We start from the raw sequence: 50423 nt of genomic DNA, 5'->3' as shown, positions 1-50423 counted from the left end.
CCGGGTGCGGGCGGCGCGGCGGGCGTCGCGGCCGTCGCGCGGCGGGCGATGACGGCGGCCACGGTCACGATCGGGGCGAGCATGAGTACCCGGGTCAGTTTGACGACGACGGCCACCGCGAGGGCCGCCGGGCCGGCGATCTGAGCGGTCGCGACGACCTGGCCCACGTCGTGCACACTCGCTCCGACCCAGTGGCCGAATTGCAGGCTGGAGAGCCCGAGCGGATGCCACAGCACCGGCAACACGGCAATGGCGAGGGTTCCGCAGAGGGTCACGAGGGCGACCGGCACCGCGGCATCCGTCTTCTTCGCTCCGATGGCGCCGCTCATCGCACCGATCGCCGACGCGCCGCAGACCGAGAATCCGGTGGCGATGAGCAACGGTTGGTGACCGGGCAGGCCCAGCCGACGGCCCAACCACCAGGTGCCGCCGAAGGTGCCGAGCACAATCGCGACCGTGCTGACGATGCCGACCCAGCCGAGGTCGGCGATGTCCGTGAGGCTCAGGCCCAGCCCGAGCAGCACGATGCCGAGCCGCATGAAACGTACCCCGGCGACCTCGAGGCCCGGCGCCCACACTCCGCCGAGCAGCGCACGCAGTAGGGGCAGCTGCCCGGCGACGATTCCGAGCGCGACGGCCAGGGTGAGCAGGGGGAGGGCTGGCACGAGTGAGTGCACGCCCCAGGCGATGAGGGCCGCGGCGGCTGCCACGAGCACACCGGGTATCCACATGGACTCAGCCTAAGCTGCGGTCGTGCCGTGCTGTGCTGTGCTGTGCTGTGCTGTGCCGTGCCGTGCCCGCGCGGCGCCTCGAGACGCCACGGACACGACAAAGCCGCCACCCCGTGAGGGGTGACGGCCGGTTCGTTCGAGCGGCGTCCCTGCGGCGAAACCGTGCTAGCTGCGGCGGAACTGTGTGACCATCGGGCAGTCGAACGGGTCGCGAGCCGCGAGGCCGACCCGGTTGAGGTACTCGATGACGATGCCGTAGCTCTGGAAGAGTCCGGTCTCGGTGTAGTTGATGCTGTGGGAGTCGCAGTATTCCTTGGCGATCTCGCGTGCCTTCTTCAGGTGCGGGCGGGCCATGTTCGGAAACAGGTGGTGCTCGATCTGGTAGTTCAGGCCGCCCATGAAGGTGTCCATGGCCAGGCCGCCCTTGATGTTGCGGGAGGTGAGCACCTGGCGGCGCAGAAAGTCCACCCGGCTGTCGGCCGGCAGCTGAGGCATTCCCTTGTGGTTCGGCGCGAAGGAGGCACCCATGTAGACCCCGAAGACGGCCATCTGCACGCCAATGAAGGCGAACGCCATGCCGATCGGCAGAAAGTAGAAGATGACGGCGACATAGAGCACGATGCGAGTGGTCAGCATGGCGATCTCGGTTGCGCGCTTGTCGACTTTGCCCTTGCCGAAGACGGTCTTGAAGCCGTGGATGTGCAGGTTGATGCCCTCGAGGGTCAGCAGCGGAAAGAACAGGTAGCCCTGCTTGCGGGTGATGAAGGAGGTGAGCCAGTTGACCTCTGAGGCGTCTTTCTCGTTGAAGCGGATGACGTCGGGTTCGATGTCGGGGTCTTTACCGATCACGTTCGGGTTGGCGTGGTGACGGCTGTGCTTGGTCATCCACCAGGCGTAGCTGATGCCCACGAACAGGTTCGCGAGAACGCGACCGGCCCGGTCGTTGGCCGGCCCAGAGGTGAACACCGCGCGGTGCGACGCCTCGTGGGCGAGAAAGGCGAACTGCGTGAAGATGATGCCGAGCGCGGCGGCGATGAGCAGCTGGAACCAGCTGTCACCGAGCAGCACGAAGCCGGCGGCCGCGCCGAGAAAGGTCACCACGAGGATCGAGAAGACAACCCAGTAGTAACCGGTGGCCCGCCCGAGCAGGCCGAGGTTACGCACGGTATGCAGCAGCGAGGAATATTCGCTCGCGGGATTCTTCGAATCTCCACCCGGCCGGGTCCTGATGATGCGGACCGTGGGTGCGGCAGTTGCTTCCGACATGAGGCCTTAATACTTCGTGGGACTTCTCAGCCGGGACGTGAGCAATTACTCGTAGATCAGATACCCGCCAGTCTAGGGTCGACCGCTGGAGAAAAGCGACGTTTTAACGCCGCATTCCCAGTCGCTATATGCCATCGCGGGCATATATCGATCCCCGATCAGCGCCAACTTTCCATCCAGGTATGTATCCGCCAGAAGTCGTAGGACGTCTGCGAACCGGTCCACAGGGGGTAGAAAAAGGCGCTCACGAGGGTCGCGACGATGAGGAAAACCATCACGATCCGCACTCCGACGAGGCTGCGGTCGCGCAGCCAGCCAGACCCCGACACTGAGCCGTCTGTTAAGGAGCCCGTAAGGTTCCCGTCACGTTTCGGCGACCCGAACTGCTTCATGATCAGACCGATGCAGAACGTGAGCCCGAGCAGCAGGTACGGCTCGAACGCGATCGTATAGAACTGGAAGACCGTACGGTTCAGGTACATCAGCCACGGCAGGTACCCGGCGACCATGCCCATGAGAATGAAGCCGACCTTCCACTCGCGGTAGCGGGCCAGCCGGTAGATCAGGTAGAACAGGGCGGCGGTCGACGCCCACCAGATGAGCGGGTTGCCGACCGAGGTGATGGCTTCGGAGCAGACGTCGTAGCCGCATCCGTTTTCACCGCGGTTCGAGCCCTCGTAGAACATGCTGGTCGGGCGAATCATGAACAGCCACGTGAGCGGGTTCGACTGGTACGGATGCGGCGTGCTGAGCCCCACATGGTAGCTGTAGGCCGCGTCCTGGTAGTGCCAGAAGCTCTGTAGCGAGTTCGGCACCCAGGCGAGGGCACCGGTCCAGGCGGCGCCTTCGCCGTTGGCCCACTCCCTGTAGTAGCCACCGCGGGTGAGGAACCAGCCGGTCCATGACAGCAGATAGGTGACGACCGCGATCGGTACGAGCAGCAGGAAGGTGGCCGGCGCCTGCTTCAGCACCGCGGCGCTGAGCCAGAATGGCACCCCGGCACGGCGCCTCGCGAGGGCATCGACGATGACCAGGTAGACGCCGAAAGCAGCGAGAAAGTAGAGGCCAGACCACTTCACCGAGGCGGTCAGGCCGAAGGCGAGACCCGCCGCGAGCAGCCACGGGCGCCACCACAGGGTCGGGCCCCAGCTCGGCTCTGCGCCCGCATTCCGCCGAGCGGCGAGCGATGCGGCCAGCCGGGTGGCATGCCAGTCCCGGTCCATCAGCACCGCGCCGAACCCGAGCAGGGCGAAGAACATGACGTAGTTGTCGAGCAGCGCCACCCTCGACATGACGATCGCATGACCGTCGATCGCGAACAGAAAGCCAACGATCGTCGCGAGCAACAGCGACCCGAACAGCTTCTTGGCGATGAGCATGAGCAGTACGACCGCGAGCACGCCGACGATGACCGTCGTGATGCGCCAGCCCCAGCCGTTGTCCGGGCCCAGCACGATCATGCCGAGGCTGATCAGCCATTTGCCGAGCGGCGGATGAACGACGAAGGAGGCATCCGTCGTGAAGATGTAGGAGTTGCCTGCGGCGAAGAGGGCGTCGGCGTTCTCCGGCCAGGTCGACTCGTACCCGTTGTTGAGCAGGGTCCAGGCGTCTTTGACGTAGAACGTCTCGTCGAAGACGAGGGAGTGCGGGTGGCCGAGATTCCAGAGGCGCAGCGCTGCAGCAAGGATGACGACGAGGAGGGGGCCGGCCCAGCGGACCGCGCGACTTGATGCAAGCACCTGACCATCGTATAGAGCGGCCGTTGCGGTCGGGCCTGCGAGACTGGTTGCATGATCATCCTCGCCGCCACCCCCATCGGAAATCTGGGGGATGCCTCGACGCGCCTCATCGAGACGCTGCGCACCATCACCGTCATTGCGGCCGAAGACACCCGCGTCACCGTGCACCTGCTCAAGGCCCTCGGGGTGGAGAACCGCCCGAAGCTCATCAGCCTGCACGACCACAATGAACGGGACAAGGCCGCCGAACTGGTGGAAATGGCCCGCGACACCGACGTGCTGGTGCTGAGCGACGCCGGCATGCCGACCGTGTCCGACCCCGGGTTCCACCTCGTCGACGCGGCCGCAGCCGCCGGCGTCGTCGTCACGGCACTGCCCGGCCCGTCTGCCGTGCTCACCGCCCTCGCCGTGTCCGGCCTGCCGACCGACCGCTTCACCTTCGAGGGCTTCCTGCCGCGCAAACACGGCGAACGGGTGTCGACCCTCACGGCGCTGGCCGCCGAGCAGCGCACGATGGTGTTCTTCGAGTCCCCGAACCGCCTCGCGGCGAGCCTGACGGATGTCGCCGCCACCCTCGGCGCGGATCGCCGCCTGGTCGTCTGCCGCGAACTGACCAAGTTCTACGAAGAGGTCAAGCGTGGCACCGCGAGCGAGCTGGCCGAGTGGGCCGCCGCCGGAGTCAAGGGCGAGATCGCGATCGTCATCGCCGGGGCCGAGGTGCGGGTGCTGTCGCTGGATACCGGGGTGGCGGAGGTGCTCGCGCTGGTGGCAGGCGGTATCCGCTTGAAAGAGGCCGCGGCCGACGTGTCTGCGGCGAGCGGGCTCGGTAAGCGTGAGCTGTATGAGGCGGCGCTGCAGCAGAAGGCGCCGGCCGGGCCGAAGGCCGGCGGTGCCCAATCGGAGCGTGTCGGCGGGCGCGAACCGGGCCGCTGAGCCCGGTCGGGCCGCAGCCGGGCCGCGGGGCGTAACGCGACAGACGCCGGTTGGGGCGAGCGATGCTGCCCCGCATAAGATGTCAGCATGTCTGACGGCTCTTCTTTTTACATCACCACGCCCATTTTCTATGTGAATGACGTGCCCCACATCGGGCACGCCTACACCGAGGTGGCCGTGGATGTGCTCGCGCGCTGGCACCGCCAGCGCGGCGATGACACCTGGCTGCTCACCGGAACCGACGAGCACGGCCAGAAGATCCTGCGCACCGCCACGGCGAACGGGGTCTCGCCGAAGGAATGGGCCGACCGCCTCGTGGAGACCGCGTGGAAGCCGCTGCTCGAGACCGTGAACATCGCCAACGACGACTTCATCCGCACCACCGACGAGCGCCACGAGCGGAACGCGCAGAAGTTTTTGCAGCACCTCTACGACGCCGGTCACATCTACACCGGTGAGTACGAGGGCTACTACTGCGTCGGCTGCGAAGAATACAAGCAGACCACCGACCTCGTCGACGGCACCGGTGAGTACGCCGGCCAGCCGGTCTGCGCGATCCACTCCAAGCCCGTCGAGCTGCTGCACGAGAAGAACTACTTCTTTCGGATGAGTGCGTTCGCCGACGAGCTGCTGGCCCTCTACGAGGCCAACCCCAACTTCATCCAGCCGGAATCGGCCCGTAACGAGGTCATCTCGTTCGTGAAGAGCGGCCTGAGCGACCTGTCGATCTCGCGCTCGAGCTTCGACTGGGGCATCAAGGTGCCGTGGGATGAAACCCACGTCGTGTACGTCTGGTTCGACGCGCTGCTGAACTACATCACCGCGATCGGTTACGGCGAAGACGAAGACACCTTCAACAGCCGCTGGCCGGCGACCCACGTCGTGGGCAAAGACATCCTGCGTTTCCACGCCGTCATCTGGCCCGCCATGCTGCTCGCAGCCTCCGTTCCGGTGCCCAAGCAGATCTTCGGCCACGGCTGGCTGCTGGTCGGCGGCGAGAAGATGAGCAAGTCCAAGCTCACCGGCATCGCGCCGAGCCAGATCACCGACACCTTCGGCTCCGACGCTTTTCGCTACTACTTCATGCGCGCCATCAGCTTCGGCCAGGACGGGTCATTCTCGTGGGAGGACCTCTCGGCCCGCTACCAGTCCGAGCTCGCCAACGGTTTCGGCAACCTCGCCTCGCGCGTCATCGCGATGGTCGTGCGCTACTGCGACGGCGTTATCCCCACCGCGGGCCCGTTGAGCGAGCGCGACGCGGCCATCCACGCCACCGAGCTGCGGGCGACGGATGCCGCGGGCGAGGCCATCGACCGGCTCGCCATCCACGAGGCCCTCACCGCGGTGTGGGAACTCGTCGACGAGCTCAACGGCTACCTCACGCTCGAAGAACCCTGGAGCCTGGCCAAGGATCCGGCCAAGCGCGAGCGCCTCGAGACCGTGCTCGCGACGGCCGTACGCGGCCTCGGCACCCTCGCCGTGCTGCTGTCCCCGGTCGTGCCGCTCGCCACCGCGAAGCTCTGGACCGCTCTCGGCGGCACCGGAGTCGTCACCGACCAGCGCATCGACCAAGCGTCGGAGTGGACCGGTTCCGGCCGGGTCGCCCCGCTCGAGGCGCTGTTCCCGCGCATCGAGGCGACCGTCGAGGCCGCCGCCGCCGTTCCGGCCGCTCCCGCCGTGACCGCGGTTCCTGTCACCGAGCCGCACAATGCCTAACAGTGGCACCGGCGCGGGCGACGCGTCATTCGTGTCGCCGTACGGAGCGCCGATCCGCCAGCGTGAGCAGACGCGGGGCCGCGACCTGCAGTACCCGCCACTGCCCGAACCGCTCGTCGTGCCCGTCTACGACAATCACACCCACCTTGAAATCAGCGATGGGGAGCATCCGCTCAGCTACGGCGAACAGCTCGACCGGGCGTCGAGCGTCGGCGTGCGCGGCGTGATCCAGGTCGGCGGCGACCTGGAGACCTCGCGCTGGTCGGCCGAAACGGCACTGATCGAACCCCGCATGCTCGCCGCGGTCGCCCTGCACCCGAACGAAGCGCCGCTCTATGACGCCGCCGGCACCCTCGACGACGCCCTCGCCGAGATCAACGAGCTCGCCGGGCGCCCGCGCGTGGTGGCGATCGGCGAGACCGGGCTGGACTTCTTCCGCACCGGCGAAGACGGCCAGGCCGCCCAGTTCGCGAGTTTCGAGGCCCACATCGAGATCGCGAAAGCGCACAACCTGGCGCTGCAGATCCATGACCGCAACGCCCACGCCGAGGTCATCAAGACCCTGCTGCGGGTCGGAGCGCCGGAGCGCACGGTGTTCCACTGCTTCTCGGGAGACGCCGAAATGGCCGCGATCTGCGCCGAACACGGCTGGTACATGTCGTTCGCCGGCAACGTGACGTTCAAAAACGCCGCGCCGCTACGGGCTGCCCTCGCCGCCGCGCCCCGCACACTGCTGCTGGCCGAGACGGATGCCCCCTTCCTCACCCCCCTGCCCTACCGCGGCCGCCCCAACGCGCCGTACCTGCTGCCCCACACCCTGCGCGGCATGGCCGCGCACCTCGAAACGGATGTCACCCTGCTCGCCGCACAAATCACCTCCAACACCGAACTCGTCTACGGCCGCTGGGACGCCGAACCGGTGACCTCGCTCGTCGATCCCGCGCTCGTGGTGCGCCCCGACGGGCCCCTCGCATGACCGGCCGTCACAGCGCCGATGAGCCGGTCACGCCCGGCGAGTCGTCCGTCACGCCCCCCGTCATGCCGGAAAACCTTGATCCGACCCCCGCGACCCCCGCCACGGCTGAGTCCGCTCCGGCCGAGGCTGCTCCGGCCGAGTCTGCTCCGGCCGAGTCTGCCGCCACCGACTCCGACTCCACGCCATCCGCAGCGAAGCCCGGCAAGACGCTTCTCGGGCCCGCCGAGATCCGCGACCTGGCCGAAATGCTCGGCGTGAACCCCACCAAGAAGCTCGGCCAGAACTTCGTGATCGACGCGAATACCGTGCGCCGCATCGTGAAGGTCGCCACCGTTTCCCCCGGAGACACCGTGCTCGAGGTCGGTCCGGGGCTCGGCTCGCTGACGCTGGGTCTGCTGGAGATCGGGGCATCCGTTGTCGCGGTCGAAATCGATGACCGCCTCGCGGAGCAGCTGCCGCTGACCGTCGAGCTGTTGCAGCCCGGAGCCCCGCTGACCGTGATCCTGGGCGACGCGCTCAAGATCACCGAGCTGCCCGGCGACCCCTCGCGGCTCGTCGCCAACCTGCCGTACAACGTGTCCGTGCCGGTGCTGCTGTACCTGCTGGAGAACTTCGCGTCGATTCGGGCCGGCGTCGTCATGGTGCAGGCCGAAGTGGGGGAGCGCCTCGCTGCGCCGCCCGGCAACAAGATCTACGGCAGCCCGAGCGTCAAGGCAGCCTGGTATGGCGCGTTCCGCACCGCCGGCAAGGTCAGCCGCCAGGTATTCTGGCCCGTCCCGGGCGTCGACTCGATCCTGATCGCGTTCGAGCGCCGCGCCGTGCCGTTGGAATCCGAGGAATTGCGGCGGGCGACCTTCGCCCTCGTCGACGCTGCCTTCCAGCAGCGTCGCAAAATGCTGCGGCAATCGCTCTCGGTCGTGCTCGGTGACTCGGCCGCTGCCTCTGAGGTCATGACGCGAGCCGGCATTGACCCGACGACCCGTGGCGAGCAGCTCACGGTCGAGCACTTTCTCGCGATAGCCCGCGCCCAGCTCGCCACGGCGTAGCCGCGCGGCGGGGTGGCCACAACTCCCGCGTAGCGGCGCAGCTCCCGCGCGGCGAGGTCTGTTCAGGGGGTCAGGTGGAGGTGCGCGGGTATTGCGCCGCTGCGCGGGTGGCGTGCATCCCGCGTAGCGGCGCACTACCCGCGCAGCTCGGGGGAGGACTTGGCACACCTGGCGCAGCTCCCGCGTAGCGGCGCAGTACCCGCGCAGCGGCGCAGTACCCGCGTAGCGGCGCAACTCTCGCGCAGCGGCGCAACTACCGCGCGGCGCACGCGCGGCGCGACGGATCTCGAGTTGCGCGGTACTAACGCCGCTGCGCTGTAGGCACGCCTACCGCGCAGCGGCGCAGGTACCGCGCACCTCTCAGGACTCTGTGCAGAGGGTTGGCGCAAGTACCGCGTAGCGGCGCAACTACCGCGTAGCGGCGCAGCACCCGCGCCGCGGCGCCGGCGGCCGAGCCTGGCGAGATATCCGCGCAGCCGAGTGGATGCCCGGGGCCGCCGGACACATTTCCCGCGGCGCGCGGGCGGCGGGCTAGATTCATGTCATGACTCCGATCAGCAGCAGCAGCGAAGGCATCAGCGACGCGGCCCTGAGTGCCGCGACCGGCCGTACCTGGGCCCAATGGTTCGCGGTGCTCGATGAGCAGGGGGCGCCCGGGGCGCCCGCCCACGGACGGTCGCCCTCGACTCCCGCGTGGCCGCATCCGCAGATCGCACGGTGGCTGCAGACCGAGCAGGGAGTCGACGCGTGGTGGTGCCAGGGCATCACCGTCGGCTACGAGCAGGCCCGCGGCCTGCGCCTGCCCGGCCAGCGCGCCGACGGCACGTTCGAGGTCAGCGCCTCGAAGACCCTCCCGCTCGAACAAACTCGGGCGCTCGACGTGGTGGTCGCCGTGCTGAGCGCTTCACTCGGTGCACCGGCGAGCCGGAGCAGCACGGCCGCCTATGCCACGGCGCGCTGGCCGCTCCCCGGCCAGGTCGGCGCCGTCGCGCGCGGCGGCTCGTTGCTCGCGACGGCCAATCCCACGAAGAACGGGCGCACCTCGGTGACCCTCACCAACCAGCGACTCGCCGACCCCGACATGGCTGCCCCGGTGAAAATGGCGCTGAGCGCGTGGCTCGCGGCCGCCGCGTTCGAAGCCGCCCGCGGGCTGGGCTAAGTTGAAACAATGATCACCCCGGCTGGTTCGCAGGTTGTGCACGCGCGGGCCCCCGGAAAGATCAACGTCTTTCTGAAGGTCGGCACCGTGATGGACGACGGATACCACGACCTCGCGACCGCGTTTCAGGCGGTCTCGCTGAGTGAAGACGTGCGCGCCTACCCGGCCGACGACTTCTCGGTGACGTTCACCGGTTCGATCGATACCTCTGGCCTCGCCGTCGACGGCAGCAACCTCGCCATCAAGGCCGCCCGGCTGCTCGCCCGCAAGGCGGGCTATCGCGGTGGAGTGCACCTCGAAATCGAGAAGAACGTGCCCATCGCCGGCGGCATGGGCGGCGGGTCAGCGGATGCCGCCGCCACCCTGCTCGCGTGCGACGCCCTCTGGGGAACGGCCGCGAGCCGAGAGGAGATGCTCGCCCTCGGCGCGAAGCTCGGCGCCGACGTGCCTTTCGCCTTCACCGGCGGCACCGCGATCGGAACCGGGCGCGGTGACCAGCTCAGCCCGGCCCTGGCCAAGGGCAAGTTTCAGTGGGTGCTCGCCATCGCGGACTTCGGCATGTCGACGCCCGCCGTCTACCGAGAGCTCGACCGCCACCGCACCCGCCACGCGCAGGACATTTATCCTGCGCAGGTCCAGCCGACCGTCGACTCCAACGTGCTGCAGGCTCTGCGCGCCGGCGACGCTGTCATGCTCGCCGAGAGCCTCCACAACGACCTGCAGGCCCCGGCGCTGCACCTCGCACCCGGCCTCGGCAAGGTGCTGCAGCTCGGCGAGGAGAACGGCGCGCTGGCCGGCATCCTCTCGGGTTCCGGCCCGACCGTGGCCTTTCTGGTAGCGGATGCCGACAGCGCCCTCGAGCTGCAGGTTGCCCTGAGCGCCTCCCGCTTGCGCGTGGTGCGGGCCACCGGCCCGGTGCGTGGCGCCCGCCTGATCCACGACTAGCCTCTGCCCGCCGCGGGCGGCGCGGGCGTCGGCTAAACTCGGAGGCTATGGCACATCTGCTCGGGGCTGAGTCCCTACACCTCGAATTTCCCACCCGCGTCATCTTCGACGAGGTCACCGCCGGCCTCAACGAGGGCGACCGCATCGGCGTCGTCGGCAAGAACGGTGACGGCAAGTCCACCCTCATGCGCCTGCTCGCCGGCCGCATGGAGCCCGACGGCGGCCGCGTCACCCGTCGTCGTGGTGTCACGATCGGCATGCTCGACCAGTCCGACGACCTCGTCTCGGGCCAGACCGTGGGCCACACCGTCGTCGGCAACATCGAAGAACACGTCTGGGCCGGCGACGCCAAGGTACGCGACGTCATCGGCGGCCTCGTGCGGGACATTCCGTGGGACGCCCTCGTCGACGACCTCTCCGGTGGCCAGCGCCGCCGCGTCGCCCTCGCCGCGGTACTCATCGGCGACCACGACGTGATCTTTCTCGATGAGCCCACCAACCACCTCGACGTGGAGGGCATCAGCTGGCTCGCCGGCCACCTCAAGACCCGCTGGGCCACACAGTCCGGCGGCCTCGTGGTCGTCACTCACGACCGGTGGTTCCTCGACGAGGTCTGCAACATCACCTGGGAGGTGCACGACCGACTCATCGAACCCTTCGAGGGTGGCTACGCGGCGTACATCCTGCAGCGCGTCGAGCGCGACCGCATGGGATCCGTCGTCGAGGCCAAGCGCCAGAACCTGATGAAGAAGGAGCTCGCCTGGCTGCGCCGCGGCGCCCCGGCCCGCACCGCGAAGCCCAAGTTTCGCATCGACGCCGCCAACGTGCTGATCGAGAACGAGCCGCCGCCCCGCGACACCGTCACGATGCAGTCGATGGCCATGCAGCGCCTCGGCAAAGACGTCGTGGACCTCATCGACATCGGCGTGAAGTTCGGCGACAAGACGGTGCTGAACGACATCACCTGGCGCATCGCGCCGGGGGAGCGCACCGGCATCATGGGCGTCAACGGTGCCGGCAAGTCGACCCTGCTGAACCTCGTCGCCGGCTCGCTGCAGCCGACGACCGGCCACGTGAAGCGCGGCAAGACCATCAAGGTCGCCGTGCTCACCCAGCAACTGTTCGAGCTCGACGAGATCCGCAACGACCGCGTCAGTGACGTCATCGGACGCCAGAAGACGAGCTACATGGCCGGTGGAAAAGAGATCACGCCCGGCCAGATGCTTGAGCGCATGGGCTTTCTGAGCGCGCAGCTCACGACCCAGGTCAAGGACCTCTCCGGTGGACAGAAGCGACGCCTGCAGCTGCTGCTGATCGTGCTCGATGAGCCGAACGTGCTGATTCTCGACGAGCCCACAAACGACCTCGACACCGACATGCTCGCCGCCATGGAAGACCTGCTCGATTCCTTCCCCGGCACACTGCTCGTCGTCTCGCACGACCGGTACCTCATCGAGCGCGTGACCGACAACCAGTACGCGGTGATGGACGGCGCCTTCCGCCACCTGCCGGGCGGCGTCGACCAGTACCTCGAGCTGCGCCACAAGGCCGTCGCCGGCCCCGCGCAGGGTTCGCCGGCGGATGCGTCCGGTCCGGTCAAAAAGGTGTCCTCCCTCGGTGGCGCCGAGCTGCGCAACGCGCAGAAGGAGCTCGCATCGATCGACCGTAAGGTCGTCAAGCTGCAAGACCGCATCGTGCTCAAGCACGAGAAGATCGCCGCTCACGACCAGTCCGATTTTGCCGGTCTCGGGGCGCTCGGTGTGAAACTCAGCGAACTCGAAGCATCCGTCGCAACGCTCGAAACGCGCTGGGTCGAACTTTCCGTGCTGCTGGAGAGCTAAGCGCGCAGCATCTGTGACAGCGTGTGTCACGGGTGGTTGGGGGTCGCAGTTTCGCCGGTTATCGTTGACAGGTGCCTCGCGGAGCTGCGGCACAGACCCCCACACCTTTTACGCGTGGATTTTCTGTGCCCGCTTGTCGTGATCGAACGGCACTCACACAGCAACTACCCCGTAGCGAAAAGGAAAACCCCGTGCGTATCTCACCGAAGCAGTCTCGTTCCGTCAAGAAGTCCTGGCTCAGCGCCCTCGTGGCCGTTCCTGTCGTCGCGATGCTGGCCGGATGCGCCGGCGGCTCCAACGAGGCGGCGACGGGCACCGAAGACGACGTCATCAAGATCGGTGTCGTGGGCGCGAGTGACCCGTACTGGGACATCTACCAGGAGGCCGCCGCTGCGGAGGGCATCAGCATCGAACTCGTCGACTTCGCCGAGTACCAGCAGCTGAACCCGTCCGTCACCGAGGGGGAGCTCGACATGAACCAGTTCCAGCACCTCGTGTTCCTCGCGGACTACAACGTCTCAAGCGGCTCCGACCTCGTGCCGATCGGCTCCACCGTGATCTACCCGCTCGGGCTGTACTCGACCGAGTACGACGGCCTCGACGAGATTCAGGAGGGTGACACCGTCGCCGTTCCGAACGACGCGACCAACCTGGCCCGCGCGCTGCTGCTGCTGCAGGCCGAAGACCTCATCACCCTCGACGGTGGCGGCACCAACCTCTCCGGCCTCGACGACATCGACGAGGAGAACTCCAAGGTGACCGTCACAGCCCTGGAAGCCTCTCTCACCGCCGCGTCGCTCGCCGATGTCGCCGCGGCCGTCATCAACAACGACTTCGTCGAGAAGGCCGGCCTCACCTTCGAGGGCGCTCTCGCCGCCGATGACCCGACCGACGCGGATGCCTTCGCGTACATCAACGTCTTCGCCTCGCGCGCCGAAGACAAGGACAACGAGACCTTCCTCAAGCTCATCGAGATCTTCCAGACCAACCAGGACGTTCAGGATGGCCTCATGGCCGTCTCCGGCGACACCGCGGTGCCGCTCGTCGCGACGACCGCCGAGCTCGAAGAGTCCCTGGCCGGCGTGACCGCCGACGTCGAAGCCGCCAAGTAGCTCACGCACCACCCGCACCACGCGTACCGTTTCGCGAGTGAGCAGTTGTGGCGCCTCCCGAGCCGGGAAGCGCAAGAACTGCTCACTCGCGTGACTTGAAGTCAGCACCACGAACAGCAGAACAGGAGTCCGTATGAGCGTTGTGTCGCTGCGGAACGTCAGTAAGAGCTACCCGAGCAGCACGAAGGGTGGCGCCACCGTCACGGCCATCGACTCGGTGAGCCTCGACGTCGAGGCCGGCGACATTTACGGCATCATCGGCTATTCCGGCGCCGGCAAGAGCACCCTGGTGCGGCTCGTCAACGCCCTCGAACGCTCCACCGGCGGCGAAATCCATATCAACGGGCGCGATATCGCGACCCTGCCCGAGCGCGAGCTGCGCAAGATTCGGCTCGGCATCGGCATGATCTTTCAGCAGTTCAACCTGCTCGGCTCGCGTACCGTCGCCGGCAACGTGGCCTACCCGCTCGAGGTCGCGGGCTTTCCGAAGCAGGACCGCGCCGCCAGGGTCGCCGAGCTGCTCAGCTTCGTCGGCCTGACCGACAAGGCGAAGTCCTATCCCGACCAGCTCTCGGGCGGGCAGAAGCAGCGTGTCGGCATCGCGAGGGCGCTCGCGACCTCCCCGAGCATCCTGCTCGCCGACGAGGCCACGAGCGCGCTCGACCCCGAGACGACGCACGAGGTGCTCGCGCTCCTGAAGCGGGTCAACGCCGAGCTCGGCATCACGATCATCGTGATCACGCACGAAATGGACGTCATTCAGACCATCGCGACGAAGGTTGCGGTCATGGACCAGGGCAAGGTCATCGAGCGCGGACCCGTGTTCGACGTGTTCTCGAACCCGCAGCACCCGGCATCCGCTCGCTTCGTGTCGACCGTTGTGAAGGGCGTGCCCTCGGCACCGGAGCTCGAGGTGCTGCGCGAACGGCACACCGGGCGCATCGTGACCCTGTCGTTTCGCGACACCGAGGTCGACCAGTCAGAGGTCTTCGGAGAATTCGTGCGAGCGGGTGTTCCGTTCCAGGTGATCTACGGTGGCGTCAATGAAATTCAGGGGCGTCCGTTCGGTCACCTCACGCTCGCGTTGCACGCCGACGACGACCGAGTGGATGCCGCGCTCGAGCGGGTACGTCTGCTCACGACCGTCACGGAGGTGCGCTGATGGATGCGCTCATCAACCTGCTGCCCGAACTGTGGACCGCGACGGGCGAGACGCTCTACATCGTCGCGGCGACCCTCTTCTTCGGCGGAATCGGCGGCCTCATCGTGGGGCTCGGGCTGTACCTGACCCGCGGCGGCAGCATCCTCGACAACAAGCCCGTCTTCGTCGTGCTCAACGTGCTCGTGAACGTGATCCGGCCGATCCCGTTCATCATCTTCCTCGCCGCAGCCCAGCCGCTCGCCCGCGCCGTCACCGGCAGCGGCATCGGCAACGACGCCATCATCTTCACGATTTCGCTCGCCGCCTCGTTCGCAATGGCCCGCATCGTCGAGCAGAACCTGCTGACCGTCACGCCCGGGGTGATCGACGCCGCCCGCAGCGTGGGCGCCGGGCCGGTGCGCATCATCTTCACGGTGCTGTTGCCCGAGGCGCTCGGCCCGTTGATTCTCGGCTTCACGTTCATCTTCGTCGCCCTCGTGGACATGTCGGCGGTCGCCGGCTTCGTCGGCGGCGGCGGCCTCGGAAACTTCGCTCTGCAGTACGGCTACCGGCAGTATGAGCCCGTCGTGACGTGGGCCGCGGTACTGCTGATCATCATCCTCGTGCAGCTCGTGCAGTTCCTCGGCAACTCGCTGGCCCGTAAGGCTCTGCGCCGCTAGAGGCGGTGCACCGGCCCGTAACGGCGCGGTCGAACCGGCCGTAGAACGCTGGTGTCACCCCAATCTGGGTGGTCACCTCGCTGTGTCCTGGCGTACACGCGCCGTTCAGACAACGCTGTGTATTAGTTCATGCTCCGGCACGGTGGGATTCATCGTCGCTCAATAGTTTTTCTGCTGTGCCAGTACAACGCGGGCCGTCTCTAGAGAGTTGCACCACAGCAATGGGCGTTCCACGGATTACTTTCACGCGCTTTTCCAGCCCCGTGAGTGCGAAACTGCTGCCCTGGCACGAGCACCGGCGACGCGTCATCGATCGCAATACCCCGGCGGGTGCTCGCGCAGAACGGCCGCCAGCGGACGAAAGCCGATCGGTGATCTGGCAGCTGCTCTCGGCCAACAACCGTGAGTTGGCCCGCAGCGCTGACATCTACGCTGACTTCGCCAGTGCCCGGGCGTCGGCCGTGCGAGCGGCCGAGGCGGTCGCCACTCGGGGAAACGTCACGCTGGTCAGTGACGACCGGCGTGGTGCCTACGGCTGGTACGTCGAGGTCGACCAGATTCCCGAGGTCGTCTGTGCCCGGTGGTACGTGGCCGAGCGTGAGCGCCGGCACGCGGTTGACCTATCGCTCGCGAGCCTCCCGCTGGCCCAGATCGCCGAGGGTGCGCGCCAGTACGTGGAGTGGCAGGCGACCGCACCGCGCGTCGCGCTGCGATGAACGACAAAACGCGTCCCCCCGGGGGGCAGGGGAACCCCGATGACATCGAGGAGACTCGTCTGATTCCGGTGGTTGCCGTACCGACAGACCTGCTGGCCACGGAGATCCTCGAACTGATTCTGACGGACTCCGTTATCGATCAGGCGGATACGCCGGACTCCGGCCGGCGCCGCTTGACCACGCGGGCCAGCACCCAGGACCGGATCTTCGAGGGGATCTCCCGCGGCGCCGGCACACTGGTGCTCACGATCATGAGCCTGGTCGGGCTGTTCCTGCTCATTCAGGGTAACCAGGCGCTGTCGGTCGCCGGCTTCAACTTCTTCACCACCGAGGCCTGGGACCCGAACTCTGGCAACTTCGGCATCGCAGCCGTTCTCGCCGGAACGATCCTGATCGCCGTCACCGCTATTGTGCTCGCGGTTCCCCTGGCCGTGGCCACGGCCCTGTACATCAGCGAATACGCGCCCCTCGCCATCCGCCAGGTGTTGACCAGCATCGTCGACCTCATGGCCGCGGTGCCCAGCGTCGTATATGGCCTCTGGGGAATGTTCCTGCTCGAGCCGAATATCCTCGGTGTGTCCCAGTGGATCTCCACGTACTGTGGTTGGATTCCCGTCTTCGCGGTGACCGGGTTCGATCCGAACGATCCGCTGGCCAGCCCCACCGTGTTCACGGCATCCACCTTCATCGCCGCTATCGTCGTGGCGCTCATGGTGGCCCCGATCGCCACCTCGATCATGCGCGAGGTCTTCACGCAGGCGCCGATCGGCGAGCGCGAGGCAGCTCTCGCGCTCGGCGCCACCAAGTGGGGAATGATTCGCAGCGTGGTGCTGCCTTTCGGCCGAGGCGGCATGATCGGCGGCACCATGCTCGGCCTCGGCCGGGCCCTCGGCGAGACCATTGCCGTGTACCTGATTATCAGCCCCGTTTTCGCGGTGCAACCGCACATCCTCGAGAAGGGGTCGAACTCGATCTCGGCCCTGATCGCCCTGCGGTACAACGAGGCGTCGCCGTTCGAGATCTCGGCCCTCATGGCGGCTGGCCTCGCCCTGTTCGTGATGACCCTGTTCGTCAACTTCGGGGCATCGATCATCATTTCCAAATCCCGATCCGGAGCGTCGAGCGACTAATGCCCCCCATCCCCACGACCCTGCTGAACGTCGTTTCTCCGACCCGAGTTCCGGTGAATTCGGAGTTGCTGATTGCCGAGCCCCGCCGTGCCACCGGTGGCCTGCGCCGCAACGATGTCTTTGCGCTGGCGGGTTCGCTGCTGGCCGCGGTGGCGCTGGCCAGCTGGCTGCAGAACCAGCTCTTCGCCTTCCAGGGCATGCTGGCCTTCATCCTGGTCGCACACGCCCTGTTCATGCTCTTTTATGCGGTTCTCATTGGGCTGACCGAATCCGTGCCGGTGGTCGTCGACAAGCTGATCACGACCCTCGTGCACTCCCTTAGTTTCGTCATGTTGCTCGCACTGGCGGCCGTTGTGACGTTCACGTTTGGTCGCGGCTGGGAAGCCCTAGCCCACGCGAACTTTTTTACCCAGGACATGAGCAACGCGGGGCCCCTCGACCCGCTGACGGCCGGCGGTGTGCTGCACGGTATGGCCGGCACCCTGATCATGATCTCGATCGCCCTGGCGATCAGCGTTCCGCTCGGCATCATGACCGCGGTCTTCCTCAGTGAATTTCCGGGGCGCTACGCCGCTGTGGTGCGAACGGTTGTCGAGGCCATGACCGCCCTGCCCTCGATTGTGGCCGGGCTCTTCATATACGCCACCGTCATCCTGGGCCTCGGGATCGAGCGGTCCGGATTTGCGGCATCCTGCGCCGTCACGGTGATGATGCTGCCGATCATCATCCGCTCCGCCGATGTCGTGTTGCGCCTCGTACCGGGCAATCTCAAGGAAGCTGCGTTCGCGCTGGGGTCAAGCCGCTGGCGAACCGTGTGGACCGTCACGCTTCCCACAGCCCGCTCGGGACTCACCACCGCGGTGGTGCTCGGAACCGCCCGAGGCATCGGCGAGACCTCTCCGGTGCTGCTCACTGCCGGGCTCACCACTTTTCTCAACCTGAACCCGTTTTCCGGGCCCATGGTCTCCCTGCCCCTGGCGACTTTCGCCTTCGTCAAGTCCCCCGAACCCGGCATGATCGCCCGCGGGTTTGGAAGTGCGGCCGTGCTGATGCTCGTGGTGCTCGTGCTGTTCTGGCTCGCGCGGGTGATCGGCGGGCGCGGCCCTGGCCAGCTGACGCCGCGCCACTTCCGCCGCATCACCGCGAGCTCGCGCGCGCTCAACTACCGCTACCTCGCCCGTGACGTCAGCGCGCATCGTGCGTCGCGGGCACTGCGCGCCGACGGGCAGACTCGGCGTTCCAGTGAGCCTCGTGCGAAAGGCGACCGGTCATGATGCGACCCCGCAGATCAGGTGGCTGGCGCCGCCGAATTATCGGCATGGTGGTCGCCGCGGCGGTCCTGGGTGGACTGGCCGGTGCCCCGGTGCCTTCGGCAGAGGCCATTGGTGCCGCGCACTATCCGATTGCCGGAGTCGGCTCGAGTTGGTCTGCCAACGCGCTGCAGCAATGGGTTCGAAACGTCTGGGACAACTACAAGTGGAAGGTCACCTATGACGACTCGGGGTCGTCGGCAGGACGGCAGCAGTTCGGGCAGCAGAACGGCGGCAAGGACTTTGCCGTGTCGGAGATTCCCTACGCTCTGACCAACAGCGACATCGTCGATCCGCGTCCCGCCCGCAAGTTTGCCTACATGCCGATTGTCGCCGGTGGTACCGCCTTGATGTACAACCTGGTGATCGGCGGCAAGAAGGTGACCAACCTGCGCCTGTCGGGTGAGGTCCTGGCCCGCATCTTCACGGGAGACATTCTGCGTTGGGATGACGCGGCAGTTGCCGCCGATAACCCCAGTCTCGCCCTGCCCGCCGTGCCGATCATCCCCGTCGTGCGGTCCGATGGTTCGGGTACGACGGCCCAGTTCACCTCGTGGATGTTCACCGAGCACGCCGCAACCTGGCAGGCCTACTGTGCCAAGCTCGGCAAGTCGAACTGCGGCATCACCTCCAACTATCCGGTCGCTACCGGGTCTCCCTTCATCGCCCGGTCGGGTTCCAACAGCGTCGCCGCCTATGTCGCCCAAACTCACGCCCAGGGGTCGATTACCTACGTCGAGTACTCGTATGCCCTCAACGCCCGGTTTCCGGTTGCGAAAATTCTCAACTCGGCCGGCTTCTACAACGAGCCGACGGCATCCAATGTGGCGGTTGCCCTGATGGGTGCGACCATCAACGAAGACGCCGCCTCCCCGGACTACCTCACGCAGCAACTCGACGGGGTCTACCGAAACGCCGACGCGCGCTCGTACCCCCTGTCCTCTTATAGCTACATGATCGTGCCGACAGCTTTGGAGTACGGGTTCACCGAAGACAAGGGCCTGACCCTGGCCGACTTCACGAACTACTTTCTCTGTGAGGGGCAGCAGCAGGCCGAGGTACTCGGTTACTCTCCGCTGCCCATCAACCTCGTGCAGGCCGGGCTGAACCAGGTCAAGAAGATTCCGGGCGGTGACCCGACCAACAAAGACATCGCCCAGTGCAACAACCCCACATTCTCACCAGATGGCAGCAACAAGCTCGCAGCGACGGCCCCCCAGCCTCAGGCCTGTGACAAAATCGGCCCCGCGCAGTGCGCCACGGGAACCGGCGGATCCAAGGACACCGCAACGGCCGTCAGCGGCCCCGGTGGTGCCGCAGCCGCGGCCGCGACGGCGACTGGCGCTACGCAGGCCGACGGCACCACGGCAGGCACGGCGGGGGCGACGTCGACAGCAGATGCGTCCGGCGCGGCTTCGGGGGGACTCGACGCGATCGCGGGTGAGTCCACCGTGGCCGCCACCGTCGTCGCCGGAATTCCCGTGCAGCTCGCGGCGAACCCCGCCGTGACCCTGTCGGGGATCGCGACCGTTCTGGCTTCAACGCTGGCACTGGTGATGATTCTGGCGCCGCCCTTCATCTCCCGCTCACGGCGGCTGGTCGGCGTGCGTGGGCCCCGGCGTGGGCTCAGGCGCGGCCGGGTCCGCTCCAGAATGCCAAGAATTCACCTCTCGTTGCGGGGTAGACCACGATCCTCTGATTCCCCGGTTACGGACGGTTCCTAACGTGAGCGCTATGCATCTTTCGAGGCGTCACCGCGCCGCCACTGCGCCTGCCAGAAACGGCCGTGCCGACCGCGCCGTCATCGGGCTTCGGGCGACCTGTTTCGCGCTGGCAGTGGCATCCGCTGGTGGCCTGTTGCTGATTGATCCGAGCGCGCTTCTGGGCGCCCACGCCAGCACCTCGGCGATTCCGCTGACGGTTGACTGGGTCGAGGATGCGAGCACGGCGGTGGCGTTCCAGCCACCGCGCGACAGCACCGGTGTGCACTACTCCGAATTCGACGACATCTCGGTCACCGTGTCGCAGACGACGAACCTCTCCGACCAGGCCCTGATTGTCGACGTGGCGGGCTTTGCCGGCACGCTCGAGGCCACGGACAGCGGCGGCATGTATTGGTCCACCGCCCAGAACTTCGTGCAGGCCATGCAGTGCTGGGGTGAAGACCCGCTGGCGGCCGACTTCGCCGAGACCTGTCAATGGGGTGGTCGATACGCTGCGAACAACGGGCTGGGCGACACCGTTTACGGCGATGTCGTGCCGCGTCTGGCGACGGCGGATGTCGACCCCTACGTCGGCAGCGCGATCGATAATCCCTTTCGCACCGTGCAGGGCGTCACGGTGACCGCAAAGCAGGAGTTCGGCGGCGTGGGCGGCAAAGAACTCACCTATCCGCTCCTGAACTACTTCAACCCGTCCACCACCAACGAGGTACAGGGTGCTCGCATCAACTCGGACGGCACCGGCTCTTTTCTGTTCGAGACGCAGTCCTCCGACCAGGCACCCCAGCTCGGCTGCGGCTCCGAAGGCCACGCGCGCTGCTGGCTGGTACTGGTACCTCGCGGAACCTCCTACAGCGGACCGACCGAGAACGGCACGAACACGGGCTGCAGCGGCCTGATCGACGGCAAGACCAACGAACCCTACGTCTACGGCCGAGCCAACTCCATCCAGGCCGGCAGCCCCGTCAATCCCCAGTGCGACTACTGGGCGAACCGCATCAACATTCCCCTGGACTTCGACCCGACCGGCCAAACCTGCGCCGTCGGCGGCTCCGAACGCCGCACAATCGGCTCCCAACTGATGGTGGGTGCGATGAGTTCATGGCAGTCGAGCCTCTGCCAGGAGCAGGACGCCGCCTTCAGCTTCTCCAGCAACCCGGACGCCCTGGCCAGAGCGCAGCTCTTGCAGGGACAGGCCGACGCTGGTTTTCTCTCCTGGCCACTCAGCGACGCCGAAGCGGAGTATGAGAGTGACAAAGCACTGTTGGCCGCAACTGATTTCAGCTACGCCCCCGTGGCCGTGACGGCACCCGTGATCGCCTTCGCCGCCGAGTTCGCGAATGGCCGGCAGGAGGAGCTGATCGTCTCGCCGCGTCTCATGGCCAAGCTGCTGACCCAGTCCTACAGCTTTGCCGTACCGAGTAATTCCTCGGACCCGGATAAAAACTTTGCCCACCTGAACTCGGTCAACCGCAGCTACAAGTACCTCAATCAGGATCCTGAGTTTCAACGGCTCAACCCGGACAACTGGCGCGAGTTCACCATGAACCCGTCGATCTCGCTTCCCGGCCCATCGGGCGCCGACGCCATCAAACAGGTTTGGCGCTGGATCCTGGCCGATGACGAGGCCAACGCCTGGCTCAACGGTGAGGCGGATGAGGCCGGAATGACCGTCAACCCCTTCTACCTGCCCGCCGGCCACCCCGCCGCCCAGGTACCGGTTTTCGTAACCGATGTGGCCGACCCCGACCAGGGGAACTACCTGCTCGACTCGACCGGCGCGATCACGATGCGCCAGGTCGGACTGACGAACATTGCCGGCGCCGGTTTCAGCCTGACGGATGCGCCGCTTCAGACCTTCATGAAGGCCGACGAGAGTCTGGTTCCCATCGAACTCACCACCGAGAAATACCGGTTCGACTCGCTGCAGTATGCGCCCTATGCGGAGTCCATGTTGGCGGCGGCCCGCGACACCTTTCGCGGCGATTCCCACTCCAAGACGGTCTGGGACGCGACTCGCATCAACGCGGCGGGTGAGCTGGGCGACTGGATCAGCGGAGGGACCCAGATTCCCGGAAAAAAGTTCATGATCGCGGTAACTGATTCGTCCTCCTCCGCGCGCTACGGCCTGAGCAACGCAGGGTTGGTACGCGCTAACAGTGACGAGGCGGTGCTGCCCACGAACAAGACCATGCAGAGCGCGCTCGGTGCGCTCAGCAGTGCGGAATCCGCGACCGTGCGCCAGGTCGACCCGTCACTCGTGACGACCGGCGGATATCCGCTCACCATGCTGACCTACCTGGCCGTCAACCTCACCGCCAGTGACGCCGACGCGCGGGATGACTATGCGGCCATGATCGAACAGGTAACAACGGCCGGCCAGATTGTCGGCACCCAGCGAGGTGAACTGCCGCTCGGTTATGCGCCCCTGAGCGACGAGCTGGTCGCCCAGTCCCAGGCCGCCGCGGCGGCTATCCGTGCCTTCGTCAACCCGGTGGTCACCTCTCCCGCGGCGGTGCCATTGCCCGACACCGTGGCAGCAACGACCACATCGATCGGTCCGGCGCAGGATGAGTACGTCGCCGGTGAGACCGCAGCTGCGGCGGTCCTTCCGGTCGCTGACACCGCCGTCACCGGAGTGGACACGTCGGCGCTGCCCGCGGCCGCTACCGACCGCACCCCCGAACTCGTCAACGCCGCCGGTGTAGGCAAGACCGCCCTCGCCCTCTCGCTGGGCCTCGGCCTCAGTGGAGCGGTGTTCGCGCCCACCTTGCTGAGAGGCCGACGGCTTCTTCCCCTCTAGATTTTCGTCTCTGCCGTTCCAGCCCCGGTAGAGACGAAGAAACCCCCCTCAAGGATTCGAAGCATTGAGGGGGGCACGTCCTCTCGGACTGCACTACACGGGCACACTATCAACACAGATTGGTAACAGCATGCAGAAGAAGAACCAGCGTCGTCTCGGCCTCATCGCCGGGCTTGCGCTCGTGGGCGTGGCTTTCGGCACGATCCCCGCCTTCGCCGACCCGGCCGCCGGCACCTATGCCCAGCTCTCCGGCACCGGTTCCGACACGACGCAGGACCTCGTGGGCGGCCTCGCCACCGCGGTCACCGCCATCGGAAACTACGACGCCGTCGGCACAGAGACGATCCAGACCAAGGCCGGCGGCCCGTCGTTCGTGCGCCCCAACGGTTCGGGTAACGGCGTCAAGGCACTCAGCGCCTCGATCAACAGCACCGGCATCAAGGTGTGGAACGGCGTCGACATCACAGGCCAGCTGGACTTCGCCCGCAGCTCGAGCGGGCCGAAGGGTTCGGGCACCGACCTGACCTACATCCCCTTCGCCAAGGATGCCGTTACATACGCCGTCAACGCCGGTGGCGACTTTCCCCGCGACATCCCGGTCGGCTCGTCCTCGCAGGACTCCGTGAGCCCGGCTCCGTTCACGCTGCGCAACATCTACCGCTGCACGGTCACCGAGTACAGCGACGCCGACTTCACCTCGGTGCCGATTCGTGCTCTGCTGCCCCAGACCGGATCCGGAACGCGTTCGTTCTGGCTCTCGACCCTCGGCCTGACCGAGGACAACGTCGTTGGCTGTGCCACCGACATCGGTAACACCGTGCAAGAGCACAGCGGCGCGCAGGTCACGGGCATCGGCGACATCGTGCCGTTCTCCATCGCTCAGTACCTCGCCCAGGGCAACCACAACACCCTGCCGACCACCGTTGCCGAGCGTCGCTATCAGGTCGCACTCGGGTCGATCGGCGGCGCGAAGCCCGTCATCAACAACGGCGGCGTCGTCGAGTTGAACTCGGCCTTCCCGATCAGCCGCAACGTGTACAACGTCGTCGCTACGTCACGTCTTTCCGGAACCAGCGCTGCCGACCTGCTGCTGCAGGCGACTTTCGCCGGCACCAGCTCGACGATCTGTTCCAACACCGCATTGATCAAGCAGTACGGGTTCGGCTCCGCTGGCTCGCTCTGCGGCAACACCACGACGTACAAGTCCCCCTACACCCTGTAATCACGATTACTGAAGAAGGAAGCCACACTCGCATGAAAAACTTCTCTCGCAAGATCGCCGCGGTTACCGTTATGGGTGCCGTCATCCTGGGCAGCTTCTCGGCCGTCCAGTCCGCATCCGCTGCTGCCGGCGATGCCAACGACCTGGGTAGCTTCAGCATCACTCCGACCACCGGAAAGGTTGACGGCTCGCACAACACCGAGTTCGGAACCATGCTCTACAGCCACAGCGCGACCACCGGTTGCCCGGTCGGCTACCGCGGGCAGAGCGGAACCTTCATCTTCCAGGACGGCGTCACCAAGGGGCCGATCGCGACCGCGCGTAAGACCAGCACGACTCTGTACGGATCGACCGGCCTCGATGGCAGCCCCATCTTCGCCGACCAGAGCTTCAGCATCCCGACCAACAACCCGTTCGTCAGCGTGCGTGCCTGGCCGACCGTCGGCGTGGTCAATCCCGGCGCCTTCGAACTGCGCTACTACTGCTTCTCGCTGTCGACCAATGTTGACTACGCGAACGACAAGTACTTCAGCATTCCGATGACCCTGTCCGCCGACTCCACCACGTGGTCGGTCTACACCCCCGTGGTCGCCGAGGCGTCGACCCTGTCGCTCGCGGCCGTCTCCAACGACGACTCGACGGTCACCCTGACGAGCACGGTCAAGGATGAGTCTTCCGCGGTCGCCATCGAAGCGGTCGGTGACATCGAGTTCCTCGATGGCACCGGAACCGTCATCGGTTCGGCAGCCGTGACCAACGGTGTTGCCACCCTGACGACCCCCGTGCTCTCAGACGGTGCCTACACGTTCACGAGCCGTTTCGTTTCTGGTTCGGAAACACTCAGTGGTTCGACGTCGGGCGCCTTCACCGTCAACATCGGTGAGACCTCCGGATCCACGACCATCTCGGTCGTCGTGCCCACCGGGAGCGGTGCCCTCAGCCTGCAGGGTGTGGCCAGCGCCATCACCCTGTCGACCGCCGCGGTCGACACGGTCTCAAACACGCTCAAGGCGTCGGGCAGCCTCGGCTCGACCGTTGTCACCGATACCCGCCAGCTCGGAACCGTTGCGTGGAGTCTCACGGGTTCCGTCGGCGACTTCGTCAATACGACGGATGCCACGAAGACCATCGACGGCAAGGCGCTTGGCTGGGTTCCGGCCGTTGTCGGATTCGACAACGCCGGTGTTGCTGGCGCCGCGGTCTCCGCGGTCACGGCCGGTCTCACATCGCCGAGCCCGCTCGCGATCGGATCCGTCGTTGACGGCAAGATCACCACGACGACGGGCGCGACCCTCAACTTTGAGGCTCCCGCGAACACCGCCGCTGGCAGCTACGCCACGACGCTCACCTTGACGCTCATCTAGTCAGCGGCCGCGTCAGCAGTTCCTGGGCCGAGATCGGGCGGCACCGCCCGGTCTCGGCTCCACACCCCTATCCCTGTAATCCTGATCGCGAATCCAGATCGTTGAAGAGGCCATGTTCATCCTGTCGTCACCGCTCGCTCTTCTTGCCACCGTCACACTGGCCGTTGCTCCGCTCCTGCCCAGTGTCGCCAATTTCAGTGCGACCGCGCGCAGCGTTACCGAGGACGTGAGCGCCGAGTGGAGCGTGCATCCCGCATCCGCTGAGGGACCCGACGACCGCGCGAACTTTGGATACCAGATCAATCCCGGCACCGAAATTCGTGACTACGTCTCGGTCTCCAACTCCGGCCTGGTCAGCGCCACCTTCGCCATTTACGCCACCGATGCCGTCAATGACTTCGAAACGGGTGGCTACAGCCTGCTGCCAGCCGACCAGCCGGCCACCGACGTTGGCGACTGGATCGCCCTCGACACATCCGAAATTTTCCTGGAGCCTGGCACCCAGGCCGTGGTTCCCTTTCGGGTGACCGTGCCGACCGACGCGACCCCGGGCGACCACTCGGCCGGCATCGTGGCCTCGGTGACCAAGGCAGGTGAGAATACCAGCGGCCAGGCCGTCAGCCTTGACCAGCGCGTCGGGGCCCGGCTCATTCTCAACGTGAGCGGCGCACCGATTGTGTCGGTTGAGACGGCCGGATTGGTCACCCGTTTCGATTCGCCCTGGAATCCCTTTGCCGGCGGAACGCTGCACCTCGACTATGCCGTGAAGAACACCGGCAACCTCCGGGTCGACGTGGAACAGACCGCCACCGTGACGGGCCCCTTCGGCCTGGGCCTCGGAACCCTGACGCCCACCGCGCTGACCACGGTGCTGCCGGGCCAGTCGGTGCACGTGACGGCCGAGCTCGCGAACCTGCCTCCGCTGTTCGCTGTCTGGGCCGACGTCGAGCTCAGCCCGGCACCGACAGGCGGGGAAACGCCCCAAAACGCCGGCCTGCAGCTGACCAGTTCGACCTCGTCCAGCATGGCCGGGGCCATCCCGTGGACTTTACTGCTCATTATCGCCCTGGTGACCACGGCAATTATTCTCGTTGTTCGCTATGTGCGGGTGACCCGGGAACGGTTCTTCGACGCCCTCGACGAAGCTGCAGACCAAGCCAAGGCCGAGGGGCGCCGGGAGGCGCAGAACGCCCTGGACGCGCGCACGACACCGGGCATACTCGCTCCGGCACCCGGCCAGGTGCCGGTCGCATGAAGCGACCACTGCGGATCCTCGTCGGCTCGGCCGCCGTGCTCGCGCTGGCCCTCGTGCTCGTGCCTGCGGCCGTATCAGCTACCGCCGGCACAGCGGTATCCTCGGCGACACCCTCCTCGCGGCCGATCTCGGTGACCGTCGAGATCACCGCTGCTCCCACACCCTCTGCCAGCGCTACGTCCACCTCCAGCCCCGCCGCGACCGCCGCCGCGCTGTCAGACGGTTCGCTGACGACCACAGGAACCGGACAGCAATCGCCGGCAACGAGCACGGATGTTGCCACGGAAACCGGCATCGACGCGGCAGTGGTCCGGCCCGTGAACGCGAGCCCGACCGAAGACGCCGTGGCTTTGACCCTCGACACGAATCGGGTGGCGCCGGGTGGCACCATCACGGTGTCCGCGGGCGGGTACACGGCCGGCGAGGAGATTCGCGTGGTGCTCTACTCCGAACCCGTCGTGCTGGGCAGCGCCACGGCCGACGCCGCCGGAGCCTTCACCGCGACCTTCACACTTCCGGCTGACCTGCGCACCGGCACGCACACCATCGAGGCGACCGGCCTGACCTCGGGCGTGGTCACCAACGCCACAGTGATCGTGGTCGGTACGGCCGGTGCGTCCGGCGGCTCGCTGGCTTCGACCGGACAGCTCTGGTGGATTGCTCTGGGCGTCGGCGCGCTCGGCATGATCGGTGTCTTTCTGATCGGCGGTTTTCGCGGCTGGTGGTTCACCGCCTGGGGAACCCGCCGCAGTCTCGACGGGCTGCAGGCATGACCGTCGGGGAAACGGATGCCGCGGTCACCCCTCAGAAGGGTGCGGCACGTACGGGTGATCGCGGGGGACACAGCGCCGTACGGGTGCCTCGATGGCTGAGCCGCCCGCCTGCTCGCAAACGAAAACCCCCCACCCCGGTCGCTCCGAACGAGCTGCGCTGGTGGAGCGGCGTGGTCTGGCTGCTGCTGTCGGCACTGTTGCTGGGCTTCGTCGGCCATGTTGTCGTGCTTGGCGCCCTGCAACAGTCGCGAAGCCAGAGCCAGCTCTATCAGGAGCTGCGCACCAATCTGGCCCAGGCGATCGTGCCCCTCGGACAGCTCGACGGCGACTCCAAGCCGACCGCGGCCGGAACCCCGATCGCCCTGCTCGAGGTTCCCAGCCTGGGAATCAGCGAGGTGGTAGTCGAGGGCACAACCGGTGACGACCTTCGGCTCGGCCCGGGGCACCGTCGAGACACGGTCTTGCCCGGACAACAAGGCACGAGCGTGATTTTCGGGCGCCAGGCCGCCTACGGCGGAACCTTTCGTGCCCTCGGTCGGCTGCAGCCGGGGGACGCCATCACGGTGACCACCGGGCAGGGGGTCAGCACCTTTGAGGTGTTCGGCGTCCGTCGTGCCGGTGATCTGCTGCCGACCCCGCTCGATGGCGGGCAGGGCCGCCTCGAGCTCGTGACCGGGGACGGCCCGGCTCTCGCGCCGACCGGTGCTCTGCACATCGACGCGACCCTGACCGGCGAGGTTCGGGAGACCCCGTCACGCGTCTTCACCAGCGCGGTGCTCGCTCCGGCCGAACTGGCCATGCAACCGGATTCCGACAGCGGGCTGCCGACCCTGTTCTGGCTGCAATGGCTGGTGCTCGCCTCCATCGCCGTGCGCTGGCTGCTGCGCACCTGGGGTGGCGCTCAGGCCTGGATTGTCGGCGTGCCCACGCTGCTGGCGCTCGGTGCGGCCACGGCCGACTCAGCCATCGGCATGCTCCCTAACCTGCTCTGACCAGACGTTCTATACCTGAGATACCCACTGAGAAAGACACTGATGACTACCATCCTGGACATCCCGACCTTCGGCTCCCCGGCCGCGCCGACCGGCAACGCACTCGCCACCCTGGACGCACAGTCGATATCGGCCTGGTTCGGCACCCACAAGGTACTCGACCGCGTATCCCTCACGATGGAAGCGGGGCAGGTCACCGCACTCATCGGGCCGTCGGGATGCGGCAAATCGACGTTCCTGCGCATCCTGAACCGCATGCACGAGCTGGTTCCGTCGGCCGCTCTGGCCGGCGAGGTTCACCTGGACGGGCACGACATCTACGATTCCTCCCGCCGCCTCACCGACGCGCGTAAGGAGATCGGCATGGTCTTTCAGAAGCCGAATCCGTTTCCGGCGATGTCGATCTACGACAATGTCGTCGCCGGCCTCAAACTGACGGGCACCCGGATCTCCCGGTCGGACAAGGATGAACTCGTCGAGGTCTCGCTCACCAAGGCCGGGCTCTGGAAAGAGGTGCGTGACCGCCTCAGGCACCCCGGTGGCGGGCTTTCGGGCGGCCAACAGCAGCGCCTCTGCATCGCCAGATCACTCAGTGTGCGGCCTCGGGTGCTGCTGATGGACGAGCCGTGTTCGGCACTCGACCCCACCTCGACCCGCGTGATCGAGGAGACCATGCTCGAACTCGCGCACGAGGTGACGATCGTCATCGTCACGCACAACATGCAGCAGGCCCAGCGGGTCTCCCAGAACTGTGCGTTCTTCCTCGCCGCGCAGGGCACCCCCGGCGGTATCGTCGAGCACGGCCCGACCGACCTGATGTTCAGTGACCCCATCGATAGCCGCACCGCCGACTACGTCAACGGCCGCTTCGGCTAAAGACCGTGCGAGCTTCAGTCGAAGTCGAGGCTGAGCTTGCGCAGCAGGTCGGCGAGGTGCTCCTGCTCGGGCAGCGTGAGCGTTCCCAGAAGCTCTGCCTCGGCGTCTACGAGGCGGGTGATGGCAGCGTCGACCCGGCTGAGGCCATCCGCTGTCATGCTCACACGGATGCCCCGGCCATCGTTGGGATCGGTGCGTCGCGTGACGAGGCCCCGCTCCACGAGCCCGTCGATGCGGTTCGTCATGGTGCCGCTCGAGACCAGGGTCTGCAGCAGCAGCGCCTTCGGGCTCAGCTCGTAGGGGGCGCCAGCGCGCCGCAGCGCCGACAGTACGTCGAATTCCCACGATTGCAGTTCGGAGCGGGTGAAAGCGGTGCGCCGCGCCCGGTCGAGGTGTTTCGATAGCCTGGCGACCCGCGACAGTACCTGTAGCGGAGAAAAGTCCAGATCAGGGCGTTCTCGGAGCCACGAATCTACGATTCGGTCGACTTCATCATGGCCAGGCATTCCCCCATTATCCCGGCTTACCGGGTCGCGGGCCGCCCGGGCCGCCCGCGTCTGGCAGACTTGAGGGGTTGTCGACCATACGGCCGACACGTTCCGCCATAGTGTAACGGCAGCACGGCAACCTTTGGAGTTGTTCGGTCCAGGTTCGAATCCTGGTGGCGGAGCCCTCACCCAACGATGACCACGCGTTCATGACCGGCGCACATATGCCCGGCTCACACCTGCAGAGGACTCCCCACGTGACAGACTCCCGACTCGCCATCATCGTGCTCGCCGCCGGACAGGGCACCCGAATGAAGTCCACCCTGCCCAAGCTGCTGCACCCGCTCGCCGGGGTGCCGATCGTTAGCCATGTCTTCGCGACCGCCCGCGCGCTGAACGCCGCGCACGTCGTGACCGTCGTGCGCCACGAACGTGACCGCCTCGCCGCGCTCGTCACCGAGGACCTGCCCGAGAGCCTCATCGTCGACCAGGACGAGATTCCCGGCACCGGCCGCGCGGTCGAACAGGCCGTCGCGGCCTTGCCCGCCGACTGGGACGGCGATGTGCTCGTCATCAACGGCGACGTGCCGCTGCTCGACGCCGCAACCCTCACCGCGTTCCTCACCGTGCACCGCGGCAGTGCCGCGTCCGGAACCGTGCTCTCGGCATTCCCCGATGACCCCACCGGCTACGGCCGCATCATCCGCTCGGCGGCCGGCGCCTTCGACCACATCGTCGAGCAGAAAGATGCGACGGATGCCGAACTCGCCGTCGACGAGATCAACGCCGGCGTCTACCTCTTCACACTGACCGCGCTGCGCGACCAGCTCGCGCAGCTGACGCTCGACAACTCCCAGGGCGAGAAGTACCTCACCGACGTCGTCGGCCTGCTGCGCCGCGCCGGCTCCGAGGTCACCGCCGTTCCGGTCGACGACCCGTGGCTGGTCGCCGGAATCAACGACCGCGCCCAGCTCAGCGAGGCAGCACAGAAGCTCAACGCCCTCATCGTGCGCGGCTGGCAGCTGGCCGGCGTGACCGTGCAAGACCCGGCCACCACCTGGATCGACCTCAAGGCCGCCCTCGCGCCCGACGTGACGCTGCTGCCCGGCACCCAGATCGAGGGCGCGACCACCATCGGGACCGGCGCCGTCGTCGGGCCCGACACCACGCTGCGGGACTGCGAGATCGGTGCGGGCGCGATCGTGAAGCGCACCGACGCGACGCTCGCGGTGATCGGCGCCGGGGCATCCGTCGGCCCGTTCTCGTACCTGCGGCCCGGAACCGTGCTCGGTGACGACGGCAAGATCGGCGCCTTCGTCGAGACCAAGAACGCGCAGATCGGCGCCGGCAGCAAGGTGCCGCACCTCAGCTACGTCGGCGACGCCACGGTCGGGGAGCACTCGAACATCGGCGCCGGCACGATCTTCGCCAACTACGACGGGGTAGCCAAGCACCACTCGACCGTCGGCAGCCACGTGCGTACCGGGTCGCACAACGTCTTCGTGGCGCCGATTACAATTGGTGACGGAGCCTACACCGGAGCCGGAACCGTCGTGCGCAAGAACGTGGCGGCCGGAGAACTCGCAATCAGCGTGGCTCCGCAGCGCAACATGGGCGGGTGGGTCGAGGCTCACCGCCCCGGAACGGATGCCGCCACAGCCGCATCCGAGAGTGACAACAGCACGGTGAGTGGAGAATAGGTGTCGGAGATCAAAACCAGCGGAGACAAACGACTAGTACTGGTCTCGGGGCGAGCGCACCCGCAGCTCGCGCTCGACATCGCCACGGAACTCGGCTCTGAGCTCCTGCACACCGACGCCCGCACCTTCGCCAACGGCGAACTGTATGCCCGCTTCGACGAGAGCGTGCGCGGCTCGGATGCCTTCGTCATCCAGTCCCACACCGCCCCGATCAACGAGTGGCTGATGGAACAGCTCATCATGGTCGACGCCCTCAAGCGCGCCTCCGCCAAGCGCATCACCGTCGTGGCGCCGTTCTACCCCTACGCCCGCCAGGACAAGAAGGGCCGCGGCCGCGAGCCGATCTCCGCCCGCCTGGTCGCCGACCTCTTCAAGGTCGCCGGCGCCGACCGCATCATGTCGATCGACCTGCACGCCGCGCAGATCCAGGGCTTCTTCGACGGTCCCGTCGACCACCTCTTCGCGATGCCGGTACTGCTCGAGCACTTCCGCGAGAAGCTCGACCCCGCCACCCTCACCATCGTCTCGCCCGACATGGGCCGCGTACGTGTCGCCGACATCTGGAGCGACCGTCTCGGCGTGCCGCTGGCTATCATCCACAAGCGCCGCGACCCGCTCGTGCCGAACCGCGTCAGCGTGCACGAGATCGTCGGCCAGGTCGAGGGCCGCGTCTGCCTGCTGGTGGACGACATGATCGACACCGGACGCACGATCGCCCTCGCGGCCGAGGCCCTGCGCGAGGCCGGCGCCATCGGTGTCGTCGTCGCCGCGACCCACGCCGTGTTCAGCGACCCGGCCGTGGACATGCTGCAGAACCCGGCGATCAGCGCCGTCGTCGTCACCGACACCCTGCCGATCCCGCCGGAGAAGCGCTTCCCGACCCTGACCGTGCTGCCGATCGCACCGCTGCTCGCGCGCGCGATCCACGAGGTCTTCGACGAGGGATCCGTCACCTCGATGTTCGACGGCGCCGCATAGCCAGAAGCTTTCCCGTCAGCCCGGGTGTTCCGATTTAGGTCGGGGTACCCGGGTTGACCTGTCTCGGAGCGCTCGGAATGATTCCGAGCGCGGTCACGAAGGTCTCCCGCTCGTTCTGGTCGATCGCGTAGCACTGCCAGCCGAACCCGCCCGCACCGGCCAGTTCGAACCGGGCATCGTAGTCGACCGACTGGGGGTAGAACTGCGCGACGGCGGCGAGGCATCCGTTTGTCGCGGTGGTCGTGGCGACCTGCACGGTCGTCAGCACGCCGGGAACGACGAGCGCCACGAGCCCGAGCACAACGATGACCCGCATCGCGCGGGTCAGATGTTTGCTGCGCAGCGGGCGCTCGTGGCCGGTGGGTTCGTAGCCGGACAGTTCGGGGTGCTCATTCGACATAGTCATATTCTCGCCCCAGTATTCCAGACGCGGGTGGGAAACGCCCCGGGGCATCCGTTTACCTTCGCCACCTACGCTGATCCGATGAGCACCCCTGCACCCACCCTGAAGCGCCACCTGGGAACCGGGCGGGCCACCATCGTCGGACTCTCCGCCATGATCGGCGCCGGTGTGTTCTACGTCTGGGCGCCTGCGGCCGCCGTCGCCGGAAGCGGGCTGCTGATCGGCCTCGTCATCGCTGCCGTGATCGCCTCGCTCAACGCGCTCAGTTCGACACAGCTGGCCATGGCGCACCCGGTGTCGGGCGGCGCTTACGCGTTCGGGCGCCGCTACCTCGGGCCGTGGTGGGGCTTCACCGCGGGCTGGATGTTCATGGCCGGTAAGACCGCCTCCGCCGGGGCGATCGCGCTGATCGCGGGCAGCTACCTCTGGCCCGACTATGCGCGCGCCGTTGCCGTCGCCGCGGTCGTCGTGTTCGCCGCGGTCAACATGGCCGGAATCCGCAGCACCGCGTGGGTCAGCTTCGTCATCGTTTTTGTCGTGCTCGGCGGACTGGCCGTGCTGCTCGCGGTCGTCGGCTTCTCGGGTTCTGCCGCACGTGGGCCCCTCGATCCGGGCACGATGACGGATGCCGGCGCTCCCGCCATTCTGCAGGCCGCCGGCCTGCTGTTCTTCTGTTTCGCCGGGTATGCCCGCATGGCCACCCTCGGCGAAGAGGTGCGTGACCCGCAGAAGACCCTGCCGCGGGCGATCCTCACGGCGCTCGGGGTGACGCTGGCGCTGTACTTCGCGATCGGCCTGCTGTGCGTGACCGTGCTCGGGCCGGAGCGGCTCGCGGCATCCGTCTCCCCGCTCGCCGACCTGCTTGACGCCGCCGCGACGGGCGGGGGAGCGGGCGGAGGAGTTGGGGGCGATGCGGCGGCGGGTGGCTCCTGGGCCGTGGTGGCGCGCGTCGTCGCGGCGGTCGCCTGCCTCGGGTCGCTCATGGGCATCCTCGCCGGGCTCAGCCGCACCGGGCTGGCCATGGCGCGGGAGCGCGACCTGCCCGGGCCGCTCGGCCGCATCTCGGCCCGCACCCACGCGCCCGTTGTTGCGGAGGCGAGTGTTGCGGTGGTCGCCATCGCGGGCATCCTGCTGCTCGGGCCGACGCAGATGGTCGGCTTCTCGGCCTGCACCGTGCTCGTCTACTACGCCATCGCGCACCTGTCGGCGATGCGGCAGCCGGTCGCCGAGCGGTGGTTGCCTCGTGCGTTGCCTGTCGTGGGGCTCATCGGGTGTCTCGTGCTGGCCGTGAACCTGCCCTGGCCGGGGGTCGTGGCGGCCGCCGCGTGGCTGGCCATCGGACTCGCCGCGCGCGGCATCCGTCTCAGGCTGTCGGCCCGCCCCTAACGCGTGCCGCCGCCGAGCACGCAGGCATTCTGAGGGAGCCGTGCTCACGGCAAGGGGCGTTTTCTGGCTTCTCGTGAGCGAGACGCCACAAACGGCCCCTTGAGGGGGTCCGCCGCCCCACGACAAGCCAAAAAATGCCCCTTGAATCGACTTCAAGGGGCATTTTTTGGCTTCTCGCAAGGGATATGTATCTGCCAAGGGGCGTTTTCTGGCTTCTCGTGAGCGAGACGCCACAAACGGCCCCTTGAACGGATGCGCTGACTCTCGGGGGGTTCCCGGGGGAGCCGTTACGGGGTATTTGTGACACTTCGTGCACGAGGTGTCACAGATTGCCCCTTGAGGGGCTGGCAGGGGCCGAAAGCGAGAGGTGACGGGCATCCACCCGACCTGCACGGGTGCTGTAACTGGTCGCGCGTAGCGACACGCACGGCCATACGAACGTGAGAAGGCCTCGGTACCCGCTCCATGCATGGTCTTCAGCGCCCTTCGCCGCTGCCCCGACTCGCAACGAGGCACCAGCACCTGCCCACGAGACCACAAAAGGCCCCGTCCCGAGTCGTGAAGACTCGGCACGGGGCCACAAGGCGATCGCGGTCAGCGGATGCCAGCGGCCTGCCTTCAGGGACAGAGCCCGGTATCCGCTGCCCGCCCGAGCGGTGTTCTAGTGCGTCGACGCCTCGGTGGCGATCTCGCTGCGGTCGCCCGACCACAGCGTGTGGAAGGTGCCGGGCATGTCGACGCGGTGGTACGTGTGCGCGCCGAAGTAGTCGCGCTGGCCCTGCACGAGGGCGGCGGGCAGGCGCTCGCTCGCGAGCGAGTCGAAGTAGCTCAGGCTCGAGCCGAAGCCGGGAACCGGCACGCCCGAGAGTGCGGCGGTCGAGACGACGCGGCGCCAGGCCGCCTCACTCGTGGCGACGGCGTCGGCGAAGTACGAGTCCACGAGCAGGCTCGGGATCGACGGGTCGTTGTTGTAGGCGTCGACGATGCGGTTCAGGAACTGTGCGCGAATGATGCAGCCGCCGCGCCAGATGGTGGCGATGGCGCCCTTGTCGATGTTCCAGCCGTACTTGACGGCGCCGGCGATGATGGCGTCGAAGCCCTGGGCGTAGGCGACGATCTTCGACGCGTAGAGCGCCTGACGTACGTCTTCCTGGAAGGTGTCGCCGACGATGGCGATCTCGGGGCGGGCCTTGAGCGTCGCGCGCACCGGGCCGCGCTGCTCGGGGTGAGCCGAGACGGCGCGAGCGAAGACGGCTTCGGCGATGCCGCCGACGGGAACGCCGAGGTCGAGCGAGTTCTGCACGGTCCAGACTCCGGTGCCCTTCGAACCGGCTTCGTCGAGCACGATGTCGATGAACGGCTTGTCGGTCTTCGGGTCGACCTGGCGCAGAATTTCGGCGGTGATCTCGATGAGGTAGCTGTTGAGCTCGCCGGTGTTCCACTCGGCGAAGATGTCGGCAATCGCGGCGGGGGAGTGGCCTCCGACGCGGCGCAGCAGGTCGTAGGCCTCGGCGATGAGCTGCATGTCGGCGTACTCGATGCCGTTGTGGATCATCTTCACGAAGTGGCCGGCGCCGTCGGTGCCGATGTGTGTGACGCACGGTACGCCGTCGACGATCGCGGCGATCGACTCGAGAATGGGTCCGAGGGTCTTGTACGCCTCCACCGATCCGCCGGGCATGATGCTCGGGCCGTTCAGTGCGCCCTCTTCGCCGCCGGAGATTCCGGCGCCGACGAAGTTGAGGCCCTTGGCGCTGTTCTCCTTCTCGCGACGGATGGTGTCCTGGAAGTCGGCGTTGCCGCCATCGACGATGATGTCCCCCGGCTCAAACAGCGCTGACAGCTGGCTGATCACGGCGTCGGTGCCCTTGCCGGCCTGCACCATGATGATGGCGGTGCGCGGGGTGGTCAGGCTGGCGACGAAGTCTTCGATGGTCTCCGAGGCGATGAAGCCGGCCTCGGGGTGCTCTGTGGTCAGCAGTTCGGTGCGGGAGAAGGAGCGGTTGAACACGGCGACCGTGTTGCCTTCCCGGCTGGCGAGGTTACGGGCGAGGTTCGAGCCCATCACCGCCAGTCCCACTACGCCAATGTTTGCCTGTGCTGCGCGGGTTTCTGACACGTCTACTCCTTCGGGTCGGGTTGTCCAGACCACTGTCAAGCGTAGCTCGCCCGGCTGGATGCTCCCGCAGACGGGGGACAGCGCTTGCCGTCAACGGATGGCGGGCTTCAGCTTGACAGATAAGACATAAGGCGTAGCGTTGCTTAATGAAATCAGATTTATTGCGAGCAATCGCTCCATGATCCGATGTAATGAAGCAACGGCCGACTATCGCGGAGCGTCAATGACTGATGAAACCCCTGTTCCCACGAGCACTCTTGCCCCGATCGTCGTGATGGGCGTGCAGGGCTGTGGCAAGTCGACCGTCGGTCAGGCGCTTGCCGATTCCCTCGGCCTGCGCTTTGTCGACGGCGACGACCTGCACAGCCGCGCGGCCCGCGCGAAAATGGCATCGGGGCATCCGCTCACCGACGATGACCGCCTGCCCTGGCTGGCCCGGGTCGCCGAAACCGTCGCCGCCGCGCTCGCCCCCATCGATAACGGCGCCGCGGGTGAGCCGATCGTCATCGCCTGCTCCGCCCTCAAGCGCAGCTACCGCGACCTCATGCGGGCCATCGTGCCGAGCCTGGTATTCATGGAGCTCTACGGCAGCCAGGCACTGATCGCCGAGCGACTGACGCACCGCAACCACGAGTACATGCCGCCGACCCTGCTGGACTCCCAGTTCGAGGCCCTCGAGCCCCTCGCTGCCGACGAGGCCGGTGCCCGCATCGACCTCGCCAACTCGCCCGACGCCATCGTCGGCCTCATCCTGGCCCAGTTGAACACGACTGATCTGAACCGCACGACCGCCAGCATGGCTGCTGGCGCTGCATCCGCAACCGAACCGAAGAAAGAGATAGCTCACTGATGACCGATCTTGACCTGAACTGGGTGCTGTCGACGCCCGCCCTGCTGGGCGTCGCCGCCGCATCCATTGCCGTACTCCTCACCCTGATCATGAAGTTCAAGGTTCACGCGTTCCTCGCGCTGATCATCGTCAGCCTGCTGACTGCCGTCGCCACCGGCATCCCGACAACCCAGCTGATGCCGACGCTGCTGAGCGGCTTCGGCGGTACGCTCGCCAGCGTCGCCCTGCTCGTGGGCCTCGGCGCCATGCTCGGCCGAATGCTCGAAACCAGCGGCGGCGCCCAGGTGCTGACGGATGCCCTCATCCACCGCTTCGGGGAACGCAAGGCCCCGCTCGCCTTGGCCGTCGCCTCGCTGATGCTCGGATTCCCGATCTTCTTCGACGCCGGCCTCGTCGTCATGCTGCCGATCATCTTCGCGGTCGCCCGCCGCCTCGGCGGATCGTTCCTGAGCTACGGCTTCCCGGCCGCCGTGGCCTTCTCGGTCATGCACATCTTCGTGCCGCCGCACCCGGGGCCCGTCGCGGCCACCGGGCTGCTCGGCGCCGACGTCGGCCTCGTGCTCATCTTCGGCCTCGTCGTCGCCCTGCCCACCTGGTACGTCGTCGGTCACCTGTTCGGTTCCTACGTCGGCCGCAAGTACAACATCCCGGTTCCCTCTATTCTGCGCGGCAGCACCGGCGACTTCACCGACTTCGCCTCGGCCCCCAAGGTCGGCACCATCATCGCCCTGCTGCTGCTCCCGATCCTGCTCATCTTCATGAACACCGGGCTCAACATGGCCGCCACGGCCGGCCTGGTGTCGCTCGAGGACACCTGGGTGCAGGTACTGCGCGCCTTCGGTGAGACCCCGATCGCCCTGCTGATCACTGTTCTGCTCGCGATGTTCCTGCTGGGCAAGCGCAAGAACAAGTCGTCCACCCTGATTGAATCCGTCGTCGACAGCGCGCTCGGCCCGGTCTCGGCCGTCATCCTGATCACCGGCGCCGGCGGCATGTTCGGTGGCGTGTTGCGCGCCAGCGGCATCGGCGGGGCCCTCGCCGAGTCGCTCGACGCGGTCGGCCTGCCCGTCATCGTCGCCGGTTTCGTGATCGCCGCGATCATCCGCATCGCCCAGGGCTCGGCCACGGTCGCCCTCACGACGACGGCCGCGTTGCTGCAGCCGGTGGTCATGGGCAACTCCACCTTCAACCCGGTCGAACTCGCCGCCATCGTGCTGGCCCTCGCGGCCGGTTCGGTCTTCGCCGGCCACGTCAACGACTCCGGCTTCTGGCTGATCAGCCGCTTCTTCGAGATGGACACCAAGACCACCCTGAAGACCTGGACCGTCGGCCAGGCCCTCGTCGGAGTGGTCGGCTTCGTGATCGCCCTGGCGATCTACCTCATCGCCAGTCTGTTCTGATGACCGCGAGTCCTTTCACTGCGTCGACCCCGTTCAGCATCGACGGCCGGGTGGCCCTGGTCACCGGGTCGAGCCGCGGCATCGGTCGGGCGATCGCCGAGGGACTCGCGGCCGCCGGCGCCGTCGTCGTGCTCAACGGCGTCAACCCCGAGCGCCTCGCGGCGACCCACACCGAGTTCGCGGAGCGTTTCGGCGCCGAGCGGGTCTTCTCCCGGGCCTTCGACGTGACGGATGCCGACGCCGTCACCGCGGGAATCGCCTGGGTCGAAGAGGCGGTCGGGCCGCTGCGCATCCTCGTGAACAACGCAGGCGTGCAACACCGGGTGCCGCTGCTCGACCTCGCCGTCGCCGACTGGGAGCGGGTCATGACGACCAATCTCACGAGCGCGTTCTTGGCGGGCCGGGAAGCGGCCCGCCACATGATTCCACGCGGGTTCGGCAAAATCATCAACGTCGCCTCGGTGCAGACCGACCTCGCCCGGCCGACGATCGCGCCCTACACGGTGTCGAAGGGTGGCCTGCGTAACCTCACCCGGGCGATGACCGCCGAGTGGGCCGAGCACGGGCTGCAGATCAACGCCATTGCGCCCGGCTACATCCACACCGAGATGACCCAGAAGCTCGTCGATGACGAAGCCTTCAACGGCTGGATTCTCGGCCGTACCCCGGCGCACCGCTGGGGCACCGTGGCCGACCTGGTCGGCCCGGCGCTCTGGCTGGCCGGTGACGGCTCCAACTTCGTTAACGGGCAGGTCGTCTTCATCGACGGCGGCATGACCGTCGTCGTCTGACCCCTCAACTGCTGGAGAACCCGTGACTGCCGCCGAAATGTCCGTTCCCACCCACACCCTGGCAGTCGTCGCGCACGCCACCGGCGATCTGCGCGTCGACCGGGTTCCCGTCGCGGTGCCGACACCGTCTGAGGCCCTGATCGCGGTCGCCTACGGCGGCATCTGCGGCTCCGATCTGCACTACTGGCAGCACGGCGCCGCCGGCGAATCGGTACTGCGGGCCCCGATGCGCCTCGGTCACGAGGTCGTCGGCACCGTCGTCACGGCCGCCGCCGACGGCACAGGGCCGGCCGTGGGCATCCGTGTCGCCGTTCACCCGGCCACCCCGGATGACGGCGACGGCAGCCCGTATCCCGCAGAGCGACCGAACCTGTCGCCGGGCTGCACTTACCTCGGCAGCGCGGCACGATTTCCGCACACCGAGGGCGTCTTCGGCAGCCACGTTGCCCTGCCCGCGCGCATGCTGCGGCCGCTGCCGAGCGGCCTGTCGCTGCGCGCGGCGGCACTCGTCGAACCGGCGAGCGTCGCGTGGCACGCCGTGTCCCGGGGCGCAACCGTGGCCGGCCGTCGGGTGCTCGTCATTGGCGCCGGACCGATCGGCTCCCTCATCGTGGCCGTATTGAAGCGCGCCGGCGCAGCCGAGATCATCGCCGTCGACATGCACGAGCGTCCTCTCGAGGCCGCCCGAAAGCTGGGCGCCACCCAGACGCTGCGTGCGACGGATGCCGCGGCCATCGCATCCGTCGACGCCGACGTGGTCTTCGAATCGTCCGGCAGCAGCCGCGGCCTCGCCTCCGCCGTGCGCGGCGCCCGACGCGGCGGTCGCGTCGTGATGGTGGGCCTGCTGCCCACGGGGGAGCAGCCCGCGCTGATCAGCCTCGCCATCACCCGCGAACTCGAACTGGTCGGCTCTTTTCGCTTCAACGACGAGATCGACGAGGTGCTCGGCGCCCTCGCTGACGGCACGCTGTTCGTGGAACCCGTGGTCACCCACGAATTTGCGGCGGCCGACGCGCTCGAAGCCTTCGCGGTCGCGAGCGACGCCGCCGTGAGCGGCAAGGTGCTGCTGCGCTTCTAGAACTGCTGCGCTTCTCGATTCGACCATTCCGTGAACCGGACCCCGCTGCTATGGTGTGCCGCATATGCATTACCCCGCACCGACGGTCAAAGGAGATTGTGGAATGCCAGTAAACGAGTACTACACGCCCGAGGTGCAGGGACCGTACGAGCTGATTTCCATCGGCGATCTGGAACTGGAGGAGGGCGGCGTACTGAAGAACGTCCAGCTGGCCGTCGCGACCCAGGGAACGCTGTCGCCCGAACGAGACAATGCCATCCTCGTCACAACCTGGTATTCGGGAACCCACGCCATCTGGCGCGACGTTTATATCGGCGAAGATCATGCTCTCGACCCGTCGAAGTATTTCATCGTGACCGTCAACCAGATCGGCAACGGTCTGTCGACCTCACCGCATCAGGCGTCCAGCCCCGACGAAGCAGCGGCTTTTCCGCACATTCGGATCGGTGACGACGTCGTGGCGCAGGAACGGTTGCTGCGGGAACACTTCGGCATCACCACGCTGGCCCTCGTCACGGGTGGATCGATGGGCGCCCAGCAGGCCTACGAGTGGGCCGTGCGCTTTCCCGACAAGGTGCTGCGGGCAGCCGCGATCGCCGGCACCGCTCAGAACACCCCTCACGACTTTCTCTACACGCGCACGCTGATGGACGAGATCCGCTCGGACCCGCGGTTCGCCGACGGCCGCTACGCATCCCACACCGAGGTCGAACAGGGGCTGCGACGGCACGCCCGTAACTGGGGCGTGACCGGGTTCTCCACCGAATTCTGGAAGACACAGCATCACAGGGGGCTGGGGTTCGAGACGATGGACGAGTTTCTCGACGGGTTCCTGGAGCCCTATTTCACCGCCATGGACCCGAACGATCTGCTGACGATGGCGTGGAAGTGGCAGCGAGGCGACGTCGCCCGCCACACGAACGGGGATCTGGCCACCGCACTCGGCCGCATCACCGCTCGGATGTTTGTGATGCCCATCAGTGAGGACATGTTCTTCCCGGTGCGGGACTGTGCTGCCGAACAACGGATGATCGCCGACAGCGAGCTGCGTGTCATCGACTCGGTCAGCGGTCACCTGGGCTTGTTCGGGCTGGAACCGAGCTACATCGAACAGGTCGACAGGAATCTGCGGGAGCTGCTCGCCATACCGGTGTCGGCGGATGCCCGGCGGTGGACGGACACTACCGACGGCTATCTGGGCTGAAGTTCGTGGCCGACGTGTGCGTGACCGGTGGCGTCGGCCGCTCAGGCCTGCTGAGGCCCGCTTAGGCAAAGAAGACGCGGGGAGTGTCCGTCCAGGCGGACTCCACCTCCGCGATCGTGCGACGCATGATCAGCTCCATCGACTGCCGGGCCAGGTCGGGGTGCCCGCCCTGAATCGCGTCGGCCACGTCGACGTGCCACTGCAGCGCCGTCTCGTGCGGGTGCGTCGGCATCAGCCCGAGGTCGGTGCGCCCCGACAACACGGCCGCGATCACCTCGTCGAGCTTGGCGAACATCTCATTGCCCGAGCCGTGCAGCACGAGTCGGTGAAATTCGATATCGAGCTCGAGAAAGTGCTCGAGGTCGCCGGCGCGACCCACCGTGCGCATCTGCGCGGCGACCCGCATGAGCTCATCCGACATCGCCGCCGGGCAGTGTTTCGCCGCCAGCTCCGCAGCCATCGGCTCGACGGATGCCCGCAGCTCGGTCAGCGAGCGCAGCTGGCTGCCCTTGCCGGTTCCGGCGATGCGCCAGCGGATGAGCGTGGGATCGAACGCGTTCCAGGCCGACTGCGGCCGCACCCGGATTCCGACCCGTTTGATCGATTCGACGAGCCCCATCGACGCGAGCACGCGTACCGCCTCACGCACGACCGACCGGCTGACGCCCTGCTCGCGTTCGATATCCTCGGCGAGCATGACGGTGCCGGCCGGGGTGGCGCCGCTGACGATCGGTTTGCCCACCGCGTCGACGAGACGACTGTGCAGGCTGGAAGACATAGTGCGACACTACCCGGCCGGAACGACGCCAACGGGCGCGGCCGACCTGTGTAAGCTAGTGAATTGAACTTCGGCGAGGGATTCCGCTGCGACCTGCGAGAGCAAGCCCACGGCATCCGTTATCGACGCGGCGGATGAGTCTACGGCCTTTCCTCACGCTGACATGCGTTCGAGTTGAACCAGTATTCACTGGGCCAATCACACAACTGGGCCTGTAGGTCCGCAAGGAGAAACACCATGGCTAAAGAGACCAACAAGGTCACCGCAGAACTGCGCACCAAGTTCGGCAAGGGTGCGGCCCGCAAGCTGCGCGTGCTCGGCTACATCCCCGCCGTGATCTACGGCCACGGCACCGTTCCGGTGCACGTTTCACTGCCCGAGCACAAGATCGGCCTGCTGCTGCGTAAGGCGAACGCCATCCTCGAGCTCGACATCGACGGCACCAAGCAGCTCACCCTCGTGAAGGATGTTCAGAAGGACCCGTTCCTGATGATCATCGAGCACATCGACCTCATCGTCGTCGTCAAGGGCGAAAAGGTGCAGGTTGACGTCAACGTGCACATGGACGGCGAGTCCTTCCCCGGCACGATCGCCGACTTCGACACCAAGAGCCTGCTGCTCGAGGTCGAAGCGACCGAAATCCCCGAGCGCCTCACCGTCAGCATCGAGGGCCTCGAAGAAGGCGCCCAGATCCACGCCAAGGACATCGTCCTTCCCGCCGGTGCCGAGCTCATCTCCGACCCCGACGCCCTCGTCGTCTACGTGCACACGCCGCGTGGCGAAGACGAAGAAGAGGTCGCGGCCGAGGCCGAGGCCCCCGCCGCAGCCGCCGAGTAGTCAGCTGCACCATGCTTGACCGGTTTCGCCAGATCACTCGTTCACTGCTTCATCCCAGCTCCAGAAGGAACACCGTGAACGAGAATCTCTGGCTTGTAGTCGGGCTCGGTAACCCCGGGCCCGGCTACGCCGGAAATCGCCACAATGTCGGTCAGATGGTTTTGGCGCAGCTCGCCGACCGTCTGAACGCAAACTTCAAGAACCACAAGACGAACTCCGCCGTCGCGGAGGGTCGCAGTAATCCGGGCGGCCCCAAGCTGATTCTGGCCAAGCCGAACAGCTTCATGAACCTCTCCGGCGGTCCCGTCGCCGGCCTGCTGCGCTTCTATTCGATCGACCCGTCGCACCTCATCGTCGTGCACGACGAGCTCGACCTGCCCTTCGACACTCTCAAACTCAAGGTCGGCGGCGGGCACGGCGGCCACAACGGCCTGCGCGACATCATCTCCGCCACCGGCACGAACGACTTCATCCGAGTGCGCGTCGGCATTGGCCGCCCGCCAGGTCGCCAGCCCGCGGCGGACTTCGTGCTGCACGACTTCGCCTCCACCGAGCGAGCCAACCTGCCCATTCTGCTGGCGGATGCCGCCGACGCCGTCGAACTCATCGCCAGTGACGGCATCATCGCGGCCCAGCTCAAGGTACACACCGCCTGACCCCGCCCCCGTACCATTCGACGGAGTTGGGCGTGTTGCTGTCGGGTTGTGGCTGCAAGACGTGTTTTCGGGGTCGTTCTTCCGTCGAATGGTACGCGGCGGCCGGGTGACGGATGCCGCGGGTCGGCCCGGGCGCATCCGTCGCGTCCACGTGGCGCCCGCGGGGCCGTACCATTCGACGGAGTTGGGCGTGTTGATGTCGGTTGGTGGCTGCAAGACGTGTTTTCGGCGTCGATCTTCCGTCGAATGGTACGCGCCGCGCCCCGCGTAGACTTGTCGGGTGATCCTTCAGGGCTTAATCGCAGCGCTTTCGCGCGCGTCCACGTTCGACAACGCCCTCTCTTATGCTGGTCGCGATGCCGACTTCTCGCTGACCGAGGGCCTGCAGGCCCCGCTCCTGGCCGGGCTGCTCGGCCAGCGCACGGCCCAGGCGCTGCTCGTCATCACGGCGACGGGCCGTGAATCCGAAGCGCTGCGCGACAACCTCGCCGGATTCGCCTGCGACGCCGAAATCATCGACTTTCCGGCCTGGGAGACCCTGCCGCACGAACGCCTGAGTCCCGGTGCCGAGATCGTCGGCAAGCGCCTGCACGCGCTGCGCCGCCTGCGGGAGTGGGAGGAATCAGCCCCGGAGATCCGCCGCCCGCTCATCGTCGTCGCCTCGGTGCGCGCCGCCCTGCAGCCGGTCGCCGACAACCTCACGGACTACGAGCCGATCGATCTGACCGTGGGCGCGCGCGGCCACGACCTCGCCGCCATCACCCTGCAGCTCGTGAACGTCGCTTACGCCCGGGTCGACATGGTCACCCGGCGCGGCGAATTCGCCGTGCGCGGCGGCATCCTCGACGTCTTCCCGCCGGTGGCAGCGCATCCGTTTAGGGTGGAATTCTTCGGCGACGAGGTCGAGCAGATTCGCGCGTTCTCGGTCGCCGACCAGCGCTCGTTCCCGGAGCCGGTCACCAGTGTGCTGCTGCCGCCGAGCCGTGAACTGCTGTTGAGCCCCGCCGTGCGCCAGCGCGCCCGCGAGATGCAGCACGAGTTTCCGAGCCTCGCCGGCATGCTCGCCAAGATCGCCGAGGGTATCCCCGTCGAGGGCATGGAGAGCCTGGCGCCCGCGCTCGTCGACCGGCTCGTGCCGATCACCCACTACCTGCCCCTCGAAACCGCCGTTGCGGTCATCTCGCCCGAGCGCGTTGCGAGCCGCGCCATCAGCCTCGCCGAGACCAACCGCGAGTTTCTCTCCGCCGCCTGGAGCGCCGCGACCGCCGGTGCCGACTCGCCGATCGACCTCGAATCCGGCGATTTCCTCACCCTCAACCGGCTGAAAGACACCGTCAAGTTCAGCCGTCCGGGCGAACCGGCCTCGAAGCGGGTCTGGTGGACCCTGAGCACGTTCCAAGCCGCGCCGACGGATGTCGCCGGCATCGAAAGCCTGGACATGGACGAATTGCTCACGGTGCGGATCGACGCGTCGGCCGTGCCGAGCTTCCAGGGCAGCGTCGAGGGCGCCGTCGGGCACCTGTCGGAGCGCCTCAAGGCCGGCTGGACGGTGGCGATCGTCGCCCAGGGGGCAGGCCTCGTGGAGCGCGCCGCCGATGTGCTCGCCGAGAACGAGCTGCCCGCCCGGATTGTCACCGAGTTCCCCGCCGCGCCGGAGGCCGGTATCGCGTACCTGCTGAAGGCATCCATCGATCACGGTTTCGAAATTCCCGAGACCAAACTGAGCCTGATCAGCGAATCGGAATTCTACGGGCGCACGGTCGGTTACGACGGCCGGCAGATCAAGAAGCTCGCGAGCCGCCGCAAGAACGTCGTGGACCCGCTGCAGTTGGTCGCCGGCGACCACGTCGTGCATCAGACCCACGGCATTGGCCGGTTCCTCGAACTGACCCAGCGCGAGGTGTCGAGCGGTGGCCGCAACCCGGTCAAGACCACACGGGAGTACCTCGTGCTCGAATACGCGCCGGCCAAGCGTGGCCACGCCGGTGACAAACTCTACGTGCCCACCGATCAGCTCGACCTCGTCAGCCGCTACGTCGGCGGCGAGGCCCCGACCTTGAGCAAAATGGGCGGCAGCGACTGGTCGACCGCCAAGAGCAAGGCCCGGCACGCCGTGCGCGACATCGCCGTCGAACTCGTCAAGCTCTACTCGGCGCGGATGGCCAGCAAGGGCCACGCCTTCGGCCCCGACACCCCCTGGCAGCGCGAGCTCGAAGAGGCCTTCCCGTTCGTGGAGACCCCCGACCAGCTGACCACGATCGACGAGGTCAAGGCCGACATGGAACGGCCGATTCCGATGGACCGGCTGCTGAGCGGTGACGTGGGCTTCGGCAAGACCGAGGTCGCCGTGCGCGCCGCGTTCAAGGCCGTGCAGGAGGGCAAACAGGTCGCCATGCTCGTGCCGACGACCCTGCTCGTGAGTCAGCACATGGAGACGTTCAAGGAACGCTTCGCCGGGTTCCCGGTGCACCTGCGCGCCCTCAGCCGGTTCCAGACCGAGAAAGAGTCCCGCGAAACCGTGGCGGGCATGCTCGATGGCACGGTGGATGTCGTCATCGGCACCCACCGGCTGCTGTCGCCGTCGATCATCTTCAAGGACCTCGGCCTCGTCATCATCGACGAGGAACAGCGCTTCGGAGTGGAGCACAAGGACGCCCTCAAAAAGCTCAAGACCAACGTCGACATTCTCGCGATGAGCGCGACGCCCATCCCGAGATCCCTCGAGATGGCGGTCACCGGCATCCGCGAGATGTCGACCCTCGCGACCCCGCCCGAAGACCGTCACCCCATTCTCACCTTCGTCGGCCCGTACTCCGAACGTCAGGTCGCCGCCGCGATCCGCCGCGAGCTGCTGCGTGAGGGCCAGATCTTCTTCGTGCACAATCGGGTCACGAGCATCAACCGGGTCGCCGCGAAACTGGCCGAACTCGTGCCGGAGGCGCGCATCGCCGTCGCTCACGGGCAGCTGCCCGAGGCGCAGCTGGAGCAGGTCGTCGGCGATTTCTGGGAGCGTAAATTCGACATTCTGGTCTCGACGACCATCATCGAGACCGGCCTCGACATCGCCAACGCCAACACGATCATCATCGACCGGGCCGACAAATTCGGCCTCAGTCAGCTGCACCAGCTGCGCGGCCGGGTCGGCCGCGGCCGCGAGCGCGCCTACGCGTATTTTCTCTACGACGAGAACAAGCCCCTCACCGAGACCGCGCACGACCGCCTCGCCACGATCGCGGCCAACAACGAGCTCGGCGCCGGCATGCAGGTCGCGCTGAAAGACCTCGAGATCCGTGGCGCCGGAAACCTCCTGGGTGGCGAACAGGCCGGGCACATCGCCGGCGTCGGCTTCGACCTGTACCTGCGCATGATCGGCGAGGCCGTGAGCACCTTCCGCGGCGACGTGGCCGAGGGGCAGACCGAGCTGCGGCTCGAACTGCCGGTGGATGCGCACATTCCGCACGACTTCGTCGACAGCGAACGGCTGCGGCTTGAGGGCTATCAGAAACTCTCCAGCGCGAGCGCGCCCGCGGCGGCCGCAGACCAGATCGACCTCGTGCTCGAGGAACTCACCGACCGTTACGGCGAACCGCCGACCCCGGTGCAGAACCTGATCGCCGTGAGCCGTCTGCGCTGGCAGGCGCAGCAGGCCGGCCTCAGCGAGGTCGTCGCGATGGGTTCCAACCTGCGCATCGCCCCGGCCGACCTCGCCGATTCGCTGCAGGTTCGATTGCAGCGGATGTACCCGGGCGCGCGCTACGTGAGCGCGACCGGAGCCATCACTGTTCCGATGCCCCGGCCCGGGGGAGTGGCGCCCGACGACGCCGCCCTGATCAGCTGGACGGGGTCGCTGCTGACCGCGCTTTTTCCGAAGCCCGTCGATAGTGTCGTGCCCGCGAGCTGACGACGAAAGCGCTGAGCACCATTGACAGCGCCGAGCCGATCAGCACCGCGAGCACGGCCTCGTCGACGATCACGGGATTGCGGGCGAAGGCGAGATCGGCCATCAGCAGCGAGACCGTGAACCCGATGCCGCCGAGGCACGCGACAACGACGATGTCGATGAAGGCCAGGCCGGGTTTGGAACCGGGAGCCGCGTTCTTCATACCGCGGCGGGCGACCGTCGTGCCGATCCAGCCGAACAGGGTGATGCCGAGCAGCTTGCCGACCGGCAGCGCGATCACGATGCCCCAGAACGCCGGGCTGATCTCGCTGACGGCGATCTGCGGAATCGTGACCATCGCAGCGAAACCGGCAAACAGCGGCAGCACGATGGCGTTGGAGGCCGGTTCCAGCAGGTAGTGCGCGCGTCCGGCCGGGCGGCGGGCCATGACGAGACCGAGGATGACGCCGGCGATCGTGGCGTGCACGCCGGAGAGGTAGGTGAAGTACCAGGTCAGCACGCCGAGCACGACGAGCGCGCTGATGATCGGCCACTGCGGCTTGCGGCTGAGTACCCAGGCCGCGCGCGGCTTGAGGAGCCGGCTGGTGAGCCCGAATAGGGTCGCCGCGATCGCGGCGAAGCCGAGAAAGTCGAGGCTCGCGTTGTCGGTGAAGAAGAACGCGATGATGAGGATCGCGACGAGGTCGTCGAGCACGGCGAGGGCCAGCAGGAACACCCGCACCCGGGTCGGGATGCCGCGGCCGAACACCGCGAGCACCCCGATGGCGAAGGCGATATCGGTCGCGGTGGGAACGGGCCATCCGCTGCTGAAGCCGGTGCCCGCGGTGATGAGCAGGTAGATTCCGGCCGGCACGAGCACCCCGCCCATGGCGGCGATCGCCGGCAGGCTCGCCTTGGTGACGCTGTTGAGGTCGCCGATCACGAGTTCACGCTTGAGCTCGACGGCGACGTTGAAGAAGAAGATCGCGAGCAGGCCGTCACTGATCCAGTGCCGCACCGACAGGTCGAGGCCGGGAATAATCGTTGGGATCGACTCGCTGGTGGCGGCTATGAAACCCGGGCCGAAGTTCAGATTGGCCACGACGAGACCGATTGCGGCCGCGACGAGCAGCAGGATGGCCGAGTAACGCTCGGAACGGAGGAAAGTCATGGGGAAGCCAGTCTGCCCAGCGGTCGTGCCGCCGGATTAGTGCCGAGTGAAAAGCCGAGGGTGAGGCGCTGAGGGCCCGGATGGTCGGCGCACCGGACAGCAGTTTAGCAGCGGGTGGTAACCCAGCTATCGGGTGATCGCCCGGCGCAACCGCCCGCACCCGGCACCCGGCCGCCTAGCATTGAAGGACCGTCTCGCCCAAGGAGCTTCATGACCACATCGCACAGCAGCAACCCGAGCCCCCTCGACACCCTGATCGAGACCGTCGCCGTGCTGCGCGGCCCGGGCGGATGCGCGTGGGACGCCGACCAGACACACGCTTCGCTCGTGCAATACCTCGTAGAGGAAAGCCATGAGCTGATCGAAGCGATCGAGGGCGGCACCCGCGAGGAGCTGCTCGAAGAGCTCGGCGACGTGCTCTACCAGGTGCTCTTTCACGCCGACCTCGCTGCCGCGACGCCGGAAGAGAACTTCGACATTCAGGACGTGGCCGCGCACCTGAACGCGAAAATGATTGGGCGGCATCCGCACGTGTTCGGTGATCTCACCCTCGATACCGCCGCCGACGTCACGGCGGCCTGGGACGGCTTCAAGGCTGAGGAGAAGCCCGAGCGCACGAGCGTGCTCGACGGTATCCCGCTCGGTATGCCGGCCCTCTCGCTGGCCGACAAGGTGCTTGGGCGGGCGCAGAAGATCGGTCTGCTCGAGGTGGACTCGTCATTTCCGCTGAAGATTGAAACCGAGGACGAGCTCGGCCCGCTGCTGCTCGCGATCGTGTCGGCCGCGAAGGCCCGCGGCCTCGATGCCGAGCGCGCCCTGCGCGTGGCCCTGCGCGACCTGCAGGCCGAGATTCGCGAGCACGAGCGCGCCCCCGAAGTGGATGCCTCCGATGCCGGCATCATCGGCCTGCCCCGCTTCTAACCCGCGGCACAAGCCGGCTCAACCGGCGGGTTCCAAGTTCGCTGGTTGAGCGCGAGCTTGCGAGCGTCGAAACCTCGCGAGCCGATCCTCAGACCTGAGTGGCGGGGTTTCGCAGTTCGTCTCGCGAGGTTTCGACCGGCGCGCTGGCGCGCGCCGGCTCAACCGGCGGGTTCCAACTTCGCTGGTTGAGCCGCGACGGAGGAGCGGTCGAAACCTGGTGGGCTTCGCTGGTTGAGCCGCGACGAAGGAGCGGTCGAAACCTGGCGGGCTTCGCTGGTTGAGCCGCGACGAAGGAGCGGTCGAAGCCTGGTGGGCTTCGCTGGTTGAGCCGCGACG

The 50423-nt window shown here is 67.0% G+C and carries 41 protein-coding genes and 1 tRNA gene; 34 read left to right on the top strand and 8 right to left on the bottom strand.

The genetic code is table 11. The features are described from left to right. The 3 genes from E3T55_RS05570 to E3T55_RS05560 form a co-directional block, all read right to left on the bottom strand. On the bottom strand, window positions 1-731 hold a 731-nt coding region (locus tag E3T55_RS05570), incomplete at its 3' end, for a YeiH family protein (protein WP_134518586.1). A gap of 165 nt (window positions 732-896) precedes the next feature. Then, on the bottom strand, window positions 897-1997 hold the full coding sequence (locus E3T55_RS05565) for a fatty acid desaturase family protein (protein WP_134518585.1): 1101 nt from the start codon (window positions 1995-1997) through the stop codon (window positions 897-899). A 158-nt stretch (window positions 1998-2155) separates the two neighbouring features. Next, the gene (locus E3T55_RS05560; protein ID WP_241992886.1) at window positions 2156-3736 is read right to left on the bottom strand and encodes a dolichyl-phosphate-mannose--protein mannosyltransferase; all 1581 of its coding nucleotides are present in this window, start codon (window positions 3734-3736) and stop codon (window positions 2156-2158) included. A gap of 51 nt (window positions 3737-3787) precedes the next feature. Between E3T55_RS05560 and rsmI the strand changes: the two genes are divergently transcribed. From rsmI to E3T55_RS05455, 21 genes are all read left to right on the top strand, one after another. Then, the gene (gene rsmI, locus E3T55_RS05555) at window positions 3788-4669 is read left to right on the top strand and encodes a 16S rRNA (cytidine(1402)-2'-O)-methyltransferase (protein WP_134518584.1); all 882 of its coding nucleotides are present in this window, start codon (window positions 3788-3790) and stop codon (window positions 4667-4669) included. Between the two features lie 87 nt (window positions 4670-4756). Beyond that, window positions 4757-6385 carry a methionine--tRNA ligase gene (gene metG / locus E3T55_RS05550; RefSeq protein WP_134518583.1) on the top strand — a complete coding sequence of 543 codons (1629 nt, stop codon included), beginning with the start codon at window positions 4757-4759 and terminating at the stop codon, window positions 6383-6385. Continuing rightward, complete coding sequence (locus tag E3T55_RS05545; protein WP_134518582.1) at window positions 6378-7361, top strand: TatD family hydrolase; 984 nt, start codon at window positions 6378-6380, stop codon at window positions 7359-7361. Before metG ends, E3T55_RS05545 begins: the two co-directional genes overlap by 8 nt. A gap of 245 nt (window positions 7362-7606) precedes the next feature. Next, a complete protein-coding gene (rsmA, locus tag E3T55_RS05540) occupies window positions 7607-8407 on the top strand; it encodes a 16S rRNA (adenine(1518)-N(6)/adenine(1519)-N(6))-dimethyltransferase RsmA (protein WP_241992889.1) in 801 nt (266 codons plus the stop codon). Between the two features lie 544 nt (window positions 8408-8951). Then, entirely contained in the window at window positions 8952-9566 is a 615-nt protein-coding gene (locus E3T55_RS05535) for a hypothetical protein (protein ID WP_134518581.1), read from the top strand. Window positions 9567-9575: 9 nt separating this feature from the next. Next, window positions 9576-10511 (top strand): 4-(cytidine 5'-diphospho)-2-C-methyl-D-erythritol kinase, encoded by a 936-nt coding sequence (locus tag E3T55_RS05530; protein WP_134518580.1) that lies wholly within the window; start codon window positions 9576-9578, stop codon window positions 10509-10511. A gap of 47 nt (window positions 10512-10558) precedes the next feature. Further along, window positions 10559-12352, top strand: coding sequence for an ABC-F family ATP-binding cassette domain-containing protein (locus tag E3T55_RS05525; protein ID WP_134518579.1), 1794 nt, complete (start codon window positions 10559-10561; stop codon window positions 12350-12352). Between the two features lie 191 nt (window positions 12353-12543). Further along, entirely contained in the window at window positions 12544-13464 is a 921-nt protein-coding gene (locus E3T55_RS05520; protein WP_241992885.1) for a MetQ/NlpA family ABC transporter substrate-binding protein, read from the top strand. Window positions 13465-13597: 133 nt separating this feature from the next. Next, window positions 13598-14626: a methionine ABC transporter ATP-binding protein gene (locus E3T55_RS05515; RefSeq protein ID WP_134518578.1), complete on the top strand. Its 1029-nt coding sequence runs from the start codon at window positions 13598-13600 to the stop codon at window positions 14624-14626. Further along, a complete protein-coding gene (locus E3T55_RS05510) occupies window positions 14626-15285 on the top strand; it encodes a methionine ABC transporter permease (protein ID WP_134518577.1) in 660 nt (219 codons plus the stop codon). The genes E3T55_RS05515 and E3T55_RS05510 overlap by 1 nt, the downstream gene beginning before the upstream one ends. A gap of 371 nt (window positions 15286-15656) precedes the next feature. Beyond that, complete coding sequence (locus tag E3T55_RS05505) at window positions 15657-16001, top strand: hypothetical protein (RefSeq protein ID WP_166791687.1); 345 nt, start codon at window positions 15657-15659, stop codon at window positions 15999-16001. Between the two features lie 68 nt (window positions 16002-16069). Next, entirely contained in the window at window positions 16070-17131 is a 1062-nt protein-coding gene (gene pstC, locus E3T55_RS05500; protein WP_241992884.1) for a phosphate ABC transporter permease subunit PstC, read from the top strand. Continuing rightward, a complete protein-coding gene (gene pstA, locus E3T55_RS05495) occupies window positions 17131-18405 on the top strand; it encodes a phosphate ABC transporter permease PstA (RefSeq protein WP_134518574.1) in 1275 nt (424 codons plus the stop codon). The genes pstC and pstA overlap by 1 nt, the downstream gene beginning before the upstream one ends. Then, window positions 18402-20165 (top strand): phosphate ABC transporter substrate-binding protein PstS, encoded by a 1764-nt coding sequence (locus tag E3T55_RS05490; RefSeq protein ID WP_241992883.1) that lies wholly within the window; start codon window positions 18402-18404, stop codon window positions 20163-20165. The genes pstA and E3T55_RS05490 overlap by 4 nt, the downstream gene beginning before the upstream one ends. A 10-nt stretch (window positions 20166-20175) precedes the next feature. Beyond that, complete coding sequence (locus E3T55_RS05485) at window positions 20176-22965, top strand: hypothetical protein (protein ID WP_134518573.1); 2790 nt, start codon at window positions 20176-20178, stop codon at window positions 22963-22965. Window positions 22966-23095: 130 nt separating this feature from the next. After that, on the top strand, window positions 23096-24187 hold the full coding sequence (locus tag E3T55_RS05480; protein WP_134518572.1) for a substrate-binding domain-containing protein: 1092 nt from the start codon (window positions 23096-23098) through the stop codon (window positions 24185-24187). Window positions 24188-24219: 32 nt separating this feature from the next. Then, window positions 24220-25551, top strand: a complete 1332-nt coding sequence (locus tag E3T55_RS05475; RefSeq protein ID WP_134518571.1) for an Ig-like domain repeat protein — start codon at window positions 24220-24222, stop codon at window positions 25549-25551. 112 nt (window positions 25552-25663) lie between these two features. Further along, on the top strand, window positions 25664-26806 hold the full coding sequence (locus tag E3T55_RS05470) for a COG1470 family protein (protein WP_134518570.1): 1143 nt from the start codon (window positions 25664-25666) through the stop codon (window positions 26804-26806). Continuing rightward, window positions 26803-27579: a hypothetical protein gene (locus E3T55_RS05465; protein WP_134518569.1), complete on the top strand. Its 777-nt coding sequence runs from the start codon at window positions 26803-26805 to the stop codon at window positions 27577-27579. The genes E3T55_RS05470 and E3T55_RS05465 overlap by 4 nt, the downstream gene beginning before the upstream one ends. Beyond that, window positions 27576-28571, top strand: coding sequence for a sortase (locus tag E3T55_RS05460; RefSeq protein ID WP_134518568.1), 996 nt, complete (start codon window positions 27576-27578; stop codon window positions 28569-28571). Before E3T55_RS05465 ends, E3T55_RS05460 begins: the two co-directional genes overlap by 4 nt. Window positions 28572-28613: 42 nt before the next feature. After that, window positions 28614-29447 (top strand): phosphate ABC transporter ATP-binding protein, encoded by an 834-nt coding sequence (locus E3T55_RS05455; protein WP_134518567.1) that lies wholly within the window; start codon window positions 28614-28616, stop codon window positions 29445-29447. A 14-nt stretch (window positions 29448-29461) separates the two neighbouring features. On the opposite strand, the gene E3T55_RS05450 is transcribed toward E3T55_RS05455, so the two are convergent. Beyond that, window positions 29462-29953: a MarR family winged helix-turn-helix transcriptional regulator gene (locus E3T55_RS05450; protein WP_134518566.1), complete on the bottom strand. Its 492-nt coding sequence runs from the start codon at window positions 29951-29953 to the stop codon at window positions 29462-29464. Window positions 29954-30045: 92 nt separating this feature from the next. On the opposite strand from E3T55_RS05450, the gene E3T55_RS05445 reads away from it, so the two are divergent. The 3 genes from E3T55_RS05445 (at window position 30046) to E3T55_RS05435 (ending at window position 32613) form a co-directional block, all read left to right on the top strand. Continuing rightward, a tRNA-Gln gene (locus tag E3T55_RS05445) sits at window positions 30046-30117 on the top strand. A gap of 75 nt (window positions 30118-30192) precedes the next feature. Continuing rightward, on the top strand, window positions 30193-31635 hold the full coding sequence (gene glmU / locus E3T55_RS05440; protein WP_134518565.1) for a bifunctional UDP-N-acetylglucosamine diphosphorylase/glucosamine-1-phosphate N-acetyltransferase GlmU: 1443 nt from the start codon (window positions 30193-30195) through the stop codon (window positions 31633-31635). Continuing rightward, window positions 31636-32613 (top strand): ribose-phosphate diphosphokinase, encoded by a 978-nt coding sequence (locus E3T55_RS05435; protein WP_104178544.1) that lies wholly within the window; start codon window positions 31636-31638, stop codon window positions 32611-32613. 34 nt (window positions 32614-32647) lie between these two features. On the opposite strand, the gene E3T55_RS05430 is transcribed toward E3T55_RS05435, so the two are convergent. After that, window positions 32648-33013: a hypothetical protein gene (locus tag E3T55_RS05430; RefSeq protein ID WP_134518564.1), complete on the bottom strand. Its 366-nt coding sequence runs from the start codon at window positions 33011-33013 to the stop codon at window positions 32648-32650. 84 nt (window positions 33014-33097) lie between these two features. On the opposite strand from E3T55_RS05430, the gene E3T55_RS05425 reads away from it, so the two are divergent. Beyond that, window positions 33098-34402 carry an APC family permease gene (locus E3T55_RS05425; RefSeq protein ID WP_134518563.1) on the top strand — a complete coding sequence of 435 codons (1305 nt, stop codon included), beginning with the start codon at window positions 33098-33100 and terminating at the stop codon, window positions 34400-34402. Window positions 34403-35063: 661 nt separating this feature from the next. Here E3T55_RS05425 and gndA read toward each other — a convergent pair. Further along, window positions 35064-36554, bottom strand: a complete 1491-nt coding sequence (gndA, locus tag E3T55_RS05420) for an NADP-dependent phosphogluconate dehydrogenase (RefSeq protein WP_420897972.1) — start codon at window positions 36552-36554, stop codon at window positions 35064-35066. A 190-nt stretch (window positions 36555-36744) separates the two neighbouring features. Here gndA and E3T55_RS05415 point away from each other — a divergent pair, with 190 nt between their 5' ends. The 5 genes from E3T55_RS05415 to E3T55_RS05395 all read left to right on the top strand — a co-directional run bounded on the left by E3T55_RS05415 (window position 36745) and on the right by E3T55_RS05395 (window position 41844). Continuing rightward, on the top strand, window positions 36745-37371 hold the full coding sequence (locus tag E3T55_RS05415) for a gluconokinase (RefSeq protein WP_241992882.1): 627 nt from the start codon (window positions 36745-36747) through the stop codon (window positions 37369-37371). After that, entirely contained in the window at window positions 37371-38771 is a 1401-nt protein-coding gene (locus E3T55_RS05410; protein ID WP_174775433.1) for a GntP family permease, read from the top strand. Before E3T55_RS05415 ends, E3T55_RS05410 begins: the two co-directional genes overlap by 1 nt. Then, entirely contained in the window at window positions 38771-39562 is a 792-nt protein-coding gene (locus E3T55_RS05405) for an SDR family oxidoreductase (RefSeq protein WP_134518560.1), read from the top strand. The genes E3T55_RS05410 and E3T55_RS05405 overlap by 1 nt, the downstream gene beginning before the upstream one ends. 37 nt (window positions 39563-39599) lie before the next feature. Further along, complete coding sequence (locus tag E3T55_RS05400) at window positions 39600-40640, top strand: L-idonate 5-dehydrogenase (protein ID WP_134518590.1); 1041 nt, start codon at window positions 39600-39602, stop codon at window positions 40638-40640. 103 nt (window positions 40641-40743) lie between these two features. Beyond that, window positions 40744-41844 (top strand): alpha/beta fold hydrolase, encoded by a 1101-nt coding sequence (locus tag E3T55_RS05395; RefSeq protein WP_134518559.1) that lies wholly within the window; start codon window positions 40744-40746, stop codon window positions 41842-41844. Window positions 41845-41905: 61 nt separating this feature from the next. Here E3T55_RS05395 and E3T55_RS05390 read toward each other — a convergent pair whose 3' ends face one another. Further along, window positions 41906-42622, bottom strand: a complete 717-nt coding sequence (locus tag E3T55_RS05390; RefSeq protein WP_134518558.1) for a FadR/GntR family transcriptional regulator — start codon at window positions 42620-42622, stop codon at window positions 41906-41908. A 237-nt stretch (window positions 42623-42859) separates the two neighbouring features. Between E3T55_RS05390 and E3T55_RS05385 the strand changes: the two genes are divergently transcribed. From E3T55_RS05385 to mfd, 3 genes are all read left to right on the top strand, one after another. Next, a complete protein-coding gene (locus E3T55_RS05385; RefSeq protein ID WP_134518557.1) occupies window positions 42860-43459 on the top strand; it encodes a 50S ribosomal protein L25/general stress protein Ctc in 600 nt (199 codons plus the stop codon). A gap of 74 nt (window positions 43460-43533) precedes the next feature. Then, window positions 43534-44115 (top strand): aminoacyl-tRNA hydrolase, encoded by a 582-nt coding sequence (gene pth / locus E3T55_RS05380; RefSeq protein WP_241992881.1) that lies wholly within the window; start codon window positions 43534-43536, stop codon window positions 44113-44115. Between the two features lie 280 nt (window positions 44116-44395). Further along, entirely contained in the window at window positions 44396-48016 is a 3621-nt protein-coding gene (gene mfd / locus E3T55_RS05375) for a transcription-repair coupling factor (protein WP_134518555.1), read from the top strand. Here mfd and E3T55_RS05370 read toward each other — a convergent pair. After that, window positions 47946-49166, bottom strand: a complete 1221-nt coding sequence (locus E3T55_RS05370; protein ID WP_134518554.1) for a Na+/H+ antiporter NhaA — start codon at window positions 49164-49166, stop codon at window positions 47946-47948. The two genes, mfd and E3T55_RS05370, sit on opposite strands and share 71 nt — an antisense overlap. Before the next feature lie 210 nt (window positions 49167-49376). Here E3T55_RS05370 and E3T55_RS05365 point away from each other — a divergent pair, with 210 nt between their 5' ends. Continuing rightward, entirely contained in the window at window positions 49377-50087 is a 711-nt protein-coding gene (locus E3T55_RS05365) for a nucleoside triphosphate pyrophosphohydrolase (RefSeq protein WP_134518553.1), read from the top strand. Window positions 50088-50423 lie beyond the last annotated feature (336 nt).

The sequence above is a fragment of the Cryobacterium frigoriphilum genome, from assembly GCF_004403305.1.
GTDB lineage: Bacteria > Actinomycetota > Actinomycetes > Actinomycetales > Microbacteriaceae > Cryobacterium > Cryobacterium frigoriphilum.
This window is presented reverse-complemented; position numbering and strand designations above follow the sequence as displayed.

Bases quoted from the DNA above. Each gene is read 5' to 3' on its own strand.
- E3T55_RS05565 (WP_134518585.1), bottom strand. From the start codon at position 1,997: ATGTCGGAAGCAACTGCCGCACCCACGGTCCGCATCATCAGGACCCGG.
- rsmI (WP_134518584.1), top strand. From the start codon at position 3,788: ATGATCATCCTCGCCGCCACCCCCATCGGAAATCTGGGGGATGCCTCG.
- metG (WP_134518583.1), top strand. From the start codon at position 4,757: ATGTCTGACGGCTCTTCTTTTTACATCACCACGCCCATTTTCTATGTG.
- E3T55_RS05545 (WP_134518582.1), top strand. From the start codon at position 6,378: ATGCCTAACAGTGGCACCGGCGCGGGCGACGCGTCATTCGTGTCGCCG.
- rsmA (WP_241992889.1), top strand. From the start codon at position 7,607: ATGCTCGGCGTGAACCCCACCAAGAAGCTCGGCCAGAACTTCGTGATC.
- E3T55_RS05535 (WP_134518581.1), top strand. From the start codon at position 8,952: ATGACTCCGATCAGCAGCAGCAGCGAAGGCATCAGCGACGCGGCCCTG.
- E3T55_RS05530 (WP_134518580.1), top strand. From the start codon at position 9,576: ATGATCACCCCGGCTGGTTCGCAGGTTGTGCACGCGCGGGCCCCCGGA.
- E3T55_RS05525 (WP_134518579.1), top strand. From the start codon at position 10,559: ATGGCACATCTGCTCGGGGCTGAGTCCCTACACCTCGAATTTCCCACC.
- E3T55_RS05515 (WP_134518578.1), top strand. From the start codon at position 13,598: ATGAGCGTTGTGTCGCTGCGGAACGTCAGTAAGAGCTACCCGAGCAGC.
- E3T55_RS05510 (WP_134518577.1), top strand. From the start codon at position 14,626: ATGGATGCGCTCATCAACCTGCTGCCCGAACTGTGGACCGCGACGGGC.
- pstA (WP_134518574.1), top strand. From the start codon at position 17,131: ATGCCCCCCATCCCCACGACCCTGCTGAACGTCGTTTCTCCGACCCGA.
- E3T55_RS05490 (WP_241992883.1), top strand. From the start codon at position 18,402: ATGATGCGACCCCGCAGATCAGGTGGCTGGCGCCGCCGAATTATCGGC.
- E3T55_RS05485 (WP_134518573.1), top strand. From the start codon at position 20,176: ATGCATCTTTCGAGGCGTCACCGCGCCGCCACTGCGCCTGCCAGAAAC.
- E3T55_RS05480 (WP_134518572.1), top strand. From the start codon at position 23,096: ATGCAGAAGAAGAACCAGCGTCGTCTCGGCCTCATCGCCGGGCTTGCG.
- E3T55_RS05475 (WP_134518571.1), top strand. From the start codon at position 24,220: ATGAAAAACTTCTCTCGCAAGATCGCCGCGGTTACCGTTATGGGTGCC.
- E3T55_RS05470 (WP_134518570.1), top strand. From the start codon at position 25,664: ATGTTCATCCTGTCGTCACCGCTCGCTCTTCTTGCCACCGTCACACTG.
- E3T55_RS05465 (WP_134518569.1), top strand. From the start codon at position 26,803: ATGAAGCGACCACTGCGGATCCTCGTCGGCTCGGCCGCCGTGCTCGCG.
- E3T55_RS05460 (WP_134518568.1), top strand. From the start codon at position 27,576: ATGACCGTCGGGGAAACGGATGCCGCGGTCACCCCTCAGAAGGGTGCG.
- E3T55_RS05455 (WP_134518567.1), top strand. From the start codon at position 28,614: ATGACTACCATCCTGGACATCCCGACCTTCGGCTCCCCGGCCGCGCCG.
- E3T55_RS05450 (WP_134518566.1), bottom strand. From the start codon at position 29,953: ATGCCTGGCCATGATGAAGTCGACCGAATCGTAGATTCGTGGCTCCGA.
- E3T55_RS05430 (WP_134518564.1), bottom strand. From the start codon at position 33,013: ATGTCGAATGAGCACCCCGAACTGTCCGGCTACGAACCCACCGGCCAC.
- E3T55_RS05425 (WP_134518563.1), top strand. From the start codon at position 33,098: ATGAGCACCCCTGCACCCACCCTGAAGCGCCACCTGGGAACCGGGCGG.
- E3T55_RS05415 (WP_241992882.1), top strand. From the start codon at position 36,745: ATGACTGATGAAACCCCTGTTCCCACGAGCACTCTTGCCCCGATCGTC.
- E3T55_RS05410 (WP_174775433.1), top strand. From the start codon at position 37,371: ATGACCGATCTTGACCTGAACTGGGTGCTGTCGACGCCCGCCCTGCTG.
- E3T55_RS05405 (WP_134518560.1), top strand. From the start codon at position 38,771: ATGACCGCGAGTCCTTTCACTGCGTCGACCCCGTTCAGCATCGACGGC.
- E3T55_RS05400 (WP_134518590.1), top strand. From the start codon at position 39,600: ATGTCCGTTCCCACCCACACCCTGGCAGTCGTCGCGCACGCCACCGGC.
- E3T55_RS05395 (WP_134518559.1), top strand. From the start codon at position 40,744: ATGCCAGTAAACGAGTACTACACGCCCGAGGTGCAGGGACCGTACGAG.
- E3T55_RS05390 (WP_134518558.1), bottom strand. From the start codon at position 42,622: ATGTCTTCCAGCCTGCACAGTCGTCTCGTCGACGCGGTGGGCAAACCG.
- E3T55_RS05385 (WP_134518557.1), top strand. From the start codon at position 42,860: ATGGCTAAAGAGACCAACAAGGTCACCGCAGAACTGCGCACCAAGTTC.
- E3T55_RS05370 (WP_134518554.1), bottom strand. From the start codon at position 49,166: ATGACTTTCCTCCGTTCCGAGCGTTACTCGGCCATCCTGCTGCTCGTC.
- E3T55_RS05365 (WP_134518553.1), top strand. From the start codon at position 49,377: ATGACCACATCGCACAGCAGCAACCCGAGCCCCCTCGACACCCTGATC.